Origin of the sequence: Enterobacter sp. 2VL (assembly GCF_005503595.1) — a bacterium.
GTDB classification, from domain to species: Bacteria; Pseudomonadota; Gammaproteobacteria; order Enterobacterales; family Enterobacteriaceae; genus Enterobacter; species Enterobacter cancerogenus.
In genome coordinates this window covers 461,374-519,044 of record NZ_SCNE01000003.1, presented here as the reverse complement: position 1 = coordinate 519,044, position 57,671 = coordinate 461,374, and the positions used below count along the sequence as shown (strand labels likewise).

The following is a 57,671-nucleotide window of genomic DNA, read 5'->3' as shown; positions in this document are numbered from 1 at the left end:
AAGCAGGCCAAAGAGCACAAGCCGAAGATGATTATCGGTGGCTTCTCCGCTTACTCCGGCGTGGTTGACTGGGCTAAAATGCGCGAAATCGCAGACAGCATCGGCGCTTACCTGTTCGTCGATATGGCACACGTTGCCGGTCTGATTGCTGCAGGCGTCTATCCGAACCCGGTTCCACATGCGCACGTTGTCACCACCACCACCCACAAAACGCTGGCCGGTCCACGCGGTGGCCTGATCCTGGCGAAAGGCGGCGACGAAGATCTGTATAAGAAACTGAACTCAGCCGTGTTCCCAAGCGCACAGGGCGGCCCGCTGATGCACGTCATCGCGGCAAAAGCCGTGGCGCTGAAAGAAGCGATGGAGCCAGAGTTCAAAGTTTACCAGCAGCAGGTTGCTAAGAACGCTAAAGCGATGGTGGAAGTGTTCCTGAACCGTGGCTACAAAGTGGTTTCCGGCGGTACTGAAAACCACCTGTTCCTGCTGGATCTGGTTGATAAGAACCTGACCGGTAAAGAAGCTGACGCTGCCCTGGGCCGCGCCAACATCACCGTCAACAAAAACAGCGTACCAAACGATCCTAAGAGCCCGTTTGTGACGTCCGGTATCCGTATCGGCTCTCCGGCCGTCACGCGCCGTGGCTTCAAAGAAGCAGAAGTGAAAGAGCTGGCGGGCTGGATGTGCGACGTGCTGGACAACATCAATGACGAAGCGGTCATTGAGCGTGTTAAAGGTAAAGTGCTGGATATCTGTGCACGCTTCCCGGTGTACGCATAATCTTACTGCTTTGCAGACAGTATTAAGGCCGCGCTTGCGGCCTTTTTTTATGGGCTAACGTCGGTCAAGGGAGATTGCGCCCGGCCCGACAATCGCCAGCAAAAGAAACGCGCCCGCAATACTCACATTCTTGTAGAAGTTAATCATATTCGGCACAACCGCATCGCCGGTCATATTCCAGTAATGGTGGCCAATCACCGCTGTTCCCAGGGTGTAAAAAACATACAGCACGGCGAGAGGGCGGGTGAAAAAGCCAAGCACGATCACTATCGCGACGGGCACTTCCATGACCACCGCGATAATTGCCGCCAGCATCGGCATGGGGGCGCCAAGCGACGCCATATACTGCACGGTGCCGCTAAAGCCCGTCAGTTTTGGGAAGCCAAAAATAATAAACAACACAACGATGGCGATGCGGGCAACCAACAGCAACAGGTGGCGCGACTGGCCAAAATCGAGGTAGCGAAGCGAGTTCATGGCAGAAATACCTCTGCAGAGGGGAGTCATTTAAACGTAATACAGATTTTCCTCCCTTGCCATAAGCCAGTCGACTGCACGGAATGTTAAATTTTCGTTAACTTATAGCAGGCTATCGACTTGCTTAATTTGCCTATTCTCGCCAGACTATGGCCTTCATTTCGGGAGGGATTCATGGTCTTGCATTCCACGCGCTGGCTGGCGCTCAGCTATTTTACCTACTTCTTTAGCTACGGCATTTTTCTGCCATTCTGGAGCGTCTGGCTCAAAGGGATCGGCCTGAGCCCCGAAACCATCGGCGTACTGCTGGGGGCAGGGCTGGTGGCGCGTTTCCTCGGTAGCCTGCTGATTGCGCCGCGCGTTAGCGATCCGTCTTTACTGATTAAAGCCGTACGCATACTCGCCTTGCTGACGCTGGTGTTTGTCGCCTGCTTCTGGGTCAGCCATCAGTTTGCCTGGCTGATGGTGGTGATGGTTGGCTTTAACCTGTTTTTCTCTCCCCTGGTTCCGCTGACGGATGCGCTGGCGAACACCTGGCAAAAACAGATCACCATGGACTATGGCCGCGTGCGGCTGTGGGGATCGATCGCCTTTGTGATTGGCTCTGCGCTGGTGGGGAAGCTGGTCAGCCTCTACGATTATCACGCGATCCTGGCGCTGCTGAGCATCGGGATTGCCTCGATGCTGCTGGGGATGCTGCTCCGCCCGTCCGTGATGCCGCAGGGGGAAAGCCGTCACCAGGAGAGCGCAGGCTGGCCTGCATGGCGCAGCCTGGTGGCACAAAGCTGGCGTTTCCTGGCCTGCGTATGCCTGCTTCAGGGGGCACACGCGGCTTATTATGGCTTCAGTGCCATCTACTGGCAGGGGGCGGGATACTCTGCGTCTGCGGTGGGCTACCTGTGGTCGTTGGGGGTGGTCGCTGAGGTCATTATCTTTGCGCTGAGTAAAAAACTGTTCAGCCGCTTTGGCGCGCGTGATTTGCTGTTGCTCTCCGCCATTTGCGGCGTGGCGCGCTGGGGCATCATGGGCTGGACCACCGAACTGCCGTGGCTCATCGTCGCGCAAATCCTGCACTGCGGTACCTTTACCGTCTGTCATCTGGCGGCGATGCGCTATATCGCGGCGCGAGAGGGTGGAGACGTTATTCGCCTGCAGGCGGTCTACTCTGCAGTCGCGATGGGCGGCAGTATTGCGATCATGACCGTCTTTGCGGGCTTCCTGTATCAGCACCTTGGGCACGGCGTGTTCTGGGTGATGGCGCTGGTCGCGCTGCCTGCCATCATCGTGCGTCCTAAGGTGACCGCCCGGGCTTAATGTTCCAGCATGGCGCGGATATGTTCTTGCTGCTGCGCGTTCAGTGTCTCTACGGCATGGATCAGCGGCGGCGAGAACAGCGGCAGCGCGGTAGGATAGGGCGTGATAACCAGCGCCGCTTCGCGCGGTGCGCCCTCTTTCTGAAAGCTCTGTAGCGTCAGGTAACGGATATTGAGCGGCAGCAGCGTGAGCTCGCGCAACTGCTGTTCGATATGCGCCTCGCACGCTTTATCTTCACCCGTCAGTAACACCACCTGTTTTTCGTGCAGGTCGGTCTCCTGCATCAGCCAGGCACCAAAAATCACCGCCACCAGGCTCATCTCTTCATCCGAGAACCGCAGCCCAAACTCGGCTTCCAGCTCATACAGCGCCTCTTTGGTGGTGCGCAACAGGCGTGGATAAAGCCGATGGATCTCCTCCGGCAGGCTATTGTCGATGCCAATCTCAAAAAGGGAGCGGTCCAGCGCCTGCGCGAGATGGACATACAGCTGGTCGGTCAGCCCCTGTTCATCGCTGAAGTTCATGCCGGTTTGCGCCCGGAAACGGGCGACCATCCGCACAATCGCCCGGCGTAAACGCTGATCCTGCTGGTGTTTATCGAGCGCCGGGTCGGGGGTGCGCAGCATCATAAACAGCAGCGCGAGAAACAGCTGCTCATCGCCATGCGTGCCCTGCGGGACGCGCCGTTTCCAGTGGCGGACAATCTCCTGCGCCGTAAAATACTCCCCTCTCGACTGCGTCCAGCTGCGCTGAACCGGCGAAAACTGCGGAGTGTTGCCCCGATGGTGTTGAATCAGACAGTATTGCAGGTAGAGCTGTAAAAACTGAACGTCGCGGCACTCAAACTGACGCTGCAGCTTACGTGAGCAAAAGTTAATCAACGCCCGCAGGTTCGCATCATCATAAAGCGGTCGCGCGATACCCTGCTGTTTAAGCGCGGTTTTTAACGCGGGGGTAAACTGGTGCGAGACAAAATGCGGGCAAAGCCGGAGCGAGCGGCGCAGCCAGTGCAGCAAACATAAGCGCTGGTTAAGGGCGGAGCCTTCAAGCCGGTAGCAGCCGTCGTGGTGCGTAACAATATCCAGCCGGTGATAGCGCTGGATTTCATCGCGCGTCTCGGCTATATCTTGCCGTGCGATGGCGTCGTCCACCCCATTGGCAGCAATGATGCTCTGTGCGGTGACGGCAGCATCGGGCAGGTAAAGCATCAAAAGCACCTGGCAGCGGCGCTGCGAACTGGAAAGCACAGATGGAATTTCAAGCGTCGTCATCATCTGTCGGGTATCCAGTGTGAATGTAAGATAAGAATAGCTAAAGGATGGGCGCTGAAAAGCGCGCCGGCGGGCCTTTCACTCAGGATTGCGGGCGAACATCACAGAATTTTTGACGTGAGGAGATGATGCAAATAGTTAAACACAGCGCAATGGCGCTATTTTTGGCGGTTTTCACTTTCGGCGCCAGCGCACATCCTCACAGTTTTATCAGCCTGAAGACCGGGCTGGTGACGGACGGCACTCAGCTTAGCGGGCTGAAAATGCGCTGGACGATGGATGAAATCACCTCGGCAGACCTGCTGTACGATGCGGGCAACGCAAAGCCCGGGGATGAGGTCTGGAAAAAGCTGGCGGCGGAAGTGATGGCCAACGTCCTCGGGCAACACTACTTCACCGAGTTCTGGCACAACGGGCAAAAGGTGACGTTTCTGAACCGCCCGACGGAGTACGGCCTGGCGCGCGAGGGCCATCAGGCGGTGCTGACCTTCGTGCTCCCGCTGGCTCACCCTCAGCCGCTGGCCGGGCAGAAATACACCTTCTCCACCTTTGACCCGACCTATTACGTCGACATGCATTACGCGCAGGACAGCGACGTTGAGCTGCCCGCCGCCCTGCAAAAAAACTGCACGGTTGCGGTTCACACGCCAACGCCCAGCGATGAGATGCTGAACTTTGCGGTATCGCTCGATAAAGCCGATGCGCCGCCAGAGGATATGGAATTGGGCAAACAGTTTGCACAGCAGGTAACGTTACAGTGTCAGTGATCGCTTCTCCCACCCGAAAACCGCGCCGCTGGCTGCACCTCTGGCCGCTGGCGCTCTTTTTGCTGCTGGCCGTGTGCGGCATGTTGTGGCTGTGGCAGGCGTGGCCGCAGGTGATGATTAAAAGCATCGTCTGGCAGCGGGAGGTCAATCAGCAGATGAGCGGGCTGCTCAAGGCGGTGGCGGAAAACCCCACCAAAGCGGGCGGCTCCCTGCTGGCGTTTAGCTTTATCTACGGCGTACTGCATGCGCTGGGGCCGGGGCACGGCAAAATCGTGATCGCCACCTGGCTTGCCACGCATCCTTCTAAGCTCAAGTCGAGCATCGGCCTGACGCTGGCATCGTCGCTGCTGCAGGGCGGCGTGGCAATAGCGCTGGTCGTGGTGGTGCTTGCACTGTTACAGCTTCCTGCTCGCCAGCTGCACATGAGCAGCTTCTGGCTGGAGAAGGGGAGTTATGCGCTGGTGGGCGTGCTGGGGCTGATCCTCTGCTGGCGGGCGTTGAAAAAACTGCGCGCGCTGTTACGCAAACCGACCTTCAAAGCCTTTACGCCCCACCATGTCCACGACGCGCACTGCGGCTGCGGGCATCAGCATCTGCCGACGCAGGAACAGTTACAGAACGGCGACGACTGGCGCGCGCGGCTGATGATTATTCTGTCTATGGGGATGCGCCCGTGTTCGGGGGCGATCATGGTGCTGCTGTTCAGCAAGGTAATCGGCGTATTCGGCTGGGGAATTCTCTCGGCCCTGGCGATGGCGGCGGGTACGTCACTGACGATCTCGTCCCTGGCGCTGCTGGTGCACAGCTTCCGCCGTCTGGCGGTAAAACTGAGCGGCAACAACACGCCGGTACTGTGGCGACAGATAGGATGGACAACCCTGGCGCTGGCGGGCGGGGTCATCTTGCTGGTGGCTGCGGTAACGATGTGGGTGAGTGCGGTGCCGGTGGGCAGGGGATTGAGGCCGTTTTAGTCAGGCGCGGTTTGATACCCTCTCCCACAGGGAGAGGGTATTGACCGATTAACGCTTCAGCGCGTCGCTCAGCTCATCGCGCATGTTTGCCAGCATGGCTTTCACGACGCGTGGGTTGCCCGCTACGATGTTGCCGGTAGACATGTAGTTATGGCCGCCGGTGAAATCACAGACAATGGCGCCTGCTTCACGTGCGATCAGCTCGCCCGCAGCAAAGTCCCATGGCTTCAGTGACAGTTCGAAATAGCCGTCAACGCGGCCGGTTGCCACATAGGCCAGATCCAGCGCCGCTGAACCGGTGCGACGGAAGTCAGCACATTCAGTGAACAGTTTGCCCAGGATATTCATATAGGTTGTTGCGTGCTGTTTCGCCTTGAACGGGAAACCGGTCGCCAGAATAGTGCCGTCCAGATCGCGAGCGTTGCTGCAACGCAGACGATAGCCGTTCAGCTGCGCGCCCTGACCGCGGGTAGCGGTGAACAGTTCGTTACGCATTGGATCGTAAACAACGGCGACTTCGGTACGGCCTTTAATGCGTACCGCGATAGACACGGAGAAGTGTGGCAGACGTTTGATGAAGTTGGTGGTGCCATCCAGTGGATCGATAACCCATTGAACATCCTGATCGGTACCTTCATGTTCACCGCTTTCTTCGGTGATGATGGTGTGCTGTGGGTAAGATTTGCGGATCGTTTCGATAATAATCGCTTCTGCGGCTTTATCGACGTTAGTCACGAAATCATTGCTGCCTTTCTGGCTGGTTTCTACGGAGTCGGGTGTTTCGTAGTGTTTGGCAATTACATTACCCGCCTTGCGCGCTGCGCGCACGGCGATGGTCAGCATCGGATGCATCGGTCTCTCTCACTGGATGTTAAAGAACAGGAAAATCGGCGCAGAGTATAGCAGCGGGATCGGATTATGTCTCTCGATTATGCTAATATGCCGGAATATTCTTCAGACACTGAATTCAGACACCTAAAAATTATGCTGCAAAACATTCGAATCGTGCTGGTCGAAACATCGCACACCGGCAATATGGGCTCTGTTGCCCGCGCTATGAAAACCATGGGCTTAACGAACCTGTGGCTGGTTAACCCGCTGGTCAAACCTGACTCTCAGGCCATCGCCCTGGCGGCGGGTGCCAGCGATGTGATCGGCAACGCGCAGATCGTCGATACCCTGGACGAAGCGCTTGCTGGCTGTAGCCTGGTGGTTGGCACCAGCGCGCGCTCCCGTACGCTGCCGTGGCCGATGCTGGACCCGCGTGAGTGCGGCCTGAAAAGCGTTTCAGAAGCCGTGCAGGCACCGGTGGCGCTGGTATTTGGCCGTGAGCGCGTCGGCTTGACCAACGATGAACTGCAAAAATGCCACTACCACGTGGCGATTGCGGCGAACCCGGAATACAGCTCGCTGAACCTGGCGATGGCGGTACAGGTTATCGCCTATGAAGTCCGTATGGCGTGGCTGGCGACCCAGGAGAAAGCACGTACAGAGCCTCAGGAAGAGAACGCCTATCCGCTGGTGGACGATCTGGAACGTTTCTATGGTCACCTCGAGCAAACCCTGCTCTCCACCGGGTTTATCCGCCAGGACCACCCGGGCCAGGTGATGAACAAGCTGCGCCGTCTGTTTACCCGTGCGCGCCCGGAAAGCCAGGAGCTGAACATCCTGCGCGGCATTCTGGCGTCGATTGAGCAGAAGAATAAATAGTGGTCGTCTGTTCGCCGGGTGGCGCTGCGCTTACCCGGCCTACCACGCATTCTCCCTCTCCCCGTGGGAGAGGGCTGGGTGAGGGCATCAGGCAGCACCCTTGTGATACGACACGGTTTTGTAGGTCGGGTAAGCGCAGCGCCACCCGACAAAAAACGGCACAGAAGGTTAAATACCTGACTAAAACAGTCAAGTAAATAGTTGACCAATTTAGTCAGGAATGTCAGACTTGGCCCTGCTATGCAATACCCCCATTTTACAATAAAAAACCCCGGGCAGGGGCGAGTTTGAGGTTAAGTAAGACATGAGACTGACATCTAAAGGGCGTTATGCCGTGACCGCGATGCTGGACGTTGCGCTCAACTCCGAAGCGGGCCCGGTTCCGTTGGCTGATATTTCTGAACGACAAGGGATTTCTCTCTCTTATCTGGAACAGCTGTTCTCCAGACTGCGTAAGAATGGCCTGGTTTCCAGCGTACGCGGCCCGGGCGGCGGTTATCTGCTGGGTAAAGACGCGGGCAGTATTGCGGTTGGCGAAGTGATCAGCGCGGTTGATGAATCCGTTGACGCGACCCGTTGCCAGGGTAAAGGCGGCTGCCAGGGCGGCGATAAGTGCCTGACCCACGCGCTGTGGCGCGATCTGAGCGACCGTCTGACCGGCTTCCTGAACAACATCACCCTCGGTGAACTGGTCAATAACCAGGAAGTTCTGGATGTTTCAGGTCGTCAGCATAGCCATGAATCACAACGCAGCACCCGCGCGCAAGATGCAATCGACGTCAAACTGCGCGCGTAATAAAACGATAAAGATTTCAGAATCAGGCCGGGGCATCGCGCCCCGTGTACTCGGTCGTACATCCAGCCGGTTGCCTGATTCCTTGCATTGAAGCGATGTACGGAGTTTATAGAGCAATGAAATTACCGATTTATCTCGACTACTCCGCAACCACGCCGGTGGACCCGCGTGTTGCCGAGAAAATGATGCAGTGTCTGACTCTGGACGGAAACTTTGGTAACCCAGCGTCCCGTTCACACCGTTTTGGCTGGCATGCTGAAGAGGCGGTTGATATCGCCCGTAATCAGATTGCTGACCTGGTCGGTGCCGATCCGCGTGAAATTGTTTTCACCTCCGGTGCGACCGAATCCGACAACCTGGCGATCAAAGGTGCCGCTAACTTTTATCAGAAAAAAGGCAAGCACATTATCACCAGCAAAACCGAACACAAAGCCGTGCTGGACACCTGTCGCCAGCTCGAGCGTGAAGGGTTTGACGTCACCTATCTTGCGCCGCAGAGCAACGGCATCATCGACCTGAAAGAACTCGAAGCGGCAATGCGCGACGACACCATTCTGGTCTCCATCATGCACGTTAACAACGAAATCGGCGTCGTGCAGGATATCGCCACCATCGGCGAAATGTGCCGTGCGCGCGGTATCATCTATCACGTTGATGCGACCCAGAGCGTGGGCAAACTGCCTATCGACCTGAGCCAACTGAAAGTTGACCTGATGTCCTTCTCCGGCCACAAAATCTACGGTCCGAAAGGTATCGGTGCCCTGTACGTGCGTCGTAAGCCACGTATCCGCATCGAAGCACAGATGCACGGCGGCGGACACGAGCGCGGCATGCGTTCCGGTACCTTGCCTGTCCACCAGATTGTGGGCATGGGCGAAGCATATCGCATCGCGAAAGAAGAGATGGAAAGCGAGATGGCGCGTCTGCGCACGCTGCGTAACCGTCTGTGGGACGGCGTGAAAGATATGGAAGAAGTGTATCTGAACGGCGATCTCGAGCAGGGCGCACCGAACATCCTCAACGTCAGCTTCAACTATGTTGAAGGTGAATCGCTGATCATGGCGCTGAAAGATCTGGCCGTCTCTTCCGGTTCTGCCTGTACGTCTGCAAGCCTCGAGCCATCCTACGTGCTGCGCGCGCTGGGCATGACCGACGAGCTGGCGCACAGCTCTATCCGTTTCTCTTTAGGTCGTTTCACTACCGAAGAAGAGATTGACTACACCATCAAGCTGGTTCGCAACTCCATCGGCCGTCTGCGCGACCTTTCTCCTCTGTGGGAAATGTTCAAGCAGGGCGTGGATCTGAACAGCATTGAATGGTCACATCACTAATCGGTACATAAGGAGAATTCAGTCATGGCATACAGCGAAAAAGTTATTGATCATTACGAGAACCCGCGCAACGTTGGCTCCTTTGACAACAGCGACGAGTCAGTCGGTAGCGGCATGGTTGGCGCGCCGGCGTGTGGCGACGTGATGAAGTTGCAGATTAAAGTCAACAATGAAGGTATCATTGAAGACGCGCGCTTCAAGACCTACGGCTGCGGTTCTGCTATCGCGTCCAGCTCCCTGGTGACCGAATGGGTGAAGGGCAAGTCTCTGGACGAAGCACAGGCAATCAAGAACACGGACATTGCTGAAGAACTCGAACTGCCACCGGTGAAAATTCACTGTTCTATTCTGGCAGAAGACGCGATCAAAGCCGCCATTGCGGATTACAAAAGCAAACGTGAAGCAAAATAATTGAGGTTTGAGTATGTCGATTACCCTTAGCGACAGCGCTGCCGCGCGAGTAAGCTCTTTTCTGGCGAACCGTGGTAAAGGCTTTGGCCTGCGACTGGGCGTACGTACCTCCGGCTGTTCTGGTATGGCTTACGTACTGGAGTTTGTTGATGAACCGGCGTCTGACGACACCGTGTTTGAAGACAAGGGCGTGAAGGTGGTGGTCGATGGCAAAAGCCTGCAGTTCCTCAACGGCACTCAGCTGGACTTTGTAAAAGAAGGCCTGAATGAAGGGTTCAAATTCACGAACCCGAACGTTAAAGACGAGTGTGGTTGCGGCGAAAGCTTCCACGTTTAACCGCGTTCCGCTGTTATACCGATTAATTCGTGTTGCAGAAAGGCGGCAAGCGAGAGAATCCCCGGTCACTTACTTAAGTAAGTGACCGGGGTGAACGAGTGCAGACAACGCATCTGCAGCGCGAAGTAAGAAGGTATAACCCCACCGTGGCTCTACCGCTACGCGTGGGGTTTGTTCTAACTGGCTACCCATGAGATTGTTATGGATTACTTCACTCTCTTCGGATTACCCGCTCAATACCCGATCGATCTGCAGGCCCTGACGATCCGTTTCCAGGATTTGCAGCGTCAGTACCACCCGGACAAATTTGCCAGCGGTACGCAGGCAGAGCAGCTGGCGGCGGTGTCACACTCTGCAACCATCAACCAGGCCTGGCAGACGCTGCGCCATCCGCTGGCGCGGGCAGAGTATCTGCTGTCGCTTCACGGGTTTGATCTCGCAAGTGAGCAGCACACGGTACGCGACACGGCGTTTCTGATGGAGCAGCTGGAACTGCGCGAAGAGCTGGATGAGATTGAACAGGCGAAAGACGAAGCGCGCCTGGAACGTTTTATCAAGCGCGTGAAGGGCATGTTTGATACCCGCCATCAGCAGATGGTGGAGCAACTGAACAACGAGACGTGGGATGTGGCGGCAGATACTGTGCGTAAACTCCGTTTTCTCGATAAACTGCGAAGCAGCGCTGAACAACTCGAAGAAAAGCTGCTCGATTTTTAATTTTCGGAAGCAATTATGGCCTTATTACAAATCAGTGAGCCGGGCTTAAGTGCCGCACCGCACCAGCGTCGTCTGGCGGTGGGGATCGACCTTGGCACCACCAATTCCCTCGTGGCGACCGTGCGCAGCGGCCAGGCGGAGACGCTGGCTGACGAGCAGGGCCGCCATCTGCTGCCTTCCGTGGTCCACTACCAGCAGCAGGGCCACGCGGTGGGCTTTGATGCCCGCGCAAACGCCGCGCGCGACCCGGCCAACACGATCAGCTCCGTGAAGCGCATGATGGGCCGCTCGCTGGCCGATATCCAGACCCGCTACCCGCATCTGCCGTATCAGTTACAGGCCAGTGAAAATGGCCTGCCGATGATCGCCACGGCGGCCGGTCTGCTTAACCCGATTCGTGTTTCCGCGGATATCCTCAAAGCGCTGGCGGCCCGTGCCACGGCGACGCTCGGGGGCGATCTGGACGGCGTGGTCATTACCGTGCCGGCCTATTTTGATGATGCACAGCGTCAGGGCACCAAAGACGCCGCGCGTCTGGCGGGCCTGCACGTGCTGCGCCTGCTGAACGAACCGACGGCGGCGGCGATTGCCTACGGCCTCGACTCCGGTCAGGAAGGGGTCATTGCGGTTTACGATCTGGGCGGCGGCACCTTTGATATCTCGATCCTGCGCCTGAGCCGCGGGGTGTTTGAAGTGCTGGCGACCGGCGGCGACTCCGCGCTGGGCGGCGATGATTTTGACCATCTTCTGGCGGACTACATCCGTGAGCAGGCGGGGATTGCCGATCGCAGCGATGCGCGCGTACAGCGTGAACTGCTGGATGCAGCCATTGACGCCAAAATCGCCCTGAGCGATGCGCAGACTGTTACCGTGAACGTGGCGGGCTGGCAGGGTGACATCACCCGGGACCAGTTCAACGATCTGATTGCTCCGCTGGTTAAACGCACGCTGCTGGCCTGCCGCCGCGCCTTGAAAGATGCGGACGTTGAGGCAGACGAGGTGCTGGAAGTGGTCATGGTCGGCGGTTCTACCCGCGTACCGCTGGTGCGCGAACGCGTAGGCGAATTCTTTGGCCGCACGCCGCTCACCTCCATCGACCCGGACAAAGTGGTTGCCGTGGGTGCCGCTATTCAGGCCGATATTTTGGTTGGCAACAAGCCGGACAGCGAAATGCTGCTGCTGGACGTCATCCCGCTGTCGCTGGGATTAGAAACCATGGGCGGTCTGGTGGAGAAAGTCATTCCACGCAACACCACCATTCCGGTGGCGCGCGCACAGGAATTTACCACTTTCAAAGACGGCCAGACCGCGATGTCCATCCACGTGATGCAGGGCGAACGCGAGCTGGTGCAGGACTGCCGTTCACTGGCACGCTTTGCGCTGCGTGGCATTCCGGCGCTGCCTGCGGGCGGGGCGCACATTCGCGTCACCTTCCAGGTCGATGCTGACGGTTTGCTTAGCGTCACGGCGATGGAAAAATCGACCGGCGTGGAGTCGTCCATCCAGGTGAAGCCGTCCTACGGCCTGACCGACGGCGAAATCGCCACCATGATTCAGGATTCAATGAGCTACGCCGAGCAGGATGTGAAGGCGCGTATGCTGGCTGAACAGAAAGTTGAAGCCGCACGCGTGCTGGAAAGCCTGAACGGTGCACTCACTGCCGATGCCGCGCTGCTCAGCGCCGCTGAGCGTCAGGTGATTGACGAGGCGGCTGCGCACTTAAGCGCCGTCGCCGAAGGCAATGACGCTGACGCAATAGAAGAAGCCATTAAAAACGTTGATAAACAAACCCAGGACTTCGCCGCACGCCGCATGGACAAATCTGTCCGCGTCGCGCTGAAAGGCCAGTCCGTGGACGAGGTTTAATATGCCAAAGATTGTTATTTTGCCTCATGCGGACCTCTGTCCGGATGGCGCAGTTCTGGAAGCGAAGACCGGTGAGACCATTCTCGATGTTGCCCTGCGTGCAGGTATCGAAGTGGAACACGCCTGTGAAAAATCCTGTGCGTGTACAACCTGTCACTGCGTCGTGCGTGAAGGTTTCGACTCTCTTGCCGAGAGCACCGAAGATGAAGACGACATGCTGGATAAAGCATGGGGCCTTGAGCCGGACAGCCGTTTAAGCTGCCAGGCGCAGGTTACCGATGAAGATCTGGTCGTGGAATTCCCACGTTACACCATCAACCACGCACGCGAGCACTAATATGGGACTGAAGTGGACTGACAGCCGTGAAATCGGCGAAGCGCTCTACGACGCAAACCCGGATCTCGATCCGAAAACCGTACGATTCACCGACATGCATCAGTGGATCTGCGAGTTAGAGGATTTTGATGACGATCCCAGCGCATCCAATGAAAAAATTCTGGAGGCGATTCTGTTAGTCTGGTTAGATGAAGCAGAGTAAATCACTTAACGGGCTGCCTTCAGGCGGCCCGTTTGCTAATAAGGATAAATAAAATGACCGAAGCGATGAAGATTACGCTCTCCACTCAGCCTGCCGACGCGCGCTGGGGCGAGAAAGCCGCGTGGAGCATCACTCACGACGGCATCACCCTGCACCTTACCGGCAAAGATGACACCGGGCTGATTCAGCGCGCCGCGCGCAAAATCGACGGTCTGGGCATTAAGCACGTGACCCTTGACGGTGAAGGCTGGGATACCGACCGCAGTTGGGCATTCTGGGCGGGATACAAAGGCCCGAAAGGCACCCGCAAAATCGAGTGGGCGAGCCTCGACGAAGCCGGACAGAAAGAGCTGGAAAACCGCCTGAAAATTATCGACTGGGTGCGTGACACCATCAACGCACCGGCGGAAGAGCTCGGCCCTGAGCAGCTGGCGCAGCGCGCGGTTGACCTGCTGTGCGGCGTGGCGGGCGACAACATGTCCTACCGCATCACCAAAGGCGAAGATCTGCGCGAGCAGAATTATATGGGCATCCACACCGTGGGCCGTGGCTCTGAGCGCCCGCCGGTGCTGCTGGCGCTGGACTTCAACCCAACCGATGATAAAGAAGCCCCGGTCTTCGCCTGCCTGGTGGGCAAAGGTATCACCTTCGATACCGGCGGTTACAGCCTGAAGCAGAGCGCGTTTATGGACTCCATGAAGTCCGACATGGGCGGCGCGGCAACCATTACCGGCGCGCTGGCCTTCGCCATCACCCGTGGTCTGAACAAACGCGTGAAGCTGTACCTGTGCTGCGCGGACAACATGGTCAGCGGCAACGCCTTCAAGCTGGGCGATATCATTCGCTACCGTAATGGCAAAAACGTCGAAGTAATGAACACCGATGCGGAAGGCCGCCTGGTACTGGCCGATGGCCTGATCGACGCCTCTGCCCAGAAGCCGGAGCTGATCATCGATATGGCAACCCTGACCGGTGCGGCGAAAACCGCCCTGGGCAACGATTACCATGCGCTGTTCAGCTTTGATGACAAGCTGGCGGCCCGCGTACTGGCGAGTGCCGCCGAAGAAAACGAGCCGTTCTGGCGTCTGCCGCTGGCCGAGTTCCACCGCAGCCAGCTGCCGTCGAACTTTGCCGAGCTGAACAACACCGCCAGCGCGGCCTACCCGGCCGGAGCAAGCACCGCCGCAGGCTTCCTGTCTCACTTTGTTGAGAACTATCAGGAAGGCTGGCTGCACATCGACTGCTCGGCGACCTACCGTAAAGCGGCGGTTGAACAGTGGTCTGCGGGTGCGACCGGCCTGGGCGTGCGTACCATTGCGAACCTGCTGACGGCAGAGTAAGGCTCTTTGCCCTCACCCTAACCCTCTCCCACGGGGAGAGGGGATGGTTTGCTCCTTCTCCCTTGAGGGCGAGGGCCGGGGTGAGGGGGAAATTCGACATCTGGAATTGTTATGTCCGAAACCAAAAACGAATTAGAAACCCTGCTGGAACAGGCGGCGACCGAGCCAGCCCACCGTCCGGCATTTTTCCGCACGCTGCTGGAGTCCACCGTCTGGGTGCCGGGTACCGCGGCGGAGGGCGAGCAGGTCGTTGAAGACAGCGCGCTGGATCTGCTGCACTGGGAAAAAGACGACGGCACGTCAGTGATCCCGTTCTTCACCTCTCTTGAGGCCCTTCAGCAAGCAGTGGAAGACGAACAGGCGTTTGTGGTTATGCCCGTGCGCACCCTGTTTGAAATGACGCTGGGCGAAACACTGTTCCTCAACGCCAAACTGCCGACCGGCAAAGAGTTCACCCCGCGTGAAATCAGCCATTTGATTGGTGAGGAGGGCAACCCGCTCAGTACGCAAGAGGTGCTGGAAGGGGGCGAAACGCTGCTGCTTTCTGAAGTGGCCGAACCGCCCGCGCAGATGATCGATTCTCTGACCACGCTCTTCAAAACCATCAAGCCAGTGAAACGCGCGTTTCTCTGCTCCATCAAAGAGAGCGCCGATGAACAACCGGTGCTGCTGATTGGTATTGAGGCAGACGGCGACATTGACGAGATCATCCAGGCGGCGGGAAGTGTTGCTACCGACACGCTGCCGGGCGATGAGCCCATTGATATCTGTCAGGTGAAGAAAGGCGAGAAAGGCATTAGCCACTTTATTACCGAACACATCACGCCGTTCTATGAGCGTCGCTGGGGCGGGTTCCTGCGCGATCTCAAAACCAACCGCATTATCTGAATTCCTCGGGGTGAAGCCTCACCCCGTTGCTTCCAGCAGTAGTAAATCCATCAGCAGGACCAGATTCGACTCAAACGACGTCACCCCCGCGGCTTCGGCGGCGTAGTGCACCGCTTCGTCATATAACGCGAAATGTAAATCCGCCATGCCTGCCAGCGTGTTTGCCGAGGCGCGGGTAAAGGCCACCACCGTCATCCCGACGTTTTTTGCGATCCGCGCTTTGTCCAGCACCTGCTCGGTTTCACCGCTGCGGGAAACGGCAATAAAGACCTGATAGCGCGCGGCGTTGCTGAGAAAGATATTCCGGCTATCGCCCGGCCCGGAAATAAACGCCGTTTTGCCCAGCACCTGCAATTTTTTGGTGAGGTACTCGGCGAACAGATAAGAAAACCCGGCACCGTAGAGAAAAAAACTCTCCTTCTGGCGGAGCAGGTCGGCAAAACGCTGGCGTTTGTCCTGCGTCGCCCACTGAAAGGTCTGTTGATAGTTGGCAATAAACTGGTTAAACAGCGCGGGCAACTCTGCGTGCTGCTCAGCCTGCGCGGTAATGTGCGGGGTGTCTGAAAGGAGCTGCTTGCAGTGCCAGATAAACTCGCTAAAGCCGCTGAAACCCAGCTTCTGGCACAGCCGCATGATGGTGGCGGTAGAGGCAAACGTCGCCTGGGCCAGCTCGCGCACCGTGATGTTACCCACCAGCAGCGGATGTTCCGTAAGGTGGGCCAGCACGCGATATTCCGCGCGGGTCAGAGACGTTCCGCGCGTTAACAGCGTGGTCAGGCGGTTATCCATTACTGAGCGGGTTCTACGGGCAGATCGTCACGCGCGCCCCATTCGCTCCAGGCACCGTCATATAGCGTAACGTCGTTTGCGCCGAGGGTGGCAAGCGCCAGAATCACCACGCAGGCCGTCACGCCGGAACCGCAGCTGGCAACGATTGGGTGCTGTAAATCCACGCCCTGACGCTCGAAAATAGCGCGCAGCTCGTCTGTGGTTTTTAGCTCGCCCTCAAACACCAGTTCGCCCCACGGCACGTTGATCGCGCCGGGAATATGGCCGCGCTTCAGCCCTGCACGCGGTTCATCGGCTTCGGCGTTGAAACGGGGAGCCGGGCGGGCATCGACAATTTGCGCTGTTTTTTCGTGGCTAATGACCAGCACGTCCGTCAGGCGTTTCACCGCGTTCGCATCAAACTGCGCGTCGAAATCGCCTTCCGGCAGGGTAACGTCACCCTGCTGCAGCGGCAGTTCATCGCGCTTCCAGCCTGCGAGGCCGCCCGCGAGAATAGAGACTTTCTCAACGCCAGCATTTTTCAGCATCCACCACGCGCGCGGTGCAGAGAAGAGGTTACCTTCGTCGTAAATCACCAGATGCTTGTCGCGGCTAACGCCCAGCTCGCGCATGGCTACGGAGAAGGCTTCCGGGCGCGGGAGCATGTGCGGCAGGGGAGAGGTGTGATCGGACAGCGCTTCGATATCAAAGAAAACCGCGCCCGGCAGATGTCCGGCGCGGTATTCCGCGGTCATATCGCGAAGATGCTCCTGCCCGGCAGGGGCCATTCGCGCGTCAATAATCTGAACTTCCGGGTCGTCGCTGTGCTCAATCAGCCAGTCGGCGGCGACAAAATATGAGGTGGACATGGGTTGCCTCCGTTCTTTTCCATAAAAGAAGATTGTCGGTGTTTTTTCTGACACCGACAAGCAAACCACGTTCAACTCGCGAGCAAGCCCCTATTTTTTCACCGCTTCGCCGTCCTGCCAGGCTTTTTGCAGCGTCGGCCAGTAGTCACGGTTAGCCTCAATCATCTCATCAAGAATGGCTTTCGCGTGCTCCATCGTCGGTACGGTGCGATTCAGGGTAAATGCCTGCAGCGCTTTCTCGTAGCTGCCCTCAAGGGTGGCCTCCACCAGGAGTTGTTCGCAGGCAAGCTGCTGTTGCAGCAGCGTCTGGTGGAACAGCGGAACCTGCCCCACACGGACCGGCTCTGGCCCTTCAGAGGTGATATAGGCCGGGACTTCCACCACCGCATCGTACGGCAGGTTGATAATCGCCCCGCGGTTTTCCACCATCACCAGATGGCGCTGGCGCAGGTTGAATGCCAGCGAGCAGGCCACGTCGACAATAAATTCGCCGTGAACGCCGACGTGGAAAGCATCCGGGAGAATGCCAGTACGCTTGTACTCTTCGGCGGCGGCAAACAGCTTTTTCTCACGCCCGTTCATCACTTCGTTGGCGCGGGTATAATCCGGGTCCTGATGTTCCACAATCTGGTTCGGCATCAGGTAATACTGCAGATACGGGTTCGGCAGATACTCCGGGAAGTTATCCATAATCGGCTTGATGTTGCGCCAGGTCTTCACCCACGACGGATCCGAGTGCTGTGGATCGGTTTTGGCCGCATCCTCCGTCAGAAGGCCAAACTTCGCGATATGCCGACGCAGCTCCGGCAGTTTGTCCTCACCGTCGACCCGCACGCGGGTGAACCAGCCGAAGTGATTCAGGCCAAAGTAATCCACGTCGAGCCTGCGGCGATCCACACCGAGAATTGCCCCCATATTACGCATGGCGGCAACGGGCATATCGCAGATGTTCAATACCCGGGCGTTCGGGCGCAGGCGACGCACACCTTCGGCGACGATGGCCGCCGGGTTGGAGTAGTTAACGATCCAGGCTTTCTGATGCGCGTAGCGTTCGACCAGATCGACCAGCTCCACCATCGGCAGGATCGTACGCAGACCGTAGGCCAGCCCGCCCGGTCCGCAGGTCTCCTGCCCAACCACACCGTGTCGCAGGGGGATCTTTTCATCCTGCTCGCGCATCTTGTACTGGCCGACGCGCATCTGCGCGAACACGAAGTGCGCCCCGCTGAAGGCCACTTCCGGATCGGCGGTGACGGTAAATTTGATGCTCTGGCTGTGGTCACGGATAACCTTCTCGACGACCGGCGCAATGGTGTTCTGACGCGCGTCGTCAATATCATAGAGGCGTATTTCGGCCAGCGGGAAATCCTGCAGGCGCACCATCAGGCTTTTCACAATACCCGGCGTGTAGGTACTACCGCCGCCGGCAATAGAGAGAATGAACGGGGGTGTAAACATGTTTTGCTCCTGTCAGAGAAACGTCTCAACGGCTTCTCGCATTTTTTTGACGTGCAGCCCGTAGACCACCTGAACGTTGTTACCTTGTTTGATAATGCCTTTCGCGCCGGTCGCTCTGAGTCGCGGCTCGTCGATAATGGCAACATCTTTTACCGTGACGCGCAGACGGGTATAGCAGTTATCCACGACCTCAATATTTTCCCGACCGCCAAGGCCTGTGACGATGGACTCGCCCAGACCGTCGTTGTTGCCTTTTGCCTGGTACTCTTGCTTGCTGTAGAGACGCGTCTCCTGCTCGTCATCCTCCCGCCCTGGCGTTTTCATGTTGAAGCGCAGGATCAGGAAGCGGAACACCACGAAGTAGAGGGCGAACATAATCAGCCCGACCACGATGTACATCGGCCAGTTGGATTTCTCCGTCCCAAGCGGCAGGTTGTAGAGAATGAAATCGATAATGCCGTTGGCACCGATGGCATGTACGCCAAACAGCGAAAAGAGCATCATGCCGATGCCGGTCAGCACCGCGTGAACCACAAACAGCAGCGGTGCGACAAACAGGAAAGAAAACTCGATGGGTTCAGTCACGCCCACCAGCAGGGAGGTGAGCGCCGCCGGGATCAGAATGGCTTTTGCGATGGCCTTTCGCTCGGGTCTGGCGGTCATGTACATCGCCAGTGCCGCCGCGGGCAGGCCGAACATTTTGCTGATGCCGCGCGCATCCCATACCACCGTGCTGCTCAGCTGTTTCACGTCCGGGCAGGCCATTTCAGCAAAGTAGATATTACGGGCACCCTGATAGGTTGCCCCGCAGACCTCCTGCGTGCCGCCCAGTTCGGTGTACAGGAAAGGCGTATAGACCAGATGATGCAGCCCGGTCGGCACCAGGATACGTTCCAGAAAACCGTAGATCATCACGCCAAATGGACCCGAACCCTTGATTGCCAGCGCCAGCGCGCTGATGCCGTGCTGAGCGAAAGGCCACAGCTCGCTCATCACCACGCCCAGCAGCATGGAGACCGGGAGCATCACAATGGCGACAAAACAGTGGCCGGAGTAAATCGCCATCGCGCCGTTAAACTGAACGCCGGAGTATTTGTTGTACAGATACCCGGAGAGCGCCCCGGTCAGGATCCCGGCAAACACGCCCATCTCCAGCACCTGCACGCCCAGCACCATGCCTTGCCCGGCGGCTTTCATCTGGTCAGCCGGTGCCAGTTCCCCCTGTAACTGCAGGGTAACGTTCATGGCATTGATAAACACGACAAAGGTGACCAGCCCAATCAGCGCCGCGTAGCCCTTATCGCGCGAGGCCAGGCCAATCGGGATGCCGACCGCAAACACCAGCGCCAGGTTGACCAGCACCGACACGGCGGATTTGGCGATCAGCTGGCCGATACTCTGGATCAGCGGATGGCCGAGAAACGGCAGATACTCCGCCAGATTACCGTTACCGAGCACGTTACCCAGGGCGATAAACAGCCCGACGATCGGTAAGATAAGTACCGGGCCGTATAATGATTTTCCGAAATTTTGTAGGGCGTTCACGGCTCGTTTCATGGCTATCTCTCTTATTGAACCGCGCACTTGGCGTGCGTCTCAGGCTTAAAATTAGCAGGCGATCAGCGACTTAATCCAGCTATCTACTTGTTTTAAAAACAAATGACGTGAAAGGTTACATGTTACGTTTGAGCCTGTGATCGCGGTATCAGGCACCTCCTGCAGCGGGACAGAACTTTGCGAGGCGCTCTCCAGAATCTAAAAATGGACTTCTGGTATTAATGAAACTTGCGGATAATACTTACCCGGAAGACGACCAACAGGCCCGAAAGGCCAGGGACAAAGGATGAAACCGTTTCGCTTAGGCGCGCTCTCACTCGCGCTACTCACCGCGTTCGCGCTTGTCGGCTGTGATAACAGCGACGAAAAACCTCAGGCCGCAGCGCCTGCAGCGACAACGACAGCGGCCCAGAAGGCACCCGAAAAACCAAACGCTGAGACGCTGGCAAAGCTGGCGGCAGCGAGTCAGGGGAAACCGCTGACCCTGCTGGATGCCTCCGAAGTCCAGCTCGACGGCGCGGCCACGCTGGTGTTGACCTTCTCCGTTCCGCTCAATCCCGATCAGGATTTCGCTAAAACGGTGCACGTTGTCGACAAGAAAAGCGGCAAAGTGGATGGCGCCTGGGAACTTGCGCCCAATCTGAAAGAGCTGCGCCTGCGCCACCTTGAGCCGAATCGTAATTTGGTCGTCACCATTGAACGCCCTCTGCAGGCGCTCAACAAAGCCACGTTTGGCACCGACTACGAAAAAGCGCTGACCACCCGCGACGTCGAGCCGACGGTCGGTTTTGCCAGCCGTGGCTCGCTGCTACCGGGTAAAGTGGTCGAAGGGCTGCCGGTGATGGCGCTGAACGTGAACAACGTGGATGTGAATTTCTACCGCGTGAAGCCTGAATCACTGGCCTCGTTTGTCAGCCAGTGGGAATACCGTAATTCCCTCACCAACTGGGAATCTGACAATCTGCTGAAAATGGCGGACCTGGTGTATACCGGACGTTTCGACCTCAACCCGGCCCGTAACACCCGTGAAAAACTGCTGCTGCCGCTGCGCGATATCAAACCGCTACAGCAGTCTGGCGTCTACATCGCCGTGATGAACCAGGCGGGCCACTACAACTACAGTAATGCGGCCACGCTTTTCACCTTAAGCGATATCGGCCTGTCCGCTCACCGCTATCATAACCGTCTGGATATTTTCACCCAGAGCCTGGAAAACGGCGCCGCGCAATCTGGCGTGACCGTCACGCTGCTGAACGATAAAGGCCAAACTCTCGCCGAAGCGAACAGCGACGCTGACGGACATGCAAAGCTCGAAACCGACAAAGAGGCGGCGTTGATTCTGGCCAGCAAAGACGGTCAAACCACGCTGCTCGATCTTAAGCTGCCCGCGCTGGACCTGGCGGAGTTTGATATCGCAGGCGCGCCGGGCTACAGCAAGCAATTCTTTATGTTTGGCCCACGCGATCTCTATCGCCCTGGCGAAACGGTGATCCTGAACGGCCTGTTGCGCGACAGCGACGGGAAACCGCTGCCCGCGCAACCCGTTAAACTCGACGTCCTGCGCCCGGACGGGCAGGTAGCGCGTACCGTCATCGTTCAACCGGAAAACGGCCTCTATCGCTTTAATTATCCGCTCGACAGCGGGGCGCAGACCGGGATGTGGCACATTCGTGCCAATACGGGCGACAATCAGCAACGCCTGTGGGATTTCCACGTCGAAGATTTTATGCCGGAGCATATGGCGCTGAATCTGACTGGTCAGAAAACGCCGGTCTCCCCGCAGGAGGACGTGAACTTTGACGTGGTCGGCTACTATCTGTATGGCGCACCGGCCAACGGTAACTCCCTGCAAGGCCAACTCTTCCTGCGCCCGCTGCGTGATGCGGTCGCCGCGCTGCCTGGCTTCCAGTTTGGCGATATCACCGAAGAGAACCTGAGCCGCAGCCTGGATGAAGTGCAGCTCACGCTTGATGAACAAGGGCGCGGGCAGGTCACACTGGAGAGCCAGTGGAAAGAGGCCCATTCTCCGCTGCAACTGATCCTGCAGGCCAGCCTCCTGGAATCGGGCGGTCGTCCGGTGACGCGTCGTGCCGAGCAGGCGATCTGGCCCGCAGCAGCGCTGCCGGGCATTCGTCCGCAGTTCGCCAGCAAGGCGGTATATGATTACCGTACCGACACCACCGTTAATCAGCCGATTGTCGACGAGAACGGCAACGCCAGCTTTGACATTGTTTATGCTGATGCCACCGGCGCGAAAAAGGCGGTTTCCGGGCTTCAGGTACGTCTGGTTCGCGAACGCCGGGATTACTTCTGGAACTGGTCGGAGAGTGACGGCTGGCAGTCTCAGTTTGATCAAAAAGATCTGATTGAGGGTGAGCAGGATCTGACCCTTAAAGCTGATGAAACCGGCAAAGTCACCTTCCCGGTGGAGTGGGGCTCTTACCGTCTGGAAGTCAAAGCGCCTGACGATAAGGTCAGTAGCGTGCGCTTCTGGGCGGGTTACAGCTGGCAGGATAACAGCGACGGCACGGGTGCCGCACGCCCTGACCGCGTAACGCTGAAGCTTGATAAACCCGCCTATCAGCCGGGTGACACCATTAAGCTGCATATCGCTGCCCCAGCCGCAGGGAAAGGCTACGCCATGATCGAATCCAGCGAAGGTCCGCTGTGGTGGAAAGAGATCGACGTTCCGGCCAAGGGTCTGGATCTTAGCATCCCGGTCGATAAAGCCTGGAAACGCCACGATCTCTACCTCAGCACGCTGGTGGTGCGTCCCGGTGATAAATCCAAATCGGCCACGCCGAAACGTGCGGTAGGTTTGCTGCATCTGCCGATGGGCGACGAAAATCGCCGTCTGAACATTGCGCTGGATAATCCGCAAAAAATGCGTCCGAATCAGACGCTTTCCGTGAAGGTTAAAGCCAGCGTGAAAGAGGGCGCTGTACCGCAGAAAGTGAACGTTCTGGTGTCAGCCGTCGACAGCGGCGTGTTGAATATCACCGACTACGTCACGCCGGATCCGTGGGAAGCATTCTTTGGCCAGAAACGCTATGGCGCAGATATTTATGACATCTATGGTCAGGTGATTGAAGGGCAGGGCCGTATGGCCGCGTTGCGCTTTGGTGGCGATGGCGATGAGCTTAAGCGTGGCGGTAAGCCGCCGGTAAATCACGTCAACATCATTGCTCAGCAAACACAGCCGGTTGAACTGGATGCCAATGGCGAAGGTACCCTTACGCTGCCGATTGGTGATTTCAACGGGGAGCTGCGTCTGATGGCGCAGGCCTGGACCGAAGAAGACTTTGGCAGCAGCGAAAGCAAAGTGATTGTGGCCGCACCTGTTATTACCGAACTTAATACGCCGCGCTTCCTTGCCAGCGGCGACACCTCACGGTTGACGCTCGACCTGACTAACCTCACCGACCAGCCGCAAACGCTGAATGTTGCCCTGACGGCTAACGGAAAAATCGCCCTGGAAGGCGCGCAGCCGCAGCCGGTAGAGCTTCCTCCGGGAGCACGCTCTACGATGTTTATCCCGGTACGCGCGCTGGATGGCTACGGTGAGGGGGAAGTAGTTGCTCAGGTGACGGGGCTCCAGCTTCCGGGCGAGACGTTTGCGCCGCAGCAGAAGAGCTGGAAAATCGGCGTACGCCCTGCATTCCCTGCTCAGACGGTGAATACCGGCGCTATGCTCAACCCGGGCGAGTCATGGACCGCGCCAGCACAGCACATTGATGGTTTTTTTCCGGCGACGCTGCAAGGACAACTGTTGCTGAGTGGTAAGCCGCCGTTGAACCTGGCGCGCTATATCCGTGAACTGCAGGCCTATCCGTACGGCTGTCTCGAACAAACCACCAGCGGCCTGTTCCCGTCGCTCTATACCAATGCAGCGCAGTTAACGGCGCTCGGCATTAAAGGAGATACAGACGACAAACGTCGCGCGGCGATTGATGTTGGCATCTCCCGTCTGCTGCAGATGCAGCGTGACGATGGCGGGTTTGCGCTGTGGGATAAAAACGGTCCGGAAGAGTACTGGCTGACGGCCTATGTGACGGACTTCCTCGTTCGCGCAGGCGAACAGGGCTACAGCGTGCCTGCCGATGCGGTCAACAATGCCAACAACCGACTGCTTCGCTATCTGCAGGACCCGGGCATGATGTCCATTCGCTACAGCGACGACACGCAGGGGAGCAAGTTTGCGGTGCAGGCCTATGCTTCGCTGGTTCTGGCCCGTCAGCAAAAAGCGCCGCTGGGGGCGCTGCGTGAAATCTGGGATCGCCATTCACAGGCGGCTTCCGGACTACCGCTTATGCAACTCGGAATGGCGCTGAAATTGATGGGTGACGCCCCGCGCAGCCAGCAGGCGCTGGATCTGGCACTTAAAACGCCGCGTAACGACAGAAAAACCTGGATGGCGGATTACGGAAGCCAACTGCGTGACAATGCGTTAATGCTCTCCCTTCTCGAAGAGTACAAGCTGTTACCGGATGCGCAGAATACGCTTCTGAATACCTTGTCTGAGCAGGCCTTCAGCCAGCGCTGGCTCTCAACGCAGGAGAGCAATGCGCTGTTCCTGGCAGGGCGTTCGCTGCAAACCCTGAGCGGGGCATGGCAGGCGAAAACCTCTCTATCTGATGCTGCCTCAGGCGCAGACAAAGCGCAGGTACAAAACCTCAACGGTGACCAGCTTGGTTCGCTGCAGGTGACCAATACCGGCACGACGCCTTTGTGGATACGTCTCGACAGCATGGGGTATCCGGAATACATGCCGCAGCCTTCCTCAAACGTTCTGCAGATTGAGCGCCATATTCTGGCGACCGATGGCAGCACTAAATCGCTTTCATCCCTGAAGAGCGGTGAGCTGGTGCTGGTGTGGCTGGAAGTGAAAGCCAGCCAGAACGTCCCGGATGCCCTGGTGGTGGATCTGCTGCCTGCGGGGTTAGAGCTGGAAAACCAGAACCTGGCAAGCAGCAGCGCCAGCCTGCAGGACAGCGGCAGTGAAGTTCAGAACCTGCTTAACCAAATGCAGCAGGCTGATATACAGCATATGGAATTCCGCGACGATCGCTTTGTCGCAGCGGTACCGGTCAACGAAGGCCAGCCGGTGACGCTGGTTTATCTGGCGCGCGCGGTCACGCCGGGAGTCTATAAAGTGCCGGTCCCGATGGTGGAATCGATGTACGTTCCTCAGTGGCGGGCAACGGGGTCGGCCAGTGGCCCACTGATTGTTGTTCCGTAAGATGCTGATGGCACGTCTGATACGCTCCCGCTGGCTGTGGCTGGCGGGAGCGCTTCTTATTTTATGGGGGCTGATTATCGCCGCTGACCGCCTGTGGCCGTTGCCCTTGAAGGAGGTCAACCCTGCAAGGGTTGTGGTGGATGAAAAAGGCACGCCGCTGTGGCGTTTTGCCGACAGCGACGGTATCTGGCGTTATCCGGTTACGCTTGAAGACGTTTCTCCTCTGTACCTCGACGCCCTGATCCAGTATGAAGACCGCTGGTTCTGGGATCATCCCGGTGTGAATCCGTTCTCCGTGCTGCGCGCGGCCTGGCAGGATCTGAGCTCCGGTAAGGTCATTTCTGGCGGCAGCACGCTCACCATGCAGGTGGCTCGTCTTTTAGATCCGCATCCGCGCACTTTTGGCGGCAAAATTCGTCAGCTCTGGCGCGCCATGCAGCTGGAGTGGCACCTCCCCAAGCGCGATATTCTCACGCTCTATCTCAATCGCGCCCCGTTTGGCGGCACGCTGCAGGGGATCGGCGCGGCAAGCTGGACGTATCTTGGTAAACCGCCTTCTCACCTGAGCTACTCCGAAGCGGCGCTGCTTGCGGTGTTACCCCAGGCCCCCAGTCGCTTACGACCTGACCGCTGGCCGGAACGCGCGGAAGCGGCCCGCAATAAGGTTCTTGATCGAATGCTGACGCAGGGCGTCTGGTCAGCAAAACAGGTGAAGGAGTCACGCGAGGAGCCGGTCTGGCTGGCACCACGCCAGATGCCGCAGCTGGCACCGCTTTTCTCCCGTATGATGCTGACGAAAAGCCGTGAGACGAAAATTGTCACCACCCTGAATGCGTCGTTACAACGGCAGCTTGAGGAGCTGGCGCTGAACTGGAAATCCCGCCTGCCCGCGCGCAGTTCCCTGGCGATGATCGTGGTCGATCACACTAACATGAAGGTTCGCGGCTGGGTCGGTTCGGTGGATATCAATGATGACAGTCGCTTCAGCCACGTGGATATGGTTAACGCCGTACGATCGCCGGGATCGGTTTTAAAGCCATTTATCTATGGTATGGCGATGGATGAAGGCTTGATTCATCCCGCCTCTCTGCTTCAGGACGTGCCGCGAAAAACGGGTGATTATCGGCCCGGTAATTTCGATAGCGGCTTTCATGGCCCGGTCAGCATGAGCGAGGCGCTGGTGCGTTCACTCAACCTGCCCGCCGTGCAGGTTCTTGAAGCCTACGGGCCAAAACGCTTCGCCGGCATGCTGAGCAACGCGGGGCTTCCGCTGATCCTGCCTGCCGGGGCGCAGCCGAATTTGTCGCTCATTCTGGGCGGGGCGGGGGCGCGTTTGTCCGACATTGCCGCCGCCTATAGCGCCTTCGCTCGTCATGGAAAGGCGGGGAGGCTTCGTTTGCAGCCGCAAGATCCACTCACCGAGCGGCCTTTGCTGTCGCAAGGTTCAGCGTGGATCATTCGACGGATCCTGGCTAATGAAGCGCAGCCTCTGCCGGACGGTGCGCTTCCTCAGGTGGCACCGCTGGCATGGAAAACCGGAACCAGCTATGGCTACCGTGATGCCTGGGCCATCGGAATTAACGCCCGCTACGTGATCGGCATCTGGACCGGTCGCCCGGATGGCACGCCGGTGGCCGGGCAGTTTGGATTTGCCAGCGCCGTCCCGCTGTTAAACCAGGTCAACAATCTGCTTCAGTCTCATTCCACGATCGATGAGGCCCGTCTGCCGCGCGATCCGCGTCCCGCCAGCGTAGGGCGCGGGACCATTTGCTGGCCAGGGGGGCAATCGCTGCCGGAAGGCAGTGAAAACTGTCGACGCCGCCTTTCAACCTGGCTGCTGGAGGGCAGCGAGCCGCCAACCCTGCTGCTGCCTGAGCAGGAAGGCATTCGCGGGATCCGTTTCCCCATCTGGGTGGATAATGCCGGAAAACGCGTGGCAGCAGACTGCCCGGAGGCGACAGAGAAAGTATTGGATATATGGCCGCTGCCGCTCGACCCCTGGCTGCCGCCGTCAGAAAGGCGGGCTGCCCGCATCCCAACTGCGTCTAAAACCTGTCCGCCGTTTGATAATCATAATGTTGCACCGCTCATGCTTTCAGGCGTACGGGAAGGGGCGGTAATTAAGCGACTGCCGGGGCAGGAAAACATGACGCTTGCTGTGACGACCAGCGGGGGGGAAGGTCAGCGCTGGTGGTTTTTAAACGGTGAGCCTCTGGACGGGCGGAATAATTATCAATCTTTATTATTAAATAAACCTGGTGAATATCAACTGGTCGTAATGGATGAGTCCGGGCAGGTCGTTGCGGTTAATTTTTCATTAAATCGTTAGGGATTTATTAAATTTGTTAAGTGATTAACTCTTTTAAAAAATAACGATTCTTATTATCGAAATTTAGTGGTAACCCGAAAGAGTTACCTTGATAATTATCAAATGTGACGGCCTTCAAAACCGCGAGAATGCGCTTTTATTTGAAGGACCGAGCAATGAAAAAAATAGCCAGCCAGGGAGACGGTGTCATTCCTGCCCTGTCTCGACGCCATTTTATCCAGGCCAGTTCGGCGCTGGTTGCCCTGCCGTTTGTCTCAACGTCAGTCAGGGCTGATGCGGCTACCCCTTCTGTAGCGGAAAATACGCCTTCAGAAAAGGTTGTCCAGACCTGCAGTACGTTTGACTGCGGCGGAAAATGTGATATTCGTGCGCACGTTAGCGATGGGGTAGTGACGCGTATTTCTACCCGTCCGGATAATGAACTCGATCCTCAGATGCCCGTTATGCGTGCCTGCGTTCGCGGTCGCTCCTATCGTAAATTCGTTTATCATCCTGACCGTCTTAAATATCCAATGAAACGCGTTGGCAAACGCGGAGAAGGAAAATTTGAGCGTATTTCATGGGATGAAGCGACAACGCTGATTGCCAATAATTTAAAAACCATCACCGAAAAATATGGCGTCGCGTCACGCTATGTTCATGTGGGTACGGCGGTTTCCGGCGGAACATTCTCCGGTGATAAAATGGTACGTCGCCTGCTTAATTTAACCGGCGGGTACCTTGAAAGCTATCACTCGGTCAGCATGGGTAACACGGCGGCTGCCACCCCTTACACCTATGGCACCGCGGCCAGCGGCAGCTCGCTCGACACGCTTCTGGATACCAAACTGGTGATCCTGTGGGGACATAACCCAACGGAAACCATTTTTGGCCATACCAACTACTTCTTCCAGAAGATGAAGCAAAACGGTACCCGCTTTATCATCGTCGACCCGCGTTATTCTGATACGGTTTCTTCGCTGGCAGACCAGTGGATACCGCTGCTGCCGACCACCGATAATGCCCTGATGGACGCCATGATGTACGTCATCGTGACGGAAAATCTGCACGATCGCGATTTTATCACCCGCCATACCATTGGCTTTGATGAAGCATCAATGCCGGAAGGCGTGCCGGCAAATGAGTCGCTGGTTGCCTACCTTACCGGTGCAAAAGATGGCGTTGCGAAAACGCCGGAATGGGCAGAAAAAATTACCCATGTTCCCGCACAGACGATCCGCCAGCTGGCGCGTGACTATGCCAATACCAAACCCGCAGCCCTGATCCAGGGGTGGGGCCCGCAGCGTCATAACTGCGGCGAGCGTACTGCGCGCGGTTCGACGCTGCTCGCGACGCTGACCGGTAACGTTGGCGTGAAAGGCGGCTGGGCGGCAGGCTACGGTGGCTGCGGCAATCGTAAATTTGCCGCCGGGCCAGAAATGCCGGATAACCCGGTGAAGGCCAAAATCTCGGTGATGAACTGGGTGCAGGCCGCAGACGACGCCACAAAGGTGACGCCTGAAGATGGCCTGAAAGATGCTGACAAACTCGACAGCAATATCCGTATTCTGTTTTCGCTGGCCGGGAACTATCTTGCCAACCAGAACCCGGATCTTCATCAGGCGACCCGCGTGCTGGAAGATGAGTCCAAAATTCAGTTCATCGTGGCAAGCGATCTGTATATGACGCCGAGCGCCCGGTATGCGGATCTGCTGCTGCCGGAAACCAGCTTTATGGAACGCTGGAACATCGGCGAAACCTGGGGTACGGCAAGCTACCTGATCCTGTCAGAAAAACTGATCGAGCCGGAATTTGAACGCCGTTCAGACTATGACTGGCTGCGTGAGGTTGTGGCGAAGCTGGGTATTGAGCACGAATTCAGCCAGGGTCGCGACGAAAAGGCCTGGATTGAACACATCTGGGAACAGACGCGCCTGGCGATGCCGGATGAAAACCTGCCTGATTTCGCGACGCTGCAAAAAACGCGTCAGCACCTGTTTAAAAGCGCGCCGTTTGTCGCCTTTGAAGACAACATTCGCGATCCGGACAATCATCCATTCCCGACCCCGTCCGGGAAAATTGAGATCTTCTCAAAGCGCCTGTACGACATGAACCATCCGGAAATCCCGGCGCTGTCGCACTACGTGCCTGCGCATGAAGGCCCGGAAGACGCGCTGGCGAAAAGCTTCCCGCTGCAGTTGATTACCTGGAAAGGTAAAAACCGCGCCAACTCTACCCAGTACGCTAACCCGTGGCTGATCGAAGTGCAGCAGCAGAAACTGTGGATCAACCCGCAGGATGCGCAGCGTCGCGGCATTTCGCAGGGCGATACGGTACGCATTCATAACCAGCGTGGGATCTGCGAAGTTCCGGCGGAGGTTACGCCACGCATTATCCCTGGCGTAGTGGCCATGCAGGCCGGTGCCTGGTGGCAGCCGGACGAGCAGGGCGTCGATAAAGGCGGCTGCGCGAACGTACTGAGTTCTGCACGTATTACTGCGCTCGCGAAAGGGAATTCACATCAAACCATGCTGGTGGAGGTAGCAAAAGCATGAGTAAGTTTAAACACTATGCGCCGGTGAGCGATAAACAGCTGGGTTTCTTTATTGATTCTTCCCGCTGCTCGGGCTGTAAGGCTTGTCAGGTAGCGTGTAAAGATAAAAACAACCTTGAGGTTGGGCGTCGTTTTCGCCGGGTATATGAAGTTAACGGCGGGAACTTTATTCCTACCGGACAGGGTGGCGTGAGCAACAACGTCTTTGCCTATACGCTCTCGATCTCCTGCAACCACTGTGCAGACCCAATCTGCACCAAAAACTGTCCGACGACCGCCATGCACAAGCGTCCGGGTGACGGCATTGTGCGCGTCGATACGGATAAGTGCGTAGGGTGCGGCTACTGTGCGTGGTCTTGTCCTTACGGCGCGCCGCAGCTTAACGAACAGACCGGGCAGATGTCGAAATGCGATTTCTGTGTGGATCTGCAGGCGAAAGGCGAGCAGCCTGTCTGCGTAGCAACCTGTCCGCTGGAAGCGATCAAGTTTGGTCCGATTGACGAACTGCGCGCCAAATATGGCTCAGTATGTGACGTCAAAGGGCTGCCTGATTCATCCATCACCCATCCTAATCTGGTAGTGAAAGCGCACCAGGGTGCAGAAAAAGAGGGTAAACGTCATGCATGAGTTACCGCTGCTGATTTTTACGCTGTTCCTGCAAGGTTCAGTAGGCGTCACGCTGTGGCTGGGTCTGGGACGCCAGCAGGTTATGGGCGCGCGCGCCTGTGACCGTAGCGTAGCCATCGCCGCTGCCGGTGCGTTCGTGCTGGCGAGCCTGGGTCTGCTGGCCTCAGCGCTCCACATGGGCTATCCGCTGAATGCGCTGAACGCGCTGCGCCACGTAGCCAGCTCCTGGCTTAGCCGTGAGATTGTCTTTGCCAGCCTTTATCTGGCGGCACTTGGTTTTGCGGTGCTGCTGATGTTCTTCAGTAAGCCTGGCGGTAAAGCGCTGCTGGCGCTGGCGGGCCTCATTGGGCTGGTGGATGTGTTCTGTATGGCACAGATTTACATCCACGCCTCGGTGGTGACCTGGCAGCATATCAATACGCTGTTCATGTTTATGGGCTCAGTCGGGATTGTCGGTTCGGCCTGTGTAGCGCTGGGGGCACAAACCCGAAATGCGCTGCGTACGGCGGCAATCGTCGTGACCCTGCTGGTGCTGGCTCGCCTGATCATGCAACCCGTGTGGCTGTCGGACATCATGGCGGTAGATAACAGCGTGGTGACCTTCCCGCACTCGCCGCTGCAGATGTTTGAGCAACTGCGCAATGTCTATCTACTGGGCTGGTGCGTATCGGTTGTGGGGATGCTCTGCTTTGCGGCAGGCGGCCTCAAACAGACGCGAAGCCTCCTGCTGGCGGGAAGCGCGCTGCTGATCCTGGGTGAGATTGTGCTGCGTTTCGTCTTCTTTAGTATTGGCTGATGAAGATTACGTTTGCCCCGGCGATGGACGTGACGCAAGCCTGCGTCCGTCGCCGATTTCGGCACGCAACCTGCCACGCCTGCGCGGACGTCTGTCCGGCGCAGGCGTTTTCCGTGACGGACGGGCAGTTTAACATCGACCCTACACGCTGCATTGAATGCGGCGATTGCCTCTTCGTTTGCCCCACAGACGCCATCTCCGGTGTCGTTCCTCAGCGGCGTTTCATCAATAGCGACACGCTTACCGGCCCGTTCGCCGTTCACCCCCCGACGGTCAATGAGCTGTTGCTCTGGCACGCTCAGTACGGCATACGCTTTATCAGCATCGATGCCGAATCTTCTTCCGCCTGGATGGTGGCGCTTGTCCGCCTGAACCTGGCGCTTCGACGCCTCGGTGAGCCAGCCTGGTCCTTCAAAGTAGTTCCAGCGAGCGACATTAGCCTGTCGCGACGCGCGCTGATCCACGCTCCCCGAGAAGACGTAAAGGCTTGTACCGTGCAGCCGGGCAAACGTCAGCAGCGGCAGGCATTCCCCCGTTTCAGCGAATTCGACGTGCTTCCCGACACGGAAAAATGCATTCTGTGCGGCGCCTGCTGGCGAAGCTGTCCCGAAAAAGCCATACGGTTTGAGGATAATGCGCTGGTGATGGAGAACGCGCGCTGTACCGGATGCGGCGGGTGTGAAGCGGTTTGTCCTTCTCATGCCATAAAGGTGATGCCCGCAGAAGGGGAGGCGCAGCAGCATACGTGGGAGGCGCAGGCCGCTACCTGTACGTCATGCAGCCGTCCGTTCTGGCGATTTAACGCCGATGAAAAGCAGTGCTATCTCTGTGCGGGGCAGACGCAGAGCATGAGAAACTTGACCTGTTGCTAATCTTCGTCTCATTTTAAAAAAATGTTACCTGAATCCATAGGCAATCGCGCTATTGCTCTTTATAATCCGCGCCACACCATACTCAGGTATGCAAAACAACAGAACATTTGACAGAGGTTATCATGGCTATTGAACGTACTTTTTCCATCATCAAGCCAAACGCGGTGGCAAAAAACGTTATTGGCAGCATCTTCTCTCGCTTTGAATCAGCAGGGTTCAAGATCGTTGGCACCAAAATGCTGCACCTGACCGTTGAACAGGCTCGCGGTTTCTACGCTGAGCACGAAGGTCGTCCATTCTTCGATGGCCTGGTCGAGTTCATGACCTCCGGCCCGATCGTGGTTTCCGTGCTGGAAGGTGAAAACGCCGTACAGCGTCACCGTGACCTGCTGGGTGCGACCAACCCGGAAAACGCGCTGGCAGGCACCCTGCGTGCAGATTACGCGGACAGCTTCACCGAAAACGGCACCCACGGTTCCGACTCCGTTGAATCTGCTGCGCGCGAAATCGCATTCTTCTTCGCAGAAGGCGAAGTGTGCGCCCGCACTCGCTAATAATTTCGTAAATGCCGTGTGCAAACGTGGCATCCCTGCGCCAGACTTTGTACAATGCAACGCCCCGGATGAGCACACTGCCTGCCGGGGCGTTTCTTTTCAACCCTCCATGGGCCATAACGTGTAACAACGAGGCCGGATAAAATTATGTCTGAATTAGTGAACACCTCCGAAGTCGCCATTCCTGCGGTTCCAAATAAAAATGGAAAAATCAACCTGTTGGACCTGAACCGTCAGCAGATGCGCGAGTTCTTTAAAGAGATGGGCGAGAAGCCGTTTCGTGCCGACCAGGTCATGAAATGGATGTACCACTATTGCAGCGACAATTTTGATGACATGACTGACATCAATAAAGTCCTGCGCAATAAGCTCAAAGAAGTGGCCGAAATCCGTGCGCCTGAAGTGGTTGAAGAGCAACGCTCTTCAGACGGCACGATCAAATGGGCGATTGCCGTAGGCGATCAGCGCGTTGAAACGGTCTATATCCCGGAAGACGATCGCGCCACGCTGTGCGTCTCCTCACAGGTTGGCTGTGCGCTGGAGTGTAAATTCTGCTCTACGGCTCAGCAGGGCTTTAACCGTAACCTGCGCGTATCTGAAATTATCGGTCAGGTATGGCGTGCGGCGAAAATCGTTGGTGCGGCAAAAGTGACCGGTACCCGTCCTATCACCAACGTGGTGATGATGGGGATGGGCGAGCCGCTGCTGAACCTGACCAACGTGGTTCCGGCGATGGAAATCATGCTCGACGATTTCGGTTTTGGCCTCTCCAAGCGTCGCGTTACGCTCTCCACTTCTGGTGTAGTGCCTGCCCTGGATAAACTGGGCGACATGATTGACGTTGCGCTGGCGATCTCGCTGCATGCGCCGAACGATGCGATTCGTGACGAAATTGTACCTATCAACAAAAAGTACAATATCGAAACCTTCCTGGCCGGCGTGCGTCGTTACCTGGAGAAATCCAATGCCAACCAGGGCCGCGTGACCATTGAGTACGTGATGCTGGATCATGTGAATGACGGCACCGAGCATGCACACGAACTGGCTGAGCTGCTCAAAGATACGCCGTGCAAGATCAACCTGATCCCGTGGAACCCGTTCCCGGGCGCGCCGTATGGCCGTAGCTCCAACAGCCGCATCGATCGCTTCTCGAAAGTGCTCATGGAGTACGGTTTTACCACTATCGTGCGTAAAACCCGTGGCGATGACATTGATGCCGCATGCGGGCAGCTGGCGGGTGACGTCATTGACCGTACCAAACGTACCCTGCGTAAACGCATGCAGGGCGAGACGATTGCGGTCAAAGCTGTTTGATTATTATGCTTTCACGGCGCACTATCTGCGCCGTGAGGCGTAATCTCATTGAATAATCAGTCAGATTCGTGACGTTTTATCAATAATTACGGTGCGTTTCATATGACTTTCGGGCAGTATGTAACGACGTAACAACAGTTTAGCTTCATGGGCAGGGCGGCACTGTCATCTCAAGGTTGACAGTCTTATACTGTCTGTTCAAGGTTAACTGACCAGAAGTTTCGCGGTGCGGGTAGCATTGTGACTCGCCGGCACCTGAACCCTTTTTTTCACGTACCAGTAGTTGTAGCGAATGAATACTGAAGCCACTCACGACCAACATGAAGCACTCTCCACTGGCGTTCGTCTTCGCAACGCCCGTGAACAACTCGGACTTAGCCAACAGGCCGTTGCAGAACGCTTATGCCTGAAGGTTTCCACGGTTCGCGATATTGAAGAAGATAAGGCGCCTGCCGATCTGGCTTCAACATTTCTGCGTGGTTATATCCGCTCTTATGCAAAACTGGTGCATATCCCCGAAGAAGAATTACTGCCCATGATGGAGAAGCAGGCACCGGTTCGTGCAGCGAAAGTTGCGCCGATGCAGACGTTCTCTCTGGGTAAGCGTCGTAAAAAACGCGATGGCTGGCTGATGAGCTTCACCTGGCTGGTGCTGTTCGTGGTGGTCGGTCTGACGGGCGCATGGTGGTGGCAAAACCACAAAGCGCAGCAGGAAGAGATCACGACGATGGCCGATCAGTCTTCGGCCGAGCTTAATCAGTCCGGTAATGATAATGCGCAAAGCGTGCCGCTGAACACGGGCGCTGAAACCCCTTCAACCGATCCTCAGACCGCGGCGACAGACGCGCCAGCAACCGATTCTGCACAGACTCCGGCAGCCACGGCTAACACCCCTCCGGCAACTCAGGATCCGAATGCGGTTGTTGCGCCTTCGCAGGCCAATGTCGATACGGCAACGACTACCCCGGCCGCGACCCAGCCAACAGAAACAAACGCTGCACCGTTGCCAACGGACCAGGCGGGTGTCGCGACACCTGCGGCCGATCCTAATGCGCTGGTGATGAACTTTACGGCAGATTGCTGGTTAGAAGTCACTGACGCAACAGGAAAAAAACTGTTTAGCGGCCTGCAGCGTAAAGATGGCACGTTAAACCTAACCGGCCAGGCACCGTATAAACTTAAAATCGGCGCTCCGGCAGCGGTACAGATCCAGTATCAAGGAAAACCTGTTGATCTGAGCCGCTTTATCAGAACTAACCAGGTTGCACGTCTTACCGTTAATGCCGAACAATCAGCAGCACAGTAACAGACGGGCAACGCGGGAGATTTTTCATGCATAACCAGGCTCCGATTCAACGTAGAAAATCAAAACGGATTTACGTTGGGAATGTGCCAGTCGGCGACGGCGCACCTATTGCCGTCCAGTCGATGACCAACACGCGCACCACGGATGTGGACGCGACGGTCAATCAAATTAAAGCGTTAGAACGCGTAGGCGCGGACATTGTTCGCGTCTCCGTGCCAACGATGGACGCCGCCGAGGCGTTCAAACTGATCAAGCAGCAGGTCAGCGTTCCGCTGGTGGCAGACATCCACTTCGATTACCGCATTGCACTCAAAGTCGCTGAGTATGGCGTAGATTGCCTGCGTATCAATCCGGGTAATATCGGTAGCGAAGAGCGTATTCGCATGGTTGTCGACTGCGCTCGCGATAAAAATATCCCTATCCGTATCGGCGTGAACGCCGGTTCTCTGGAAAAAGATCTCCAGGAAAAATACGGTGAACCTACGCCGCAGGCGCTGCTCGAATCAGCCATGCGCCACGTCGATCACCTGGATCGTCTTAACTTCGATCAGTTCAAAGTCAGCGTTAAAGCATCGGATGTGTTCCTCGCGGTAGAGTCGTATCGCCTGCTGGCTAAACAGATCGATCAGCCTCTGCACCTTGGCATCACCGAAGCCGGCGGCCTGCGTAGCGGTTCCGTTAAATCGGCGATCGGCCTGGGGCTGCTGCTTTCCGAAGGGATCGGCGATACCCTGCGCGTCTCTCTGGCGGCCGATCCGGTGGAAGAGATCAAAGTCGGCTTCGATATTCTGAAATCACTGCGTATTCGCGCTCGTGGGATCAACTTTATCGCCTGCCCAACCTGTTCACGCCAGGAATTTGACGTGATCGGTACGGTGAATGCCCTTGAGCAGCGTCTGGAAGATATCATCACCCCGATGGACGTCTCTATTATCGGCTGCGTGGTGAACGGTCCGGGCGAAGCGCTGGTCTCCACGCTGGGCGTGACCGGCGGTAACAAGAAAAGTGGTCTCTATGAAGATGGCGTGCGTAAAGATCGTCTGGATAATAGCGACATGATCGATCAGCTTGAAGCCCGTATTCGTGCCAAAGCCACGATGCTGGACGAAGCGCAGCGCATCAGCGTTCAACAGGTCGAAAAATAACGTGTTGGGAAGCCGCTGGCTTCCCATGTATGATTGAACCCATTCTTTGGGTTCTTTTTTGTATATAGAAAGAGAATAAACGTGGCAAAAAACATTCAAGCCATCCGCGGCATGAACGATTATCTGCCTGGCGAAACCGCCATCTGGCAGCGCATTGAAGGCACACTCAAGCAGGTGCTCGGCAGCTACGGTTACAGCGAAATCCGTTTGCCGATTGTAGAGCAGACCCCGTTATTCAAACGCGCAATCGGTGAAGTGACCGATGTGGTTGAAAAAGAGATGTACACCTTTGAGGACCGCAACGGCGATAGCCTGACGCTGCGTCCAGAAGGGACGGCGGGCTGCGTACGCGCCGGCATCGAACATGGTCTCCTGTACAATCAGGAGCAGCGCCTGTGGTATATCGGCCCGATGTTCCGCCACGAACGTCCTCAGAAAGGTCGTTATCGCCAGTTTAATCAGCTGGGTGTGGAAGTCTTTGGCCTGCAGGGACCGGACATTGATGCTGAGCTTATCATGCTCACTGCCCGCTGGTGGCGCGCGCTGGGCATCGCTGAACACGTCTCTCTGGAACTGAACTCGATTGGTTCTCTTGAAGCGCGTGCGAACTACCGCGATGCGCTGGTGGCGTTCCTGGAACAGCACAAAGATAAGCTGGACGAAGATTGCCAGCGCCGTATGTACAGCAACCCGCTGCGCGTACTGGACTCCAAAAACCCGGATGTGCAGGCCTTGCTGAACGATGCGCCTGCGCTGGGTGATTATCTCGACGCAGAGTCTCGCGAGCACTTCGACGGGCTGTGTAAGCTGCTCGAAGCGGCAGGCATTGCTTATACCGTTAACCAGCGCCTGGTGCGCGGTCTGGACTACTATAACCGTACCGTATTTGAGTGGGTCACCACCAGCCTCGGTTCCCAGGGCACCGTGTGTGCTGGCGGTCGTTATGACGGCCTGGTTGAGCAGCTCGGTGGTCGTGCCGCCCCTGCCGTGGGCTTTGCAATGGGCCTTGAGCGACTTGTTTTGCTGGTTCAGGCAGTTAATCCGGAATTTAAAGCAGATTCCGTTGTCGATATATACCTGGTGGCTTCAGGTGCGGATACGCAGTCTGCGGCAATGCAGCTTGCCGAACGCGTGCGCGATGCGCTGCCGGACGTTAAGCTGATGACCAACCACGGCGGCGGCAACTTTAAAAAACAGTTTGCGCGTGCTGATAAGTGGGGCGCAAGTATCGCACTGGTGCTGGGTGAGTCCGAAGTGGCTAACGGCGACGTTGTGGTTAAAGACCTGCGCTCTGGTGAACAGACAACGGTAACGCAGGACGGCGTTGCGGCGCACTTGCGCACTTTATTGGGCTAAGGAGAAGGACTGCGTGGAAATTTACGAGAACGAAAACGACCAGGTCGATGCGGTTAAGCGCTTCTTTGCTGAAAACGGCAAAGCGCTGGTTGTTGGGGTGATTTTAGGTGTGGGTGCACTGATGGGCTGGCGTTACTGGAACAGCCATCAGGCCGATTCGGCTCGCGGTGCGTCCCTGGCTTATGAGAATACCGTCAGTGACATTCGTGCCGATCAGCCGCAAACGCTGGCGGCTGCTGAGAAGTTTGTCGCCGACAATAAAAACACCTACGGTGCGCTGGCCGCACTGGAAGTGGCGCAGCAGTACGTTGATAAAAACGAACTGGATAAAGCGGCTGCCCAGCTGTCGCAGAGTCTTGCGGCTGCCAGCGATGAAAACCTGAAAGCGGTCATTAACCTGCGTCTGGCACGTATCCAGGTTCAGCAGAAGAAAGCCGATGACGCGCTGAAAACCCTCGACACCATCAAAGGCGAAGGCTTTGCGGCCATCGTGGCTGACCTGCGCGGTGAAGCACTGCTGAGCAAAGGTGACAAAGAGGGCGCGCGTAAAGCGTGGCAAGCCGGCGTAGAGAGTAAAGCTTCACCTGCGCTGAGCGAAATGATGCAGATGAAAATAAATAATTTGTCCGTCTGAGAGGGACCCGATGCAATTGCGTAAATTACTTCTGCCAGGACTGCTTTCCGTTACGTTATTGAGTGGCTGTTCACTGTTCAGTGGCGAAGAAGATGTTGTCAAAATGTCCCCACTGCCGACGGTTGAAAACCAGTTTACCCCGTCTACCGCATGGAGCACCTCCGTCGGGAACGGAATTGGTGATTTCTATTCCAACCTGCATCCAGCCTTTGCTGACAGCGTTGTCTATGCGGCTGACCGCAAAGGCACCGTCAAAGCGCTTAACGCCGACGACGGAAAAGAGGTCTGGTCCGTTAATCTGGCGGAAAAAGACGGCTGGTTCTCGCGTAAACCTGCACTGCTCTCTGGCGGCCTGACCGTTGCCGGTGGTCATGTGTATGTCGGTAGCGAAAAAGCGCAGGTCTATGCGCTGAACGCCAGCGATGGCTCTATTGCATGGCAGACGACGGTTGCCGGTGAATCACTGTCTCGTCCGGTGGTTAGCGACGGCATGGTGTTGATTCATACCAGCAACGGCCAGCTGCAGGCGCTGAACGAAGCTGACGGTCTGGTGAAATGGACCGTTAACCTTGATATGCCTGCGCTCTCTCTGCGCGGTGAATCGGCTCCGGCCACCGCCTTTGGCGCTGCTATTGTTGGCGGTGACAACGGACGCGTGAGCGCGGTGCTGATGCAGGAAGGCCAGATGATTTGGCAGCAGCGTATCTCTCAGGCCACCGGTTCGACTGAAATTGACCGTCTGAGCGACGTTGATACGACTCCGGTCATCGTTGACGGCGTCGTTTACACGCTGGCGTACAACGGTAACCTGACCGCGCTTGATCTGCGCAGCGGCCAGATCATGTGGAAACGCGAACTGGGTTCCGTGAACGATTTCATCGTAGACGGCAACCGTATCTACATGGTTGACCAGAACGATCGTGTGCTGGCACTGAGCACCGAAGGCGGTGTGACCCTGTGGACGCAGAGCGATCTGTTGCACCGTCTGTTAACCGCACCGGCACTGTACAACGGTAGCCTGGTTGTGGGTGACAGTGAAGGTTACCTGCACTGGATTGACCCTGAAAACGGTCGCTTCACCGCACAGCAAAAAGTGGATAGCTCTGGCTTCCTGACTGAGCCGGTTGTCGCTGATGGTAAACTGCTGATTCAGGCAAAAGACGGCACGCTGTACGCGATCACGCGTTAATTACACAGCGGTTGTAGTATACTAAACGGCTCCTGTTAACTCAGGGGCCGTTTTGACATTTTTAAAAACGCCGCCGACGCGACGTTTAGTTGAATTTTATGAGGCTTCAAACATGGTACCTGTGGTCGCGCTTGTCGGGCGCCCTAACGTTGGAAAATCCACTCTTTTTAACCGTTTAACACGCACCCGTGATGCGCTGGTTGCGGATTTCCCGGGGCTGACGCGTGACCGTAAGTACGGTCGTGCAGAAGTGGAAGGACGCGAGTTCATCTGTATTGATACCGGTGGTATTGACGGGACAGAAGACGGCGTTGAAACGCGTATGGCTGAGCAGTCTCTGCTGGCGATTGAAGAGGCGGACGTCGTGCTCTTTATGGTGGATGCTCGTGCAGGGCTGATGCCTGCGGACTCCGCTATCGCGAAACATCTTCGCTCACGCGAAAAGCCTACCTTCCTGGTGGCAAACAAAACTGACGGTATTGATGCCGATCAGGCTGTTGCGGACTTCTGGTCTTTAGGTCTGGGGGATATCTACCCGATCGCGGCGTCTCATGGCCGTGGCGTGACCAGCCTCCTTGAAACCGTGCTGCTGCCGTGGGTTGATGAAGTGAACCCGCCGGAAGAAGTGGACGAAGACGCGGAGTACTGGGCGCAGTTCGAAGCCAATGAAGCGGGCGAGCAAGAAGAACCTGAAGACAACTTCAACCCGCAGGATCTGCCGATTAAGCTGGCAATCGTCGGGCGTCCTAACGTTGGTAAGTCGACACTTACTAACCGTATTTTGGGCGAAGAGCGCGTGGTCGTTTACGACATGCCTGGCACGACTCGTGACAGTATCTACATTCCGATGCAGCGTGACGAGCGTGAGTTCGTGCTCATCGACACCGCAGGCGTGCGTAAGCGCGGGAAAATCACCGATGTGGTGGAAAAATTCTCCGTTATCAAAACCCTGCAGGCCATTGAAGATGCCAACGTAGTGCTGTTGGTTATCGACGCGCGTGAAGGGATCTCCGATCAGGACCTCTCTCTGCTTGGCTTTATCCTCAATAGTGGGCGCTCACTGGTTATCGTCGTCAACAAGTGGGACGGCCTGAGCAATGAAGTGCGTGAGCAGGTGAAAGAGACCCTGGACTTCCGTCTGGGCTTCATCGATTTCGCTCGCGTACACTTTATCTCCGCGCTGCACGGCAGCGGCGTAGGTAACCTGTTCGAATCCGTTCGCGAGGCGTACGACAGTTCCACCCGTCGTCAGAGCACCGCCATGCTGACCCGTATCATGAATATGGCAGCAGAAGATCACCAGCCACCGCTGGTGCGCGGTCGTCGCGTGAAGCTGAAATATGCGCACGCCGGTGGTTATAACCCGCCTATCGTTGTGATCCACGGTAACCAGGTGAAAGACCTGCCGGATTCATACAAACGCTACCTGATGAACTACTTCCGTAAATCACTGGACGTGATGGGTACGCCTATCCGCATTCAGTTCAAGGAAGGGGAAAACCCGTTCGCGAACAAGCGTAACACCCTGACGCCAAACCAGATGCGTAAGCGTAAGCGTTTGATTAAACACATTAAGAAAAGCAAATAACACGCGTTTATCTCGCTAAAACCCGCGCCAGTCGCGGGTTTTTTATCTCTTTCTGCCTCCGTGGTATCCGGTGTGATGTCAATCACTATTCACTTTCAACCACGTATAAATCTAATAAAGTAGACAATCGTCGAATTTTCATCTTAAAGTCCAGGGTTCGGTACTAGACAAAACTAGCGCCTGGTTATCAAATGGTTAACCAACTTTTCGCCGCATGTAAAAAATCGGCCAGATACGTAACTGGCCGGCGTACCTGCTGGCGTTTACAAGCACGACGACATACCTTCTCGGGAGAATTATGCAATCCTCTGTTAATCAAAAAGAAAGCCGAACGTTCTTCGGCCATCCTTATCCGCTCGGTTCGCTGTTCTTCACCGAAATGTGGGAGCGTTTCTCGTTTTACGGCATACGCCCGCTGCTGATCCTCTTTATGGCCGCTACCGTGTACGACGGCGGGATGGGGCTGGCGCGTGAGAACGCCTCGGCGATTGTCGGCATCTTTGCCGGGACGATGTACCTCGCCGCGCTGCCGGGCGGCTGGCTGGCAGATAACTGGCTCGGCCAGCAGAGAGCCGTCTGGTATGGCTCGATCCTGATTGCGCTCGGCCACCTGTCCATTGCGCTTTCTGCTTTCATGGGCGACAACCTGTTCTTTATCGGCCTGATGTTTATCGTGCTCGGCTCCGGTCTGTTCAAGACCTGTATTTCAGTCATGGTCGGCACGCTGTATAAAAAGGGCGATGCGCGTCGTGACGGCGGTTTCTCACTGTTCTACATGGGCATCAACATGGGCTCGTTTATCGCGCCGCTGATCTCCGGCTGGCTGATCAAATCCCATGGCTGGCACTGGGGCTTTGGTATTGGCGGTATCGGGATGCTGGTCGCGCTGATCATCTTCCGCGTTTTTGCTGTTCCGGCAATGAAACGCTACGACAGCGAAGTTGGCCTTGACTCCACCTGGAACAACCCGGTCGTGAAACGAAACGGTGTCGGCGCGTGGCTGCTGGCGCTGGCCGTTGGCGTGGCGGTAATCGTCACCCTGATTGCTCAGGGCGTGATTGTGATTAACCCCGTCGCCGTGGCGAGCGTGCTGGTTTACGTGATTGCGGCGTCCGTTGCCCTCTACTTCATTTACCTGTTCATTTTTGCTGGTCTGAACCGCAAAGAGCGCGCCAGACTGTTGGTCTGCTTCATCCTGCTGGTCTCTGCCGCCTTCTTCTGGTCGGCGTTTGAGCAAAAGCCAACCTCGTTCAACCTGTTTGCCAACGACTACACTAACCGCATGATTGGCGATTTTGAAATCCCGGCGGTGTGGTTCCAGTCGATTAACGCGCTGTTTATCATCCTGCTGGCCCCCGTGTTCAGCTGGGCATGGCCGAAGCTGGCGAGTAAAAACATTCGCCCGAGCAGCATCACAAAGTTTGTGATTGGCATTCTGTGTGCTGCCGCAGGTTTTGGCCTGATGATGCTGGCGGCGCAGAACGTGCTGAGCAACGGTGGGGCAGGCGTTTCACCGTTCTGGCTGGTAGGTAGTATCCTGATGCTGACGCTCGGTGAGCTGTGCCTTAGTCCGATTGGTCTGGCGACCATGACGCTGCTGGCCCCGGAGAGAATGCGCGGTCAGATGATGGGCCTGTGGTTCTGCGCCAGCGCACTGGGTAACCTGGCGGCGGGCCTGATTGGCGGTCACGTGAAGGCCGACCAGCTGGATATGCTGCCGGATCTCTTCGCGCGCTGCTCCATCGCGCTGCTGATTTGTGCCGCGGTGCTGATCGTCCTCATTGTTCCGGTACGCCGTATGCTGGAAAATGCCCAGACGAAACCGGCCGCCAGCGCCTGATAACCCCTCGTTCTTGCCGGGGCAGGCGTTCTGCTCCGGCATGATATTTAACGAGGCGATACTATGCAGTTAGGGTTTGTTGGTCTTGGCGCAGTGGTTGAAACGGCCTATCTGCCGGCGCTGCGTAACCGTTTTGGCAGCTCGCTCCACCTCCTCGGGTTTGACCTTGACCCCACAAAGCAGCCGGAAGGCATCACTCGCTGCGCATCCCTCCCTGAGCTACTCGCTCAGTCTCTTGATACGCTGTTCATCACCACCGCATCCCTGCATCACCTCGAGGTGCTGGAACAGGCTCTCGCCTCGCCGATAACGTGTATTGTGGTCGAAAAACCGATCGTTGCGACGCTTTCCCAGATGGCCAGACTGAAAGCACTGCTGGCTCAGCCAGGCGCAGCGGACCGCGTGCTGGCGCTCGATCACTGGATGGCGCGCCTCGGCGCGGTGCGGTTCGCGCTGGTCAGTCATTTTTCTGAGATTGTCAGCATGGAAGGGTTTCTCCAGGAGCCAAGCGGGTTCAACGCCGCCGGAGAACCGGTAGCGCTCAATTTTGCCACCGGCGAGCCGGATAAGCGTACGCTTCGTCACCCGGACGGCGTCATTCTGGATATTGGGACCCATGTTCTGGCGATGCTGCGTGAAACGGTGCGCTATCTCGGTGGGCAGGGTGACATGGCTCTACAGGTGATGACCGCCCGCGATCGGCTGGGCCGCGACATTACCCAGGGCGACCTGATCACGGCTGAGGGTGAAGCGCATCTACAGGGGAGAATAAGCGGTGTGCCGGTGAACATCTGGCTTAATAAATACGCGGGCCCGGCGGGCGGCCAAAAAGGGTTGCGGCTTTATCTGCGTGACGGGCGCATTATCAGCCACGACCGACGCGGTGCAGAGGACGTCGTGGAGCTGATTGACGGGGATGATATTCAGCGCTGGACCCTGCCCGGCGCGATTTACGAACACTGCCTTGCGGAGCGCGTTCTGGGCGCGCAAAGCCTGTTCAGGTGCGATCCGCAGGAGGTTAGCCGCACGACGCAGCGCAGGCTCGATGAGGTTGAGCTGCTGCTGAACCTGCAACAACGGCTGCGTGGAGCGCATTAAGCGCCCCGTGATACTATCGACGTAATACTGAACTGCTTTAGGAGTCATCATGACGATAACCTGCCCGGATTGCCATGCAGAGCTGGAGCCTCAGCACGGCGCGGCCCACTGCGCGCGCTGCAATAAAGACGTCGCGCTGGAAGCGCGTTGCCCCGAGTGCCACAAGCCGCTCGAGGTATTAAAAGCCTGCGGTGCGGTGGATTATTTCTGCCAGAACGGCCACGGGCTGATCTCTAAAAAACGCGTGGAGTTTGTTCGGGCCGAAGGTTAATCGCACACGCAGCCTTCGCCTTTTCGCCACAGCTCAACCAGCGACTCGGGCGCTTCCTGTTCGGGCACCAGCACAATGATGTCGGCGTAGTGCGCCTGATTTTGTCCGGTCCAGATAATCTGGATGCGGAAATAGCGCTGGTCACCGCTGCCGGGTGAAGAGGCTTGCCCGGGCGGCTGACCGCGCGGGAAAGCCTGCTCCAGGATGCTCACCAGGCGCTGGCGCTGGGCCTCGTTAAGCGACGAAAGCGCGATGGTGCGCTGGCCGCTCAGCTTAGGGATAAACGCGACGCCGCCTTCCCGGGCCAGCTCAACCACGGCGTCATCCGTCAGTTCCGGAACCTGCATTTACAGTACTCCCACCTGTTCCCAGGCTTGTTTAATGGCCACCCCAACGTCGCTTCCCGAACGCTTCTCTCCGTGGGCGATGGTCAGCTGCGCGAAGGCCGCAAAATCGGCATCCTGCGTCAGACTGCGATCGCACACGGTGTCGTACCAGGCGTAGCCGGCTTTTTCCCAGGCATAGCCGCCCAGGGCCGTGGCGGCCAGATAAAAGGCGCGGTTAGGTATACCGGAGTTAAGATGCACGCCGCCGTTATCCTCGCGCGTTTTGATAAAATCTTTCATATGACCGGGCTGCGGATCTTTACCGAGCAGGGGATCGTTATAGGCCGTGCCGGGTTCCGCCATAGAGCGCAATCCTTTACCGTTAATGCCATCAGCCAGCAGACCTTCGCCAATCAACCAGTCCGCCTGGTCGGCGGTTTGCTTAAGGTGATATTGCTTCACCAGCGAGCCGAACACGTCGGACAGCGACTCGTTCAGCGCCCCCGACTGTTCAAAGTAGATTAATCCGGCTTCGGTCTCGGTCACGCCGTGGCTCAGTTCATGCGCCACCACGTCGATGGAAATGGTGAAACGGTTAAAGATCTCCCCGTCGCCATCGCCAAAGACCATCTGCTGACCGTTCCAGAAGGCGTTTTGATATTCCCGGCCATAGTGCACGGTGCCGGTCAGGACCAGCCCTTTATTATCAAGCGAGTCACGCTGATATTCTTTCCAGAAGAAGTCATGGGTAATACCTAAATAATCATAGGCTTCATCCACTGCAACATCACCGTTGGACGGCTGGCCTTCGTAACGCACCTGAGTACCCGGCAGCTCCTGAGTCTGTTTCGCGTCATAGATATCACGCTCAAGCTGACCGGTCTTATTGACGTGCGGCGCGGCGGGTTTGCCAGGCATATGCGCCATCAGCGTTTGCACATGGGTTAACGTCTGGCGGGCGCAGCGCTGCTGTGGCTCCGAACCGCTTTCGATAATGCGGCGAAGAATATACGGGGGGATGACGCTGTGAAGATGGGGCATGCTGCTCTCCTTAGTAAAAAAGGGAATAGCAGCAGTATAGTTTGTAACCGGCGAAGATTTATCCGGTTTTACGCTGACGCGTTTTTTTTACCGGCTTGATCGCCTTCACTTCGCTCTCGACCCAGCCGTCTGAAAGCCGCGTCGTGAGCACATCCCCGGCCTTAATCTGTTTCGTTTGTTTCAGCACTTTGCCATCTGTCGCCGTGGTGACGCTATAGCCACGCGCCAGCGTGGAAAGGGGGCTGACGGCTTCCAGATGGGTCACCGCGTTGCCAAAGCGTTCGCGGGTGGCGCTCAGGCGTGCACGGACATTCTCCGCGAGACGATATTCGAGCTGCTGAATGCGCGTTTGCGCACGGTAGATTTTCGGCTGCGGATTTTGCTGGCTCAGGCGCTGGGCCATGCGCTGCTGGCGCGAGGTCGCACGTTTGAGCTGGCCGTCCAGCGCAACGTTCATGCGCTGGCGCAGGCGTTCCAGCACGGTTTGCTGACGCGCCAGACGCAGCTGCGGGTGCTGCTGCTGCAGACGATGGTAAAGCTGGGTGAAGCGGCGGGTTCGGTTGGCGAGGAAGTAATCCATCGCCATCTCAAGACGCTGCTGGCCGTTCTGGAGCTGACGCAGCAGCTCCAGCTGGTTGCGGCTGACCACTTCCGCCGCCGCGGATGGCGTGGGGGCGCGGAGGTCCGCAACAAAATCTGCAATGGTGACATCGGTTTCGTGGCCGACGGCGCTCACAACGGGAATTACGCTTGCAAAGATTGCCCGCGCCACGCGCTCGTCGTTGAAGCTCCACAGATCTTCCAGCGAGCCGCCGCCGCGCCCGACGATCAGCACATCGCACTCCTGACGGGCGTTCGCCCGCTCAATGGCGCGCACAATTTGCCCGGGCGCATCGTCACCCTGAACGGCGGTCGGATAGATGATGACCGGCAGGGAAGGATCGCGACGCTTCAGGACATGCAAAATATCGTGCAGGGCCGCCCCGGTTTTCGAGGTGATCACCCCCACGCAGTGGGCGGGTGAGGGCAGGGCTTTTTTGAACTGCTGATCGAATAAACCTTCGGCGGAGAGCTTTGCTTTGAGCTGTTCATACTTCTGCTGCAGTAAACCTTCACCCGCAGGCTGCATGCTTTCGACGATGATTTGATAATCACCGCGCGGCTCATACAGGGTGATATTGGCGCGCACCAGAACCTGCTGGCCGTGCTGAGGACGGAACGTCACCCGGCGGTTGCTGTTGCGGAACATCGCGCAGCGTACCTGGGCGGTATCGTCTTTCAGCGTAAAGTACCAGTGGCCGGATGATGGCTGGGTGAAGTTAGAAATTTCACCGCTGATCCAGACCTGCCCCATTTCCTGCTCAAGCAGCAAACGCACCGTCTGATTAAGGCGGCTGACAGTAAAAATTGAGGGAGATTGAGAGGATAACATGTGAGCGGGATCAAATTCTAAATCAGCAAGTTATTCAGTCGATAGTAACCTGCTGAGAAGCGATCGCAAGCATTTTTTTCAAAAAAGTGTAGATGCAATCGGTTACGCTCTGTATAATGCCACGGCAATATTTAACCACCCAGGTCAGAGATATTGCCCATGCTACGTATCGCTAAAGAAGCACTGACGTTTGACGACGTCCTCCTCGTTCCCGCTCACTCCACCGTTCTGCCGAATACTGCCGATCTCAGCACGCAGTTAACGAAGACCATTCGCCTGAACATTCCTATGCTCTCTGCGGCAATGGACACCGTGACTGAAGCGCGCCTGGCGATCGCCCTGGCACAGGAAGGCGGCATTGGCTTTATTCATAAAAACATGTCTATTGAGCGTCAGGCTGAAGAAGTTCGCCGCGTGAAAAAACATGAATCCGGCATTGTGTCTGACCCACAGACCGTTCTGCCAACCACCACCCTGCATGAAGTGAAAGCCCTGACCGAACGTAACGGCTTTGCTGGCTACCCGGTTGTGACGGAAGATTACGAGCTGGTGGGGATTATCACCGGTCGTGACGTGCGCTTTGTGACTGACCTGAACCAGCCTGTCAGCGTATACATGACGCCAAAAGAGCGTCTGGTTACCGTGCGTGAAGGTGAAACTCGCGACGTCGTGCTGGCAAAAATGCACGAAAAACGCGTTGAGAAAGCGCTGGTTGTCGACAGCAGCTTCCACCTGCGCGGCATGATCACCGTAAAAGATTTCCAGAAAGCAGAACGTAAGCCTAACGCCTGTAAAGACGAGCGTGGCCGTCTGCGCGTTGGTGCTGCGGTTGGCGCGGGTGCGGGCAACGAAGAGCGCGTCGATGCGCTGGTAGAAGCAGGCGTTGATGTGCTGCTGATTGACTCCTCTCACGGCCATTCCGAAGGCGTTTTGCAGCGTATTCGTGAAACCCGTGCGAAATATCCTGACCTGCAGATCATCGGCGGCAACGTCGCCACTGGCGCAGGCGCACGCGCGCTGGCTGAAGCCGGCTGCAGCGCGGTAAAAGTGGGTATCGGCCCTGGCTCCATCTGTACTACCCGTATCGTCACCGGCGTGGGCGTTCCGCAGATCACCGCCGTGTCTGACGCGGTTGAAGCGCTGGAAGGCACCGGTATCCCGGTTATCGCTGACGGCGGCATTCGTTTCTCAGGCGACATCGCTAAAGCTATCGCTGCGGGCGCGGCTGCCGTGATGGTCGGTTCTATGCTGGCCGGTACGGAAGAATCCCCGGGCGAAATCGAACTGTACCAGGGCCGTTCTTACAAATCCTACCGCGGGATGGGCTCCCTGGGCGCGATGTCCAAAGGTTCGTCTGACCGTTACTTCCAGACCGACAACGCGGCGGACAAACTGGTGCCGGAAGGTATCGAAGGTCGCGTAGCCTATAAAGGCCGTCTGAAAGAGATCATTCACCAGCAGATGGGCGGCCTGCGCTCCTGTATGGGCCTGACCGGCTGTGGTACCATCGACCTGCTGCGTACGAAGGCAGAATTCGTGCGTATCAGCGGTGCGGGTATCCAGGAAAGTCACGTTCACGACGTGACGATCACCAAAGAGTCCCCGAACTACCGCCTGGGCTCCTGATAAATTTCCACGCCCGGCTTTATGCCGGGCGATTTTGTTTCTCTTGCCTCGGAATTAGCGTCAATGACGGAAAACATTCATAAACATCGCATTCTCATCCTGGATTTTGGTTCTCAGTACACTCAGCTGGTGGCGCGTCGCGTACGTGAGCTGGGCGTTTACTGTGAACTGTGGGCGTGGGATGTCACGGAAGCACAGATTCGCGAGTTCAACCCAAGCGGCATCATCCTTTCCGGCGGCCCGGAAAGCACCACCGAAGAGAACAGCCCGCGTGCACCGCAGTACGTATTTGAAGCGGGCGTGCCGGTCTTCGGCGTCTGCTACGGCATGCAGACCATGGCGATGCAGCTCGGCGGCCACGTAGAAGGCTCTAACGAACGTGAGTTCGGCTACGCGCAGGTTGAAGTCGTGACCGACAGTGCGCTGGTGCGCGGTATCGAAGACTCCCTGACCGCCGACGGCAAACCGCTGCTGGACGTGTGGATGAGCCACGGCGACAAAGTTACCGCCATCCCGTCTGACTTCGTGACCGTTGCCAGCACCGAAAGCTGCCCGTTCGCGATCATGGCGAACGAAGAAAAACGCTTCTACGGCGTGCAGTTCCACCCGGAAGTGACCCACACCCGTCAAGGGATGCGTATGCTGGAGCGCTTCGTGCGCGATATCTGCCAGTGTGAAGCCCTGTGGACCCCGGCAAAAATCATCGACGACGCCGTGGAGCGTATCCGCCAGCAGGTTGGTGATGACAAAGTGATCCTCGGCCTCTCCGGCGGCGTGGACTCCTCCGTTACCGCGATGCTGCTGCACCGCGCTATCGGCAAAAACCTGACCTGTGTGTTCGTGGACAATGGTCTGCTGCGCCTCAACGAATCTCAGCAGGTGCTGGACATGTTCGGCGACCACTTTGGTCTGAACATCGTTCACGTGGAAGGCGAGAAACGCTTCCTGGACGCGCTGGCGGGGGAGAACGACCCGGAAGCGAAACGTAAAATCATCGGTCGCGTGTTTGTCGAAGTGTTCGATGAAGAGGCGCTGAAGCTGGAAGATGTGAAATGGCTGGCGCAGGGCACCATCTACCCGGACGTGATCGAATCGGCAGCTTCTGCTACCGGTAAAGCGCACGTCATCAAATCTCACCACAACGTGGGCGGCCTGCCGAAAGAGATGAAGATGGGCCTGGTTGAACCGCTGCGCGAGCTGTTCAAAGACGAAGTGCGTAAGATCGGCCTGGAGCTGGGTCTGCCGTACGACATGCTTTACCGTCACCCGTTCCCGGGGCCAGGTCTCGGCGTGCGCGTGCTGGGCGAAGTGAAGAAAGAGTACTGCGACCTGCTGCGCCGTGCCGATGCGATCTTCATTGAAGAGCTGCACAAAGCCGACCTGTACAACAAAGTGAGCCAGGCATTTACCGTGTTCCTGCCGGTTCGCTCCGTCGGCGTAATGGGCGATGGCCGTAAATACGACTGGGTTGTCTCCCTGCGCGCGGTTGAAACCATCGATTTCATGACCGCACACTGGGCGCACCTGCCGTATGATTTCCTGGGTCGCGTCTCTAACCGCATCATCAACGAAGTGAACGGCATTTCCCGCGTGGTGTATGACATCAGCGGTAAGCCACCGGCGACGATTGAGTGGGAATAATCTCCCCGACAATCTAGACCCTTAGCCACTAAAGCCCGCCTCTCGCGGGCTTTTTTTTATCCCGCTTATTCACTCGCCCGTTCAATCACCCGGGCAATCGCATCCGGCTGGCTCACCATGGAGACATGGCTTGCCGCGACCTCCGTGGTGGTGGCATGAAGGTTTTTCGCCATGGCGCGTTCCAGATCGGGGTTTATCATCCGATCGTTTTTGCTCACCACAAACCAGCTCGGTTTATCATGCCAGGCGGCATGCGTGATTTTTTCGCCAAACGCATCGGCCCGAATCGGACCCTGCGTTGCAGCAATGCGTTCCTGCTCAGCCGTTTTGACATCAGGCGCGAAGTCTTCTTTGACCGCTTTGAGGGGGAGATACAAATACCCGTCAGCCGTTTTAGCAATGCCCGCACTCCCCGGCGGGGCAGGGTAGCTCCCCACCAGATCCGCCGTCGACTGACCGGAGTCCGGAGCAAACGCTGCCACGTATACCAGCGATGTCACCCGGGCATCGTTCCCCGCCTCGCTAATCACCGTGCCAGCCCACGAGTGGCCAACCAGCGTAACCTTACCGTGCGTCCGGGCGATGGCGCGCCGGGTCGCGGCAACGTCATCGTGTAGCGAGGTGAGCGGCAGTTGTACGGCAATGACCTCCCTGTGCTGTTCCTGTAGACGGCTAATCACCTTATTCCAGCTGCTGCCATCCGCAAATGCGCCATGCACCAGCACTACGCTTGAATGGTTCTCCGCTAACGCACTGGCAGAAAGAGCCAACAGGCCAGCCGTTAATACAGACAGTGCTTTCATCTTCAGGCTCCTTAAAAGTGATGAACCGGGGCGTGCGGCGGCACGGTGAATTCAACGGTTTTGTGAACGATGGGTTTGTGCGTAGGGTCGGCCAGAATAAGGGTGACCTTGTGCTTGCCAGCTGGCAGGCCCACGAGGATCACCGGCTCACCGCTGGCATCTGCCCAGTGCCAGGGGGCATCGTCGACGATGACGTGGATATGGCCGATACGTGGCGTGACGTTCAGCGCCTCCGGGCCAAAGACTGGCTCAATGCGCAGGTTTTCGGCGCGGTACTGAATAAACACGGCCCCTTTGCTCAGTGGCCCTGCGAGCGGCGGATCGACAATTAGCCTGGCGGGCGGCTGAGGTTTTTCAAGTGGCGCTACGGCTGCCGGGCCATTAACGTCGGCGGCGCTCAGGCCATCTAACGGAGCGGCTATGGCGCTACTGGCGGTGACCAGCGCAATGAAGGGGATTAAATAGCGACGAATCATCTCTGTCTCTCCTCATAATGACGACAGAGACAGAAGACCATTTTGATGTATCAGGTATATGTGCTGCAGGCGGATTTTTGTACCAGTTTGTCAGCATGGCAAGCCGGATACACTGCGATACAGTGTCTTACCTGTTAAGGCGGGCGTCAGCGTTCGGGCGTTTCGACGGTGAGGCTGGATTGCTGGGTCTGAATTTTGTCCTGATGGTGATACCAGGCGCCAATGGAGGAATAAACAAAGCGGCCAAAGAAAAACAGGAAACTGATAAGCAGTATGATGCGGGTCATGCGGGTGTTAAATCGGTGTCGTTTGTGCATACGCGGGGCCTGACTCACGTTGTTTTTCCTGGGTTTACCCGTTTGGGCGATACGGCTATTAAGGCACAGCGGGAAGCAAGGGTCAATTCCGGAATGTGTAAAAAATAGTCAGTTCAGCATTATTTGTTGCTAATCAACTCATTACCCCGGTAAGCAAGCATAAAAATCGTAAGAAACCTTTCTACAAATAATTTTATTTGATTTACATCAACGGTTTCCTGCCGCTGATCACTAAAATCCTTCCTCCATTGTGATGCACAGGTTTTCACAGTGTGACTGACACGTCAGGTTGGATGCCTGTCTTTATTTACCCTCAGGAGAACACAGGGTTTAACCGGGCATCTATGAAAATTATCTCCTTTCTGAAGCACAATAAAGACCGCTGGTGGGCGCTTCCCCTCGTTTTGCCTCCCGTTTTGCTGCCGCTGCTCAGCATGTTTAACACTTATACGCAGCTGAACGAAAGCGTTGTTGTGCTTTACTATTTTCCCCTCTCGTTCTTTCTGGCGATGATGGTGATTTTTGACCTGGCCGCGCTGCCGGGCATCGTTCTGTCCCTGTTTTATCGCTACTATCCCGCCGTCAGCCTGTTTGAAACCTGGGCGAGCGTGCTCCATTTTTTAGTCCCGGTCGTGCTGAGCTGGGGGGGATACCGCGTGTTTGCGCCGAAACGCAACCGGGTTTCCTATGGCAACGTGTATCTGATGGCCCAGCGCCTGTTCTGGCAGGTGTTCTGCCCCTCCACGCTGTTTCTGCTGTTCTTCCAGTTTGCGGTCTATCTCGGGGTGTATGAAAGCCGCCAGAGCATGGCGGGTCTTAACCCGTTGAATATTCGCACGTTGATCAACTATCAGGCGCTTCTGGTGAGTGGGCTGACTGCGGTTCCGTTCAGCTTTTTGCTGATTCGTATCATACGCAATCCGCACTACCTGAGAGGGTACATATCGCAAAGCCGCGCGCAAATTGACGGTAAAGTGACGGTGGCTGAGTTTGTGCTGTGGGCTGCGCTGCTGGGCGGATTACTTTCGCTGCTGTTGATGCCCATGAATGAGAACAGCACCATTTTCAGCACCAACTACACGCTGTCGCTGCTGATGCCGGTGATGCTCTGGGGCGCAATGCGCTTTGGCTATAAGCTGATGTCGGTGATTTGGACCCCGGTCCTGCTGGTGTCGATCCACTATTTCTATCGCTATATCCCTGTAAACCAAGGATATGACATCCAGCTGGCTATTACCTCGTCCAGCTATCTGGTCTCCTCTTTTGTGGTGATTTACATGTCCATGCTGGCCACCCGCCAGCGGGCCATCAATATTCGTTCCCGCAGGCTGGCGCTTCTCGACCCGGTGGTTCACATGCCAAACCTGCGGGCGCTGTCCCGCGCGCTGAGTAAATCGCCCTGGTCCGCGCTCTGTTTATTGCGCATTCCTGAACTGGAGGTACTCGGGCATAACTACGGGGTGCTGCTGCGGATCCAGTACAAACAGCAGCTGGCCGCGTGGATTAACCACGCTCTGCTGCCGGGGGAGTGTGTCTATACGCTGACCGGCTACGATCTGGCGATTCGTATGGGCACCGAATCTCACCAGGAACGCATCGTCGCGCTGGATGAGCGTATCAAACTGTTCCGCTTTATCTGGGATGGTATGCCACTCCAGCCGCAGGTGGGCATAAGCTACTGCTACGTGCGTTCTCCGGTTAATCATCTTTATCTGCTGCTGGGGGAGCTCAGCATCATCGCCAATCTGTCGCTTTCAAGCCATCATCCTGAAAGCCTTCAGCAGCGCGGGGCTATGCACCTGCAGCGTAACCTGAAAGAGAAGGTCGCGATGATGAATCTGCTTCAGCGGGCGCTGGAAGAGGATAAGTTCACCCTGATGGTGCAGCGGGTCAGGGGCTTACGCGGGGATCACTATGATGAAGTGTTGCTGCGGATGTTGGACGAGCAGGGCGAGCTGATCTCTCCCGATCGCTTCCTGCCGGTTGCCCAGGAGTTTGGTCTGTCGTCTCGCGTGGACTTATGGGTGCTGGAGCGGACGCTGCAATTTTTAGCGGATCATCGCGACAGGCTTCCTGCCCAGCGTTTTGCGATCAATCTTGCGCCGTCTACCGCGTGCCGCACGCAGTTCCCTCAGGAAGTGAAGCAGCTTCTGACGAAGTATGGCGTGGAGGCCTGGCAGCTGATCGTCGAGATCACCGAGTGCGGATGTTTCGGAAACGGATCAGAGCAGGCCACGCAGACGCTCAGCCAGCTGCAGGCCATGGGAGTGCGCATTGCGATCGATGATTTCGGCACCGGATATGCCAGCTATGCCCGCCTGAAAAGCGTGGATGCTGATATCCTCAAAATCGACGGCAGTTTTATTCGCAATATCGTCAGCAACAGTCTGGATTATCAGATTGTGGCCTCGATTTGCCATCTGGCGCGCATGAAGAAAATGCTGGTAGTGGCGGAGTACGTCGAGACAGAAGAGATACGTAGCGCGGTTCACGCGCTAGGTATCGATTATGTGCAGGGTTACCTGATTGGTAAGCCGGTTGAGATGGCGTCTTTACTGGACGCTGAGGCGCTGCCCGCAACCGCGTAGGCCGCTATGCTGCGGCCTCGGCGCTCTCTTCTTCAATCTTCAACAGCCAGCCGGTGACCGCTTCCCAGTATTGCTGCTCTTTTTCCAGATCCAGCAGTACCAGCGCGTTCTGGCTAAACCAGCCGTGCGGGAAGCTCAGCGTCCAGTGATGATCGTCCGTTTTCAGCTTTAACGTCGGCGGGGTCGTGGTGGCCTGACGCTGGTTGTTAAGCAACACGCCAAGTCGCAGGAGCTGAATAAGCGGCAGAAACTGCTTTTTCTTGAACAACGTAAAGCGCGGCAGATCGTCGAGTTTGATCGCTTTGCGGTGATAGCGCACCAGCGTCGCCATCATGCTCTGCTGCTCCTGGTTAAAGCCCGGCAAATCGCTGTTTTGCAGAATGTACGCCGAATGACGGTGCATGCCGCTGTGGTTAATGTTCAGCCCCACCTCATGCAGCATGGCAGCCCATTTCAGCAGCGCTTCCAGCTGCGGATGTGCCAGCTTAGGATTCTGCTCGTGCCACTGCTCGTACATCTGAACCGTGGTTTCCAGCACGCGCTTTGCCTGCTCACGGTCGATGTTGTACTGGTTCGCCAGGCTTTGCGCGGTACGGCTACGAATATCCTGATGACGGAAGCGGCCTTCCATTTCATACAGCACGCCCTCACGCAGCGCGCCGTCCGAGAGACGCAGCTCTTTGATCGCCAGCGCATCAAACACGCCGCACAGAATGGCGAGGCCGGGCACGAACACGGCTTGACGATCGTCGGACAGACCCGGCAGGCTTAAGGCGTCAAAGCTTTTATATTTGAGCACCTCTTCGGTCAGCATCACCAGACGTTCAGGGGTGATAAAACCGTCTTTTTCGCCCAGCGCCAGCAGCACCTCATGTGCGGCCTTGATCGAACCCGAGGCGCCCAGCGCCACGTTCCAGCCCTGAATACGGTACTGCCAGGCCAGATTTTCCAGTTTTTGTACCGCAGCCATGCGCGCGCGCTGGAAATTCTCGCGGGTGATGGTTCCGCCCGGGAAGTACATCTGCGCGAAGCTGACGCAGCCCATGCGGCGGCTCTCCACCAGACGCGGCTCGAAGTCTTCACCAATCACCAGTTCCGTGGAACCCCCGCCGATATCAATCACCAGCTTGCGGCCTTTTTCCGGCTGCGTGTGCTCCACGCCCATGAAAATCAGGCGCGCTTCCTCGTTACCGGAGATGATCTCAATCGGATAGGGGATGACCTTTTCCGCACGTTTAAGAAACTCCGGCGCATTCAGCGCCTGGCGTAGGGTATGTGTGCCCACGATGCAGACGCTGGAGGGCGAGAAGCCCTGCAGACGTTCGGCAAACAGCGACAGGCAGTTTAAGCCACGCTCCATGGCCTCTTCGCTCAGCATGCTGTTCGCATCCAGACCGTCGGCCAGGTGCACGCGCTGCTTCAGACGGCCAATGATCTGCATCGCGCCATCCACCTCACGGGCGATGACCATGTGGAAACTGTTAGAACCAAGATCGACCGCAGCGAACTCCTGCGGGCGTGGTGTCTTATCATTTATCGGCATAGGTTAATCGGGTTGCTCGAGTGATTTGATATAGTCGTAAATCGCCAGTTGGGACCGCACTTTACGGCGGTTGCCGCGCGGAACATAGCGGTTACTCAGTTCTTTATCGATATAGCGTGCTTTCACCGTATCGCTAAACAAAATCTCGATGATGTCGAGGATCTGCTGCTTCAGACGTGGGTCAAGCAGCGGGGCCGCAACTTCAATTCGATAATCAATATTGCGCGTCATCCAGTCCGCAGAGGAGAGATACACCTGCTTATCGCCTGCGTTATCGAAAATATAGACCCGATCGTGTTCCAGATAGCGGTCAACGATGCTGATGACGCGAATATTATCGCTGATACCTTCCAGCTCCGGGATCAGAGAACACATGCCGCGGATCAGCAGGTTCACCGGCACGCCTGAACCGGAGGCGGCGTAAAGACGATCCACCAGGCCTTTATCGACCAGGTTGTTGAGCTTCAGCGTAATGCCGGACGACAGCCCTTTCTGCGCGTTGGCGATCTCTTTATCGATCATATCGTACAGCAGGCGGCGCGAGTTCTGCGGTGAAACCAGCAGATAGTCGAAGTTCACCGGACGGTACGGGTTCTCAATAAAGTTGAACACCCGGCGCACCTCGTTGGTGATGCGCGCATCGGCGGTCAGCAGCGAGTAGTCGGTATAAATTCGCGCGGTTTTCTCGTTAAAGTTTCCGGTACCGATGTGAGCATAACGCACCACGTCGTCTCCCTCTTTACGGGAGATAAGGAACAGCTTGGCGTGAATTTTCAGTCCCGGCGCGGAGAAAATTACGTGCACGCCCGCTTCGGTCAGGCGGCGCGCCCAGTGGATATTTGCTTCTTCGTCGAAACGCGCCTGCAGTTCCACCACCACGGTCACTTTCTTGCCGTTGTGCGCGGCGTGGATCATCGCGTCGATGATGCGGGAATCTTTCGCCACGCGGTAGATGTTGATTTTGATCGCCAGCACGTTCGGGTCGAACGACGCCTGACGCAGCAGCTCCAGCACATGCTCGAA

Annotated in this window: 50 protein-coding genes (2 of these 50 only partly in view); 35 read left to right on the top strand and 15 right to left on the bottom strand. The window is 56.9% G+C overall.

The annotated features are described in order from the left end of the window. Positions 1–777: the 3' portion of a serine hydroxymethyltransferase gene (gene glyA, locus FFS28_RS10620; protein WP_045783563.1), read on the top strand. Its footprint begins 477 nt before the window's first position; 777 of the gene's 1,254 nt are visible here — the last part of the coding sequence; its start codon lies beyond the left edge, outside the window; the stop codon is at positions 775–777. Positions 778–831: 54 nt separating this feature from the next. On the opposite strand, the gene FFS28_RS10615 is transcribed toward glyA, so the two are convergent. Further along, positions 832–1,254 carry a DoxX family protein gene (locus FFS28_RS10615; protein ID WP_137849511.1) on the bottom strand — a complete coding sequence of 141 codons (423 nt, stop codon included), beginning with the start codon at positions 1,252–1,254 and terminating at the stop codon, positions 832–834. Positions 1,255–1,428: 174 nt separating this feature from the next. On the opposite strand from FFS28_RS10615, the gene FFS28_RS10610 reads away from it, so the two are divergent. Next, a complete protein-coding gene (locus FFS28_RS10610; protein WP_137849510.1) occupies positions 1,429–2,568 on the top strand; it encodes a 3-phenylpropionate MFS transporter in 1,140 nt (379 codons plus the stop codon). Here the strand turns inward: FFS28_RS10610 and csiE are convergent. Continuing rightward, complete coding sequence (gene csiE, locus FFS28_RS10605) at positions 2,565–3,842, bottom strand: stationary phase inducible protein CsiE (RefSeq protein WP_006176699.1); 1,278 nt, start codon at positions 3,840–3,842, stop codon at positions 2,565–2,567. The two genes, FFS28_RS10610 and csiE, sit on opposite strands and share 4 nt — an antisense overlap. 125 nt (positions 3,843–3,967) lie before the next feature. Between csiE and FFS28_RS10600 the strand changes: the two genes are divergently transcribed. Together FFS28_RS10600 and FFS28_RS10595 are read left to right on the top strand one after the other, a co-directional pair. Beyond that, the gene (locus FFS28_RS10600) at positions 3,968–4,606 is read left to right on the top strand and encodes a DUF1007 family protein (RefSeq protein WP_042320432.1); all 639 of its coding nucleotides are present in this window, start codon (positions 3,968–3,970) and stop codon (positions 4,604–4,606) included. Further along, on the top strand, positions 4,597–5,577 hold the full coding sequence (locus FFS28_RS10595) for a nickel/cobalt transporter (protein ID WP_137849509.1): 981 nt from the start codon (positions 4,597–4,599) through the stop codon (positions 5,575–5,577). Before FFS28_RS10600 ends, FFS28_RS10595 begins: the two co-directional genes overlap by 10 nt. A gap of 48 nt (positions 5,578–5,625) precedes the next feature. Here FFS28_RS10595 and suhB read toward each other — a convergent pair whose 3' ends face one another. Beyond that, a complete protein-coding gene (suhB, locus tag FFS28_RS10590; protein ID WP_058610314.1) occupies positions 5,626–6,429 on the bottom strand; it encodes an inositol-1-monophosphatase in 804 nt (267 codons plus the stop codon). Between the two features lie 132 nt (positions 6,430–6,561). On the opposite strand from suhB, the gene trmJ reads away from it, so the two are divergent. The 11 genes from trmJ (at position 6,562) to sseB (ending at position 15,512) form a co-directional block, all read left to right on the top strand. Then, positions 6,562–7,287, top strand: a complete 726-nt coding sequence (trmJ, locus tag FFS28_RS10585) for a tRNA (cytosine(32)/uridine(32)-2'-O)-methyltransferase TrmJ (protein ID WP_137849535.1) — start codon at positions 6,562–6,564, stop codon at positions 7,285–7,287. 304 nt (positions 7,288–7,591) lie between these two features. After that, a complete protein-coding gene (gene iscR / locus FFS28_RS10580) occupies positions 7,592–8,083 on the top strand; it encodes a Fe-S cluster assembly transcriptional regulator IscR (protein ID WP_006176693.1) in 492 nt (163 codons plus the stop codon). 116 nt (positions 8,084–8,199) lie between these two features. Further along, complete coding sequence (gene iscS / locus FFS28_RS10575; protein WP_058610313.1) at positions 8,200–9,414, top strand: cysteine desulfurase; 1,215 nt, start codon at positions 8,200–8,202, stop codon at positions 9,412–9,414. Positions 9,415–9,438: 24 nt separating this feature from the next. Then, positions 9,439–9,825 carry a Fe-S cluster assembly scaffold IscU gene (gene iscU / locus FFS28_RS10570; protein ID WP_003860661.1) on the top strand — a complete coding sequence of 129 codons (387 nt, stop codon included), beginning with the start codon at positions 9,439–9,441 and terminating at the stop codon, positions 9,823–9,825. 13 nt (positions 9,826–9,838) lie between these two features. Then, positions 9,839–10,162, top strand: a complete 324-nt coding sequence (gene iscA / locus FFS28_RS10565; RefSeq protein WP_003860659.1) for an iron-sulfur cluster assembly protein IscA — start codon at positions 9,839–9,841, stop codon at positions 10,160–10,162. A gap of 201 nt (positions 10,163–10,363) precedes the next feature. Continuing rightward, positions 10,364–10,879 carry a co-chaperone HscB gene (gene hscB / locus FFS28_RS10560; protein WP_006176689.1) on the top strand — a complete coding sequence of 172 codons (516 nt, stop codon included), beginning with the start codon at positions 10,364–10,366 and terminating at the stop codon, positions 10,877–10,879. A gap of 15 nt (positions 10,880–10,894) precedes the next feature. After that, the gene (hscA, locus tag FFS28_RS10555; RefSeq protein WP_137849508.1) at positions 10,895–12,745 is read left to right on the top strand and encodes a Fe-S protein assembly chaperone HscA; all 1,851 of its coding nucleotides are present in this window, start codon (positions 10,895–10,897) and stop codon (positions 12,743–12,745) included. A 1-nt stretch (position 12,746) separates the two neighbouring features. After that, positions 12,747–13,082, top strand: a complete 336-nt coding sequence (fdx, locus tag FFS28_RS10550; protein ID WP_006176686.1) for an ISC system 2Fe-2S type ferredoxin — start codon at positions 12,747–12,749, stop codon at positions 13,080–13,082. A 1-nt stretch (position 13,083) separates the two neighbouring features. Continuing rightward, positions 13,084–13,284 (top strand): Fe-S cluster assembly protein IscX, encoded by a 201-nt coding sequence (gene iscX, locus FFS28_RS10545; protein ID WP_006176685.1) that lies wholly within the window; start codon positions 13,084–13,086, stop codon positions 13,282–13,284. A 53-nt stretch (positions 13,285–13,337) separates the two neighbouring features. Beyond that, positions 13,338–14,624 (top strand): aminopeptidase PepB, encoded by a 1,287-nt coding sequence (pepB, locus tag FFS28_RS10540; RefSeq protein ID WP_137849507.1) that lies wholly within the window; start codon positions 13,338–13,340, stop codon positions 14,622–14,624. A 111-nt stretch (positions 14,625–14,735) separates the two neighbouring features. After that, positions 14,736–15,512, top strand: a complete 777-nt coding sequence (gene sseB, locus FFS28_RS10535) for an enhanced serine sensitivity protein SseB (RefSeq protein ID WP_058610310.1) — start codon at positions 14,736–14,738, stop codon at positions 15,510–15,512. Between the two features lie 18 nt (positions 15,513–15,530). Here sseB and FFS28_RS10530 read toward each other — a convergent pair whose 3' ends face one another. From FFS28_RS10530 to FFS28_RS10515, 4 genes are all read right to left on the bottom strand, one after another. Beyond that, a complete protein-coding gene (locus FFS28_RS10530; protein WP_137849506.1) occupies positions 15,531–16,301 on the bottom strand; it encodes a MurR/RpiR family transcriptional regulator in 771 nt (256 codons plus the stop codon). Further along, positions 16,301–17,149, bottom strand: a complete 849-nt coding sequence (gene sseA / locus FFS28_RS10525; protein ID WP_137849505.1) for a 3-mercaptopyruvate sulfurtransferase — start codon at positions 17,147–17,149, stop codon at positions 16,301–16,303. Before sseA ends, FFS28_RS10530 begins: the two co-directional genes overlap by 1 nt. Positions 17,150–17,239: 90 nt before the next feature. Continuing rightward, the gene (locus FFS28_RS10520; RefSeq protein ID WP_137849504.1) at positions 17,240–18,607 is read right to left on the bottom strand and encodes a 6-phospho-alpha-glucosidase; all 1,368 of its coding nucleotides are present in this window, start codon (positions 18,605–18,607) and stop codon (positions 17,240–17,242) included. 12 nt (positions 18,608–18,619) lie between these two features. Beyond that, a complete protein-coding gene (locus tag FFS28_RS10515; RefSeq protein ID WP_137849503.1) occupies positions 18,620–20,164 on the bottom strand; it encodes a PTS transporter subunit EIIC in 1,545 nt (514 codons plus the stop codon). A 286-nt stretch (positions 20,165–20,450) separates the two neighbouring features. Between FFS28_RS10515 and FFS28_RS10510 the strand changes: the two genes are divergently transcribed. The 17 genes from FFS28_RS10510 to FFS28_RS10430 all read left to right on the top strand — a co-directional run bounded on the left by FFS28_RS10510 (position 20,451) and on the right by FFS28_RS10430 (position 44,855). Then, a complete protein-coding gene (locus tag FFS28_RS10510; RefSeq protein WP_137849502.1) occupies positions 20,451–25,403 on the top strand; it encodes an alpha-2-macroglobulin family protein in 4,953 nt (1,650 codons plus the stop codon). 1 nt (position 25,404) lies between these two features. Beyond that, positions 25,405–27,732 carry a peptidoglycan glycosyltransferase PbpC gene (pbpC, locus tag FFS28_RS10505; RefSeq protein WP_137849501.1) on the top strand — a complete coding sequence of 776 codons (2,328 nt, stop codon included), beginning with the start codon at positions 25,405–25,407 and terminating at the stop codon, positions 27,730–27,732. A gap of 155 nt (positions 27,733–27,887) precedes the next feature. Next, positions 27,888–30,266 carry a DMSO/selenate family reductase complex A subunit gene (locus tag FFS28_RS10500; protein WP_349304216.1) on the top strand — a complete coding sequence of 793 codons (2,379 nt, stop codon included), beginning with the start codon at positions 27,888–27,890 and terminating at the stop codon, positions 30,264–30,266. Continuing rightward, positions 30,263–30,892, top strand: coding sequence for a DMSO/selenate family reductase complex B subunit (locus FFS28_RS10495; protein ID WP_006176673.1), 630 nt, complete (start codon positions 30,263–30,265; stop codon positions 30,890–30,892). Before FFS28_RS10500 ends, FFS28_RS10495 begins: the two co-directional genes overlap by 4 nt. After that, complete coding sequence (locus FFS28_RS10490) at positions 30,885–31,688, top strand: dimethyl sulfoxide reductase anchor subunit family protein (RefSeq protein ID WP_137849499.1); 804 nt, start codon at positions 30,885–30,887, stop codon at positions 31,686–31,688. The genes FFS28_RS10495 and FFS28_RS10490 overlap by 8 nt, the downstream gene beginning before the upstream one ends. Further along, positions 31,685–32,560, top strand: a complete 876-nt coding sequence (locus FFS28_RS10485; protein WP_249357434.1) for a 4Fe-4S dicluster domain-containing protein — start codon at positions 31,685–31,687, stop codon at positions 32,558–32,560. The genes FFS28_RS10490 and FFS28_RS10485 overlap by 4 nt, the downstream gene beginning before the upstream one ends. Before the next feature lie 122 nt (positions 32,561–32,682). Further along, positions 32,683–33,114, top strand: coding sequence for a nucleoside-diphosphate kinase (gene ndk / locus FFS28_RS10480; RefSeq protein ID WP_006176670.1), 432 nt, complete (start codon positions 32,683–32,685; stop codon positions 33,112–33,114). A 147-nt stretch (positions 33,115–33,261) separates the two neighbouring features. Continuing rightward, on the top strand, positions 33,262–34,428 hold the full coding sequence (gene rlmN / locus FFS28_RS10475) for a dual-specificity RNA methyltransferase RlmN (RefSeq protein ID WP_006176669.1): 1,167 nt from the start codon (positions 33,262–33,264) through the stop codon (positions 34,426–34,428). A 292-nt stretch (positions 34,429–34,720) separates the two neighbouring features. Beyond that, positions 34,721–35,734 (top strand): cytoskeleton protein RodZ, encoded by a 1,014-nt coding sequence (gene rodZ, locus FFS28_RS10470; protein WP_137849497.1) that lies wholly within the window; start codon positions 34,721–34,723, stop codon positions 35,732–35,734. 26 nt (positions 35,735–35,760) lie between these two features. Next, entirely contained in the window at positions 35,761–36,879 is a 1,119-nt protein-coding gene (gene ispG / locus FFS28_RS10465; RefSeq protein WP_058610300.1) for a flavodoxin-dependent (E)-4-hydroxy-3-methylbut-2-enyl-diphosphate synthase, read from the top strand. Between the two features lie 81 nt (positions 36,880–36,960). Then, entirely contained in the window at positions 36,961–38,235 is a 1,275-nt protein-coding gene (hisS, locus tag FFS28_RS10460) for a histidine--tRNA ligase (RefSeq protein ID WP_042320417.1), read from the top strand. Between the two features lie 13 nt (positions 38,236–38,248). Next, on the top strand, positions 38,249–38,869 hold the full coding sequence (locus FFS28_RS10455; protein WP_006176665.1) for a YfgM family protein: 621 nt from the start codon (positions 38,249–38,251) through the stop codon (positions 38,867–38,869). Positions 38,870–38,879: 10 nt separating this feature from the next. Next, the gene (bamB, locus tag FFS28_RS10450) at positions 38,880–40,058 is read left to right on the top strand and encodes an outer membrane protein assembly factor BamB (RefSeq protein ID WP_137849496.1); all 1,179 of its coding nucleotides are present in this window, start codon (positions 38,880–38,882) and stop codon (positions 40,056–40,058) included. Between the two features lie 112 nt (positions 40,059–40,170). Beyond that, the gene (gene der, locus FFS28_RS10445) at positions 40,171–41,646 is read left to right on the top strand and encodes a ribosome biogenesis GTPase Der (RefSeq protein WP_137849495.1); all 1,476 of its coding nucleotides are present in this window, start codon (positions 40,171–40,173) and stop codon (positions 41,644–41,646) included. Between the two features lie 298 nt (positions 41,647–41,944). After that, complete coding sequence (locus FFS28_RS10440; RefSeq protein ID WP_137849494.1) at positions 41,945–43,486, top strand: peptide MFS transporter; 1,542 nt, start codon at positions 41,945–41,947, stop codon at positions 43,484–43,486. 63 nt (positions 43,487–43,549) lie between these two features. Next, positions 43,550–44,584 carry a Gfo/Idh/MocA family oxidoreductase gene (locus FFS28_RS10435; RefSeq protein WP_137849493.1) on the top strand — a complete coding sequence of 345 codons (1,035 nt, stop codon included), beginning with the start codon at positions 43,550–43,552 and terminating at the stop codon, positions 44,582–44,584. 49 nt (positions 44,585–44,633) lie between these two features. Next, positions 44,634–44,855 carry a zinc ribbon domain-containing protein gene (locus FFS28_RS10430; RefSeq protein WP_006176660.1) on the top strand — a complete coding sequence of 74 codons (222 nt, stop codon included), beginning with the start codon at positions 44,634–44,636 and terminating at the stop codon, positions 44,853–44,855. Here the strand turns inward: FFS28_RS10430 and FFS28_RS10425 are convergent. Genes FFS28_RS10425 through xseA form a run of 3 tightly spaced genes read right to left on the bottom strand, consistent with a single transcriptional unit; the run spans position 44,852 to position 47,654 of the window. After that, positions 44,852–45,202, bottom strand: a complete 351-nt coding sequence (locus tag FFS28_RS10425) for a protealysin inhibitor emfourin (RefSeq protein ID WP_058610295.1) — start codon at positions 45,200–45,202, stop codon at positions 44,852–44,854. The two genes, FFS28_RS10430 and FFS28_RS10425, sit on opposite strands and share 4 nt — an antisense overlap. After that, positions 45,203–46,222 (bottom strand): M4 family metallopeptidase, encoded by a 1,020-nt coding sequence (locus tag FFS28_RS10420; protein ID WP_137849492.1) that lies wholly within the window; start codon positions 46,220–46,222, stop codon positions 45,203–45,205. 58 nt (positions 46,223–46,280) lie between these two features. Then, positions 46,281–47,654, bottom strand: a complete 1,374-nt coding sequence (gene xseA / locus FFS28_RS10415; protein WP_102890386.1) for an exodeoxyribonuclease VII large subunit — start codon at positions 47,652–47,654, stop codon at positions 46,281–46,283. 159 nt (positions 47,655–47,813) lie between these two features. On the opposite strand from xseA, the gene guaB reads away from it, so the two are divergent. Together guaB and guaA are read left to right on the top strand one after the other, a co-directional pair. Beyond that, complete coding sequence (guaB, locus tag FFS28_RS10410) at positions 47,814–49,280, top strand: IMP dehydrogenase (RefSeq protein WP_006176656.1); 1,467 nt, start codon at positions 47,814–47,816, stop codon at positions 49,278–49,280. 63 nt (positions 49,281–49,343) lie between these two features. Then, positions 49,344–50,921 carry a glutamine-hydrolyzing GMP synthase gene (gene guaA, locus FFS28_RS10405; RefSeq protein WP_137849491.1) on the top strand — a complete coding sequence of 526 codons (1,578 nt, stop codon included), beginning with the start codon at positions 49,344–49,346 and terminating at the stop codon, positions 50,919–50,921. Positions 50,922–50,986: 65 nt separating this feature from the next. Here the strand turns inward: guaA and FFS28_RS10400 are convergent, their stop codons facing one another. The 3 genes from FFS28_RS10400 to FFS28_RS10390 form a co-directional block, all read right to left on the bottom strand. Further along, positions 50,987–51,724 carry an alpha/beta fold hydrolase gene (locus tag FFS28_RS10400; protein ID WP_137849490.1) on the bottom strand — a complete coding sequence of 246 codons (738 nt, stop codon included), beginning with the start codon at positions 51,722–51,724 and terminating at the stop codon, positions 50,987–50,989. Between the two features lie 11 nt (positions 51,725–51,735). Then, positions 51,736–52,200 carry a DUF6130 family protein gene (locus FFS28_RS10395; protein ID WP_137849489.1) on the bottom strand — a complete coding sequence of 155 codons (465 nt, stop codon included), beginning with the start codon at positions 52,198–52,200 and terminating at the stop codon, positions 51,736–51,738. A 146-nt stretch (positions 52,201–52,346) separates the two neighbouring features. Then, positions 52,347–52,535: a YfgG family protein gene (locus FFS28_RS10390; protein ID WP_137849488.1), complete on the bottom strand. Its 189-nt coding sequence runs from the start codon at positions 52,533–52,535 to the stop codon at positions 52,347–52,349. Positions 52,536–52,861: 326 nt separating this feature from the next. On the opposite strand from FFS28_RS10390, the gene FFS28_RS10385 reads away from it, so the two are divergent. Continuing rightward, entirely contained in the window at positions 52,862–55,105 is a 2,244-nt protein-coding gene (locus tag FFS28_RS10385; protein ID WP_042320402.1) for a bifunctional diguanylate cyclase/phosphodiesterase, read from the top strand. Positions 55,106–55,109: 4 nt separating this feature from the next. Here FFS28_RS10385 and ppx read toward each other — a convergent pair whose 3' ends face one another. Both ppx and ppk1 read right to left on the bottom strand, forming a co-directional pair. After that, entirely contained in the window at positions 55,110–56,648 is a 1,539-nt protein-coding gene (gene ppx, locus FFS28_RS10380; protein WP_088207956.1) for an exopolyphosphatase, read from the bottom strand. Between the two features lie 3 nt (positions 56,649–56,651). Then, positions 56,652–57,671, bottom strand: partial view of a polyphosphate kinase 1 gene (ppk1, locus tag FFS28_RS10375; RefSeq protein WP_102890388.1) — the end only. Its footprint extends 1,041 nt past the window's final position; the window shows 1,020 of its 2,061 coding nt (coding positions 1,042–2,061); its start codon lies off the right edge, out of view; its stop codon occupies positions 56,652–56,654.

Bases quoted from the DNA above. Each gene is read 5' to 3' on its own strand.
- FFS28_RS10615 (WP_137849511.1), bottom strand. From the start codon at position 1,254: ATGAACTCGCTTCGCTACCTCGATTTTGGCCAGTCGCGCCACCTGTTG.
- FFS28_RS10610 (WP_137849510.1), top strand. From the start codon at position 1,429: ATGGTCTTGCATTCCACGCGCTGGCTGGCGCTCAGCTATTTTACCTAC.
- csiE (WP_006176699.1), bottom strand. From the start codon at position 3,842: ATGATGACGACGCTTGAAATTCCATCTGTGCTTTCCAGTTCGCAGCGC.
- FFS28_RS10600 (WP_042320432.1), top strand. From the start codon at position 3,968: ATGCAAATAGTTAAACACAGCGCAATGGCGCTATTTTTGGCGGTTTTC.
- suhB (WP_058610314.1), bottom strand. From the start codon at position 6,429: ATGCATCCGATGCTGACCATCGCCGTGCGCGCAGCGCGCAAGGCGGGT.
- trmJ (WP_137849535.1), top strand. From the start codon at position 6,562: ATGCTGCAAAACATTCGAATCGTGCTGGTCGAAACATCGCACACCGGC.
- iscR (WP_006176693.1), top strand. From the start codon at position 7,592: ATGAGACTGACATCTAAAGGGCGTTATGCCGTGACCGCGATGCTGGAC.
- iscS (WP_058610313.1), top strand. From the start codon at position 8,200: ATGAAATTACCGATTTATCTCGACTACTCCGCAACCACGCCGGTGGAC.
- iscU (WP_003860661.1), top strand. From the start codon at position 9,439: ATGGCATACAGCGAAAAAGTTATTGATCATTACGAGAACCCGCGCAAC.
- iscA (WP_003860659.1), top strand. From the start codon at position 9,839: ATGTCGATTACCCTTAGCGACAGCGCTGCCGCGCGAGTAAGCTCTTTT.
- hscB (WP_006176689.1), top strand. From the start codon at position 10,364: ATGGATTACTTCACTCTCTTCGGATTACCCGCTCAATACCCGATCGAT.
- hscA (WP_137849508.1), top strand. From the start codon at position 10,895: ATGGCCTTATTACAAATCAGTGAGCCGGGCTTAAGTGCCGCACCGCAC.
- fdx (WP_006176686.1), top strand. From the start codon at position 12,747: ATGCCAAAGATTGTTATTTTGCCTCATGCGGACCTCTGTCCGGATGGC.
- iscX (WP_006176685.1), top strand. From the start codon at position 13,084: ATGGGACTGAAGTGGACTGACAGCCGTGAAATCGGCGAAGCGCTCTAC.
- pepB (WP_137849507.1), top strand. From the start codon at position 13,338: ATGACCGAAGCGATGAAGATTACGCTCTCCACTCAGCCTGCCGACGCG.
- sseB (WP_058610310.1), top strand. From the start codon at position 14,736: ATGTCCGAAACCAAAAACGAATTAGAAACCCTGCTGGAACAGGCGGCG.
- FFS28_RS10530 (WP_137849506.1), bottom strand. From the start codon at position 16,301: ATGGATAACCGCCTGACCACGCTGTTAACGCGCGGAACGTCTCTGACC.
- sseA (WP_137849505.1), bottom strand. From the start codon at position 17,149: ATGTCCACCTCATATTTTGTCGCCGCCGACTGGCTGATTGAGCACAGC.
- FFS28_RS10520 (WP_137849504.1), bottom strand. From the start codon at position 18,607: ATGTTTACACCCCCGTTCATTCTCTCTATTGCCGGCGGCGGTAGTACC.
- FFS28_RS10515 (WP_137849503.1), bottom strand. From the start codon at position 20,164: ATGAAACGAGCCGTGAACGCCCTACAAAATTTCGGAAAATCATTATAC.
- FFS28_RS10510 (WP_137849502.1), top strand. From the start codon at position 20,451: ATGAAACCGTTTCGCTTAGGCGCGCTCTCACTCGCGCTACTCACCGCG.
- pbpC (WP_137849501.1), top strand. From the start codon at position 25,405: ATGCTGATGGCACGTCTGATACGCTCCCGCTGGCTGTGGCTGGCGGGA.
- FFS28_RS10500 (WP_349304216.1), top strand. From the start codon at position 27,888: ATGAAAAAAATAGCCAGCCAGGGAGACGGTGTCATTCCTGCCCTGTCT.
- FFS28_RS10495 (WP_006176673.1), top strand. From the start codon at position 30,263: ATGAGTAAGTTTAAACACTATGCGCCGGTGAGCGATAAACAGCTGGGT.
- FFS28_RS10490 (WP_137849499.1), top strand. From the start codon at position 30,885: ATGCATGAGTTACCGCTGCTGATTTTTACGCTGTTCCTGCAAGGTTCA.
- ndk (WP_006176670.1), top strand. From the start codon at position 32,683: ATGGCTATTGAACGTACTTTTTCCATCATCAAGCCAAACGCGGTGGCA.
- rlmN (WP_006176669.1), top strand. From the start codon at position 33,262: ATGTCTGAATTAGTGAACACCTCCGAAGTCGCCATTCCTGCGGTTCCA.
- rodZ (WP_137849497.1), top strand. From the start codon at position 34,721: ATGAATACTGAAGCCACTCACGACCAACATGAAGCACTCTCCACTGGC.
- ispG (WP_058610300.1), top strand. From the start codon at position 35,761: ATGCATAACCAGGCTCCGATTCAACGTAGAAAATCAAAACGGATTTAC.
- bamB (WP_137849496.1), top strand. From the start codon at position 38,880: ATGCAATTGCGTAAATTACTTCTGCCAGGACTGCTTTCCGTTACGTTA.
- der (WP_137849495.1), top strand. From the start codon at position 40,171: ATGGTACCTGTGGTCGCGCTTGTCGGGCGCCCTAACGTTGGAAAATCC.
- FFS28_RS10440 (WP_137849494.1), top strand. From the start codon at position 41,945: ATGCAATCCTCTGTTAATCAAAAAGAAAGCCGAACGTTCTTCGGCCAT.
- FFS28_RS10435 (WP_137849493.1), top strand. From the start codon at position 43,550: ATGCAGTTAGGGTTTGTTGGTCTTGGCGCAGTGGTTGAAACGGCCTAT.
- FFS28_RS10430 (WP_006176660.1), top strand. From the start codon at position 44,634: ATGACGATAACCTGCCCGGATTGCCATGCAGAGCTGGAGCCTCAGCAC.
- FFS28_RS10425 (WP_058610295.1), bottom strand. From the start codon at position 45,202: ATGCAGGTTCCGGAACTGACGGATGACGCCGTGGTTGAGCTGGCCCGG.
- FFS28_RS10420 (WP_137849492.1), bottom strand. From the start codon at position 46,222: ATGCCCCATCTTCACAGCGTCATCCCCCCGTATATTCTTCGCCGCATT.
- xseA (WP_102890386.1), bottom strand. From the start codon at position 47,654: ATGTTATCCTCTCAATCTCCCTCAATTTTTACTGTCAGCCGCCTTAAT.
- guaB (WP_006176656.1), top strand. From the start codon at position 47,814: ATGCTACGTATCGCTAAAGAAGCACTGACGTTTGACGACGTCCTCCTC.
- guaA (WP_137849491.1), top strand. From the start codon at position 49,344: ATGACGGAAAACATTCATAAACATCGCATTCTCATCCTGGATTTTGGT.
- FFS28_RS10400 (WP_137849490.1), bottom strand. From the start codon at position 51,724: ATGAAAGCACTGTCTGTATTAACGGCTGGCCTGTTGGCTCTTTCTGCC.
- FFS28_RS10395 (WP_137849489.1), bottom strand. From the start codon at position 52,200: ATGATTCGTCGCTATTTAATCCCCTTCATTGCGCTGGTCACCGCCAGT.
- FFS28_RS10385 (WP_042320402.1), top strand. From the start codon at position 52,862: ATGAAAATTATCTCCTTTCTGAAGCACAATAAAGACCGCTGGTGGGCG.
- ppx (WP_088207956.1), bottom strand. From the start codon at position 56,648: ATGCCGATAAATGATAAGACACCACGCCCGCAGGAGTTCGCTGCGGTC.